This window comes from Streptomyces sp. NPDC031111, assembly GCF_055570675.1.
Window position 1 is genome coordinate 1 of sequence record NZ_JBVIGS010000033.1, and the last position, 52163, is coordinate 52163.

The 52163-nt window shown below is 72.5% G+C and carries 43 protein-coding genes; 18 read left to right on the top strand and 25 right to left on the bottom strand.

Annotated elements, in window-relative coordinates; genetic code table 11:
• Positions 1-104: 104 nt before the first annotated feature.
• The 5 genes from nudC to ACZ470_RS37935 form a co-directional block, all read right to left on the bottom strand.
• Positions 105-1061, bottom strand: coding sequence for an NAD(+) diphosphatase (nudC, locus tag ACZ470_RS37915; RefSeq protein ID WP_468434522.1), 957 nt, complete (start codon positions 1059-1061; stop codon positions 105-107).
• A 133-nt stretch (positions 1062-1194) separates the two neighbouring features.
• Positions 1195-2607 carry a dipeptidase gene (locus ACZ470_RS37920; protein ID WP_468434523.1) on the bottom strand — a complete coding sequence of 471 codons (1413 nt, stop codon included), beginning with the start codon at positions 2605-2607 and terminating at the stop codon, positions 1195-1197.
• A 10-nt stretch (positions 2608-2617) separates the two neighbouring features.
• Positions 2618-6106: an ATP-dependent DNA helicase gene (locus ACZ470_RS37925; protein ID WP_468434524.1), complete on the bottom strand. Its 3489-nt coding sequence runs from the start codon at positions 6104-6106 to the stop codon at positions 2618-2620.
• Positions 6107-6206: 100 nt separating this feature from the next.
• Positions 6207-9527, bottom strand: a complete 3321-nt coding sequence (locus tag ACZ470_RS37930; RefSeq protein ID WP_468434525.1) for an ATP-dependent helicase — start codon at positions 9525-9527, stop codon at positions 6207-6209.
• 257 nt (positions 9528-9784) lie between these two features.
• Positions 9785-10171, bottom strand: a complete 387-nt coding sequence (locus tag ACZ470_RS37935; RefSeq protein WP_468434526.1) for an MGMT family protein — start codon at positions 10169-10171, stop codon at positions 9785-9787.
• A gap of 186 nt (positions 10172-10357) precedes the next feature.
• On the opposite strand from ACZ470_RS37935, the gene ACZ470_RS37940 reads away from it, so the two are divergent.
• The 3 genes from ACZ470_RS37940 to ACZ470_RS37950 all read left to right on the top strand — a co-directional run bounded on the left by ACZ470_RS37940 (position 10358) and on the right by ACZ470_RS37950 (position 16330).
• A complete protein-coding gene (locus tag ACZ470_RS37940; RefSeq protein WP_468434527.1) occupies positions 10358-13036 on the top strand; it encodes a lysylphosphatidylglycerol synthase transmembrane domain-containing protein in 2679 nt (892 codons plus the stop codon).
• Between the two features lie 108 nt (positions 13037-13144).
• Positions 13145-14695, top strand: coding sequence for an alpha/beta hydrolase (locus ACZ470_RS37945; RefSeq protein WP_468434528.1), 1551 nt, complete (start codon positions 13145-13147; stop codon positions 14693-14695).
• A 138-nt stretch (positions 14696-14833) separates the two neighbouring features.
• A complete protein-coding gene (locus tag ACZ470_RS37950; RefSeq protein WP_468434529.1) occupies positions 14834-16330 on the top strand; it encodes an alpha/beta hydrolase in 1497 nt (498 codons plus the stop codon).
• A gap of 71 nt (positions 16331-16401) precedes the next feature.
• On the opposite strand, the gene moeZ is transcribed toward ACZ470_RS37950, so the two are convergent.
• The 7 genes from moeZ to ACZ470_RS37985 all read right to left on the bottom strand — a co-directional run bounded on the left by moeZ (position 16402) and on the right by ACZ470_RS37985 (position 25352).
• Complete coding sequence (moeZ, locus tag ACZ470_RS37955; RefSeq protein ID WP_468434530.1) at positions 16402-17580, bottom strand: adenylyltransferase/sulfurtransferase MoeZ; 1179 nt, start codon at positions 17578-17580, stop codon at positions 16402-16404.
• Between the two features lie 63 nt (positions 17581-17643).
• A complete protein-coding gene (locus ACZ470_RS37960; protein WP_468434531.1) occupies positions 17644-18423 on the bottom strand; it encodes a spherulation-specific family 4 protein in 780 nt (259 codons plus the stop codon).
• Positions 18411-19448 (bottom strand): NAD-dependent epimerase/dehydratase, encoded by a 1038-nt coding sequence (locus ACZ470_RS37965; RefSeq protein WP_468434532.1) that lies wholly within the window; start codon positions 19446-19448, stop codon positions 18411-18413. Before ACZ470_RS37965 ends, ACZ470_RS37960 begins: the two co-directional genes overlap by 13 nt.
• A 316-nt stretch (positions 19449-19764) precedes the next feature.
• On the bottom strand, positions 19765-20892 hold the full coding sequence (locus ACZ470_RS37970) for a hypothetical protein (RefSeq protein ID WP_468434533.1): 1128 nt from the start codon (positions 20890-20892) through the stop codon (positions 19765-19767).
• A complete protein-coding gene (locus ACZ470_RS37975; protein WP_468434534.1) occupies positions 20889-22565 on the bottom strand; it encodes a DUF3492 domain-containing protein in 1677 nt (558 codons plus the stop codon). The genes ACZ470_RS37970 and ACZ470_RS37975 overlap by 4 nt, the downstream gene beginning before the upstream one ends.
• 172 nt (positions 22566-22737) lie before the next feature.
• Positions 22738-24288: a DUF3152 domain-containing protein gene (locus ACZ470_RS37980; protein ID WP_468434535.1), complete on the bottom strand. Its 1551-nt coding sequence runs from the start codon at positions 24286-24288 to the stop codon at positions 22738-22740.
• Between the two features lie 8 nt (positions 24289-24296).
• Complete coding sequence (locus ACZ470_RS37985; protein ID WP_468434536.1) at positions 24297-25352, bottom strand: alpha/beta fold hydrolase; 1056 nt, start codon at positions 25350-25352, stop codon at positions 24297-24299.
• A gap of 241 nt (positions 25353-25593) precedes the next feature.
• Between ACZ470_RS37985 and ACZ470_RS37990 the strand changes: the two genes are divergently transcribed.
• From ACZ470_RS37990 to ACZ470_RS38005, 4 genes are all read left to right on the top strand, one after another.
• The gene (locus ACZ470_RS37990; RefSeq protein WP_468434537.1) at positions 25594-25818 is read left to right on the top strand and encodes a hypothetical protein; all 225 of its coding nucleotides are present in this window, start codon (positions 25594-25596) and stop codon (positions 25816-25818) included.
• Between the two features lie 199 nt (positions 25819-26017).
• On the top strand, positions 26018-26662 hold the full coding sequence (locus ACZ470_RS37995) for a TetR/AcrR family transcriptional regulator (protein ID WP_468434538.1): 645 nt from the start codon (positions 26018-26020) through the stop codon (positions 26660-26662).
• Positions 26663-26812: 150 nt separating this feature from the next.
• Positions 26813-27040, top strand: a complete 228-nt coding sequence (locus ACZ470_RS38000) for a DUF3107 domain-containing protein (protein ID WP_019522837.1) — start codon at positions 26813-26815, stop codon at positions 27038-27040.
• A 175-nt stretch (positions 27041-27215) separates the two neighbouring features.
• Positions 27216-27485, top strand: a complete 270-nt coding sequence (locus tag ACZ470_RS38005; protein WP_468434539.1) for a hypothetical protein — start codon at positions 27216-27218, stop codon at positions 27483-27485.
• 47 nt (positions 27486-27532) lie between these two features.
• Here the strand turns inward: ACZ470_RS38005 and ACZ470_RS38010 are convergent, their stop codons facing one another.
• Complete coding sequence (locus ACZ470_RS38010) at positions 27533-28288, bottom strand: ferritin-like domain-containing protein (protein ID WP_468434540.1); 756 nt, start codon at positions 28286-28288, stop codon at positions 27533-27535.
• 490 nt (positions 28289-28778) lie between these two features.
• On the opposite strand from ACZ470_RS38010, the gene ACZ470_RS38015 reads away from it, so the two are divergent.
• Together ACZ470_RS38015 and ACZ470_RS38020 are read left to right on the top strand one after the other, a co-directional pair.
• Positions 28779-31262 (top strand): DEAD/DEAH box helicase, encoded by a 2484-nt coding sequence (locus ACZ470_RS38015; RefSeq protein WP_468434560.1) that lies wholly within the window; start codon positions 28779-28781, stop codon positions 31260-31262.
• 77 nt (positions 31263-31339) lie between these two features.
• Positions 31340-32206 carry an alpha/beta fold hydrolase gene (locus tag ACZ470_RS38020; RefSeq protein ID WP_468434541.1) on the top strand — a complete coding sequence of 289 codons (867 nt, stop codon included), beginning with the start codon at positions 31340-31342 and terminating at the stop codon, positions 32204-32206.
• An 82-nt stretch (positions 32207-32288) separates the two neighbouring features.
• Here the strand turns inward: ACZ470_RS38020 and ACZ470_RS38025 are convergent, their stop codons facing one another.
• Positions 32289-33182, bottom strand: coding sequence for an NYN domain-containing protein (locus ACZ470_RS38025; RefSeq protein WP_468434542.1), 894 nt, complete (start codon positions 33180-33182; stop codon positions 32289-32291).
• 227 nt (positions 33183-33409) lie between these two features.
• Between ACZ470_RS38025 and ACZ470_RS38030 the strand changes: the two genes are divergently transcribed.
• Positions 33410-33562: a hypothetical protein gene (locus ACZ470_RS38030; protein ID WP_190161469.1), complete on the top strand. Its 153-nt coding sequence runs from the start codon at positions 33410-33412 to the stop codon at positions 33560-33562.
• A gap of 115 nt (positions 33563-33677) precedes the next feature.
• Here ACZ470_RS38030 and ACZ470_RS38035 read toward each other — a convergent pair whose 3' ends face one another.
• From ACZ470_RS38035 to ACZ470_RS38045, 3 genes are all read right to left on the bottom strand, one after another.
• Positions 33678-34283 (bottom strand): MarC family protein, encoded by a 606-nt coding sequence (locus ACZ470_RS38035; protein ID WP_468434543.1) that lies wholly within the window; start codon positions 34281-34283, stop codon positions 33678-33680.
• A gap of 51 nt (positions 34284-34334) precedes the next feature.
• Positions 34335-35192, bottom strand: coding sequence for a PHP domain-containing protein (locus ACZ470_RS38040; RefSeq protein ID WP_468434544.1), 858 nt, complete (start codon positions 35190-35192; stop codon positions 34335-34337).
• A 109-nt stretch (positions 35193-35301) separates the two neighbouring features.
• Positions 35302-35943: a DUF6758 family protein gene (locus tag ACZ470_RS38045; RefSeq protein ID WP_468434545.1), complete on the bottom strand. Its 642-nt coding sequence runs from the start codon at positions 35941-35943 to the stop codon at positions 35302-35304.
• Positions 35944-36111: 168 nt separating this feature from the next.
• Here ACZ470_RS38045 and ACZ470_RS38050 point away from each other — a divergent pair, with 168 nt between their 5' ends.
• Positions 36112-37347 (top strand): MFS transporter, encoded by a 1236-nt coding sequence (locus tag ACZ470_RS38050; protein ID WP_468434546.1) that lies wholly within the window; start codon positions 36112-36114, stop codon positions 37345-37347.
• Positions 37348-37377: 30 nt separating this feature from the next.
• Here the strand turns inward: ACZ470_RS38050 and ACZ470_RS38055 are convergent, their stop codons facing one another.
• Positions 37378-37962 (bottom strand): suppressor of fused domain protein, encoded by a 585-nt coding sequence (locus tag ACZ470_RS38055; RefSeq protein WP_468434547.1) that lies wholly within the window; start codon positions 37960-37962, stop codon positions 37378-37380.
• 496 nt (positions 37963-38458) lie between these two features.
• Here ACZ470_RS38055 and ACZ470_RS38060 point away from each other — a divergent pair, with 496 nt between their 5' ends.
• Positions 38459-39580 carry a magnesium and cobalt transport protein CorA gene (locus tag ACZ470_RS38060; RefSeq protein ID WP_468434548.1) on the top strand — a complete coding sequence of 374 codons (1122 nt, stop codon included), beginning with the start codon at positions 38459-38461 and terminating at the stop codon, positions 39578-39580.
• Between the two features lie 22 nt (positions 39581-39602).
• Positions 39603-40121 (top strand): hypothetical protein, encoded by a 519-nt coding sequence (locus tag ACZ470_RS38065; RefSeq protein WP_468434549.1) that lies wholly within the window; start codon positions 39603-39605, stop codon positions 40119-40121.
• Here ACZ470_RS38065 and ACZ470_RS38070 read toward each other — a convergent pair.
• Positions 40118-40870: a hypothetical protein gene (locus ACZ470_RS38070; RefSeq protein WP_468434550.1), complete on the bottom strand. Its 753-nt coding sequence runs from the start codon at positions 40868-40870 to the stop codon at positions 40118-40120. The genes ACZ470_RS38065 and ACZ470_RS38070 overlap by 4 nt on opposite strands.
• 214 nt (positions 40871-41084) lie before the next feature.
• Here ACZ470_RS38070 and ACZ470_RS38075 point away from each other — a divergent pair, with 214 nt between their 5' ends.
• From ACZ470_RS38075 to ACZ470_RS38085, 3 genes are read left to right on the top strand one after another with little or no spacing between them, the layout of a single operon-like run.
• On the top strand, positions 41085-42380 hold the full coding sequence (locus ACZ470_RS38075; RefSeq protein ID WP_468434551.1) for a magnesium transporter MgtE N-terminal domain-containing protein: 1296 nt from the start codon (positions 41085-41087) through the stop codon (positions 42378-42380).
• Entirely contained in the window at positions 42370-42978 is a 609-nt protein-coding gene (locus tag ACZ470_RS38080; RefSeq protein WP_468434552.1) for a DUF1003 domain-containing protein, read from the top strand. The genes ACZ470_RS38075 and ACZ470_RS38080 overlap by 11 nt, the downstream gene beginning before the upstream one ends.
• A 43-nt stretch (positions 42979-43021) precedes the next feature.
• Positions 43022-44155: an Mrp/NBP35 family ATP-binding protein gene (locus ACZ470_RS38085; protein ID WP_468434553.1), complete on the top strand. Its 1134-nt coding sequence runs from the start codon at positions 43022-43024 to the stop codon at positions 44153-44155.
• 90 nt (positions 44156-44245) lie between these two features.
• Here ACZ470_RS38085 and ACZ470_RS38090 read toward each other — a convergent pair whose 3' ends face one another.
• The 5 genes from ACZ470_RS38090 to sigE form a co-directional block, all read right to left on the bottom strand.
• On the bottom strand, positions 44246-44920 hold the full coding sequence (locus ACZ470_RS38090; protein WP_468434554.1) for a hypothetical protein: 675 nt from the start codon (positions 44918-44920) through the stop codon (positions 44246-44248).
• Between the two features lie 225 nt (positions 44921-45145).
• Positions 45146-45592: a sec-independent translocase gene (locus tag ACZ470_RS38095; RefSeq protein WP_468434555.1), complete on the bottom strand. Its 447-nt coding sequence runs from the start codon at positions 45590-45592 to the stop codon at positions 45146-45148.
• Between the two features lie 127 nt (positions 45593-45719).
• Complete coding sequence (locus tag ACZ470_RS38100) at positions 45720-47828, bottom strand: S1C family serine protease (RefSeq protein WP_468434556.1); 2109 nt, start codon at positions 47826-47828, stop codon at positions 45720-45722.
• A 141-nt stretch (positions 47829-47969) separates the two neighbouring features.
• Entirely contained in the window at positions 47970-48920 is a 951-nt protein-coding gene (locus ACZ470_RS38105; protein ID WP_468434557.1) for an anti-sigma factor family protein, read from the bottom strand.
• A complete protein-coding gene (gene sigE / locus ACZ470_RS38110) occupies positions 48917-49576 on the bottom strand; it encodes an RNA polymerase sigma factor SigE (protein ID WP_468434558.1) in 660 nt (219 codons plus the stop codon). Before sigE ends, ACZ470_RS38105 begins: the two co-directional genes overlap by 4 nt.
• 274 nt (positions 49577-49850) lie before the next feature.
• On the opposite strand from sigE, the gene ACZ470_RS38115 reads away from it, so the two are divergent.
• Entirely contained in the window at positions 49851-50549 is a 699-nt protein-coding gene (locus tag ACZ470_RS38115; protein ID WP_468434561.1) for an O-methyltransferase, read from the top strand.
• A gap of 124 nt (positions 50550-50673) precedes the next feature.
• Here the strand turns inward: ACZ470_RS38115 and ACZ470_RS38120 are convergent, their stop codons facing one another.
• Positions 50674-50841 carry a DUF3117 domain-containing protein gene (locus ACZ470_RS38120; protein ID WP_003966491.1) on the bottom strand — a complete coding sequence of 56 codons (168 nt, stop codon included), beginning with the start codon at positions 50839-50841 and terminating at the stop codon, positions 50674-50676.
• Between the two features lie 379 nt (positions 50842-51220).
• Here ACZ470_RS38120 and chcB point away from each other — a divergent pair, with 379 nt between their 5' ends.
• Positions 51221-52024, top strand: a complete 804-nt coding sequence (gene chcB, locus ACZ470_RS38125; protein WP_468434559.1) for a 2-cyclohexenylcarbonyl CoA isomerase — start codon at positions 51221-51223, stop codon at positions 52022-52024.
• Positions 52025-52163: the final 139 nt, after the last annotated feature.

The window sequence follows — 52163 nt, forward strand, 5'->3', positions numbered from 1 at the left end:
GGGGGGGGGGGAAAAGGGGTGTTTTTTTCTTTTTCGTTTCCCCGGTGTGCTTCCCCCCCCCCCCCCCCCCCCCCCCCCCCCCCCGCTCCTATGTGTCCGTGTGGTCAGAAGGCGCTGCGCGTCGGGAGCTCCTTGCCGTACCAGCGCTCGATCAGGCGGGCCGCGATCGAGATCCCGTACGGCGGGAGCACCTCCCCGGACTCGAAGGCGGCGCCGAGCTCGTCGCGGGAGAACCAGCGCGCCTCGTGGATCTCGTCGCCGTCGACCTCGATCTCGGTCGAGGTGGCGCGGGCGAAGAAGCCCAGCATGAGGCTGGAGGGGAAGGGCCAGGGCTGGCTGGCGACGTACTCGACGTCGCCGACGCTGATGCCGGCCTCCTCGCGGACCTCCCGGCGCACCGACTGCTCGATGGACTCGCCGGGTTCGACGAATCCGGCGAGCGTGGAGAAGCGGCCCGCGGGCCAGTGGACCTGGCGGCCGAGCAGGATGCGGTCGTCCTCGTCGACCACGGCCATGATCACCGCGGGGTCGGTGCGCGGGTAGTGCTCGGCACCGCAGGCGGGGCAGCGGCGGATGTGTCCGGCGGCGGCGATGACGGTGCGCTCGCCGCAGCGGGAGCAGAAGCGGTGCAGCCGCTGCCAGTTCTCCAGGGCGACCGCGTGCACCATCAGCCCCGCCTCGCGCGGTGACAGCAGCAGTCCCGCCTCGCGCAGGCCGGCCGGGCGGGCGGAGTCGTCCATGCGGCCGGGCAGGGAGTCCTTCTGGAGGGCGAAGTAACTGACGCCGTCCTCGTCGTTGCCCAGGAAGTAGCGGTGTGCCTCGGTGAGCGGGGCCTCGAAGGACGGCGTCATGACGAGTTCGGTACGGCCGTCGGCCGCCTCGTCGATGAGGACCTGGCCGCCGGACACCACGAAGCAGCGGGTCGAGGGGTGGCTCCACGCCGCCGCGAGCCATGCCTCGTCGAGCCGGTGGTGAGCGGCCCGGTCGATGCCGCTCGGGGCGGTGAGCGAGATGGGGCGGTCGGCGGTGTGGTCGGTCCAGGTGGTCACGGGTGCTTCCAACTCCCCCGGTGGAACGGATTGGGTCGGCGGGCGGTTCGGCGGGACGTGCGGCGGGAGGGACCGGTCCCGCGGGGCGCGGCGGGTCCCTTCCAGTGTGCCCCGCGCGGGGTTCCGGTTCGGACGGCGTGGGAGGTCAGGGCGCGTGCCGCCAGTGCTCGGCGAGGTCGCCCCACAGGTAGGCGGTGGTCTCGACGCCCTTGAGGAGCAGGTCGAGCTCGACCTTCTCGTTGGGGGCGTGCCAGCCGTCGGAGGGGACGGAGATGCCGAGGAACAGCACCGGTGCGCCGAGGACGTCCTGGAGGTCGGCGGCCGGTCCGGAGCCTCCCTCGCGGGTGAACAGGACGGGTTTCTCGAAGGCGCGGCCCATCGCGCGGACCAGGGACCGCAGGGTCGGATGGTCCAGCGGGGTCAGGCACGGGCGCGTGGCGGGGCTGAAGGAGATCTCGCAGCGGATGCCGTCCGGCAGTTGTCCGGGCACCCAGGCGCTGACGGCCTCCCGCACACGCTCCGGGTCCTGGCCTGCGACGAGCCGGAAGGACAGCTTCACCATGGCGGAGGACGGGATGATCGTCTTGCTGCCGGGGCCCTGGTAGCCGCCGCCGATGCCGTTGACCTCGGCGGTGGGGCGGGCCCAGACGCGCTCCAGGGTGCTGTATCCCGCCTCGCCCCGGGTGCCGTGGGACTTGGCGGTGCGCAGCCACTGCCCCTCGTCGAAGGGCAGCTCGGCGAGGAGTTCGCGTTCGCGGTCGGTGAGCTCGACGACGCCGTCGTAGAAGCCGGGGATCGCCACGCGCGCGTGGTCGTCGTGCAGGGCGGCCACCAGGCGGGCGGCGGCGGTGGCCGGATTGGGCACCGCCCCTCCGAACGAACCGGAGTGGATGTCCTGGTCGGGGCCGTACAGCCGGATCTCGCACTCGGCGAGGCCGCGCATACCCGTGCACACGGTCGGGGTGTCCTCGGACCACATGCCGGTGTCGGAGACGATCACGGCGTCGGCGCGGAGCCGGTCCGTGTGCTGTTCGACGAGCGCCCGGAAGTGCGGGGAGCCCGATTCCTCCTCGCCCTCGATCAGCAGTTTCAGGTGCACGGCCGGGCTGGTGCGGCCGGTGGTGGCGAGGTGGGCCCGGACTCCGAGTGTGTGGAAGAACACCTGCCCCTTGTCGTCGGCCGCACCGCGCGCGTAGAGGCGGTTGTCCCGGACGACGGGTTCGAAGGGTTCGCTGTCCCAGCCGTCCTCGCGGGCCGCGGGCTGCACGTCGTGGTGGCCGTAGACCAGCACGGTGGGTGCCCCGGGGTCGTCGGAGGGCCACTCGGCGTAGACGGCCGGGGCGCCGGGGGTGTGCCAGACCTCGGCGGTCGGGAAGCCGGTCTCCTTGAGTTTGGCGGCGAGCCAGTCGGCGCTGTCGCGCACGTCGGGCGCGTGGTCGGGCTGGGCCGAGACGGACGGGATGCGCAGCCACTCGGTGAGGTCGTCGAGGAAGGCGACGCGGTGCTGCTCGATGTACGTACGGACGGCGCTGACGGCACTGTCAACGGGCTGGCTCATGTCCTCGAGCCTATCGGCCCGCGCCGGTGTCCTCGGAGTGCGGTATCTCACCGGACGGCTCTTCGAGCAGCAGCCGTTCCAGCTCCGCGCGGCCGGGCAGGGCCTCGGGTCGGACGATCTCGCCGGTGCGTACGTAGAGGAACGCGGCCGTGACGGTCTCCGGGGGGACGCCCTGCTGTTCGGCCCAGGCGAGGCGGTAGACGGCGAGCTGGAGCGGGTCGGCGGTGCGGTCGCGGCTGGTCTTCCAGTCGACGATCTCGTACGTCGTCCCGTCCCCGTCGTCCTCCCGGTAGACGGCGTCGATGCGGCCGCGGACGACGCGGCCGGCGATCGACAGCTGGAACGGGGCCTCCACGCGGTGGGGGGTGCGGTGGGCGTACTCGGTGCGTTCGAAGGCTTCCTTGAGTGCCTCCAGGTCGCGTTCGTCGGCGATCTCGGCGTCGCCGCCGGGCAGCTCCTCCGGGTCGAGCATGGGCAGGGTCAGGGCCTCGAAGCGTGCCTCGACCCAGGCGTGGAAGCGGGTGCCCCGGCGCGCGGCGGGCTGCGGTGGGCGGGGCATGGGGCGGGCCAGCTCCTGGGCGAAGCCGTCCGGGTCGGCGGCCAGGCGCAGCAGCTGGGAGGCGGTCAGCGAGGCGGGCAGCCGGACCTCGGTGACGCTCTCGCGGGCGCGCAGCAGCTCTCCGGTGAGGGCGTCGAGGTCGCGGTCCCAGGACGCGACGGTACGGGCCTCCTCGGGGGTGAGCCGTGCTCCGGGCTCCCGCGACGGGCGGGCCGGCTGCGCCGCGCGGGGGTGCGCGGTGGGTTCCGGGGCCGTCGCCTGGTGCGGGACGGTGGGGCGGTCGGTGCTCCAGGAGTCCCAGTCGTCCGGGTCGGCGTCCGCGAACGGGTCGCCGTCCTCGTCCGGGAGGGGGTCCTCGTCGTCGGGCGGTGGCGGCCAGTCCGGATCGTCGTGGGAGTCCGGGTCGTGTACGGCCGTGGCGGGGGTGTCCGCGCGGGCGGCTAGGCGGTCGAGGTGGGCGAGGACCGTCTCGGCCGCCGCGCGGCGGCGGGTGAGGGCCGCGTCGTCCAGGGGCAGGGGCCACACCTGGTCGTCGGTGGCCCGCTGCAGGGCGGGGTTCTCCTCGTCCTCGGCGGGCTCGTCCGCCCAGACCTCGATCTCGCCGTACCCGGCGGCGCAGTGCTCGTACAGGGCGTGGAGGAACTCCGAGGGGCCGCGCGGCCTCTTCTGGCTGGGTCCCCACCAGTGTCCGGAGCCGAGCAGCAGGGAGCGGGGGCGGGTGAAGGTGACGTAGCCGAGGCGCAGTTCCTCGGTGTGCTGGTGTTCCTTCATGGCCTCGTGGAAGGCCTTCAGCCCCCGGGAGTCCCAGGACATGACGTCCGGCAGGGTGTCGGCGTCGCCGCGCAGTCCGTGCGGCAGCACCTTGCCCTGGGCGGTCCACTTCTCGCGGCCCTGGCCGCTGGGGAAGGTGCCGGTGACCAGTCCGGGGACGGCGACGACGTCCCATTCGAGACCCTTGGACTTGTGGGCGGTGAGCACCTTGACGGTGTTCTCGCCACCGGGCAGGGCGTTGTCGAGGCCCTTCTCGTACTGGGCGGCGGTGCGCAGGAAGCCGAGGAAGGCGAGCAGGGTGGCCTCGCCGTCGCCGGCGGCGAAGGACGCGGCGATGTCGAGGAAGTTGGAGAGGGTTTCGCGTCGGCGGGCGGCCAGGGCGTGCGGGGACGCGGACAGTTCGACCTCCAGGCCGGTGACGGCGAGGACCCGGTGCAGGACGTCCATGAGGGGGTCGGCGAGGGAGCGGCGCAGGTCGCGCAGTTCGGTGGCCAGGCGGGCGAACCGCACGCGCGCGTCGGGCGAGAAGGGCAGTCCGTCGTCGTCCCCGCGGCCGTCGAGCGGTGTCTCGAGGAACGTGTCGAGGGCGTCGGCGAGCGAGATCACCTCGGCCGGGTCGACGCCCTCGACGGCTTCGGCGAGCCGCCGGTCGGGATCGTCGTCGCCGTCCACGCGCGCGTGGGACACGAGCAGGCGTGCGCGCCGCCCGAGCAGCGCCAGGTCGCGGGGGCCGATGCGCCAGCGCGGGCCGGTCAGCAGCCGTACGAGGGAGGCGTTGGCGCCGGGGTCCTGGAGGACCTCGCAGACGGCGACGAGGTCGGCGATCTCGGGCAGGTGCAGCAGCCCGGACAGGCCGACCACCTCGACGGGGACGTCCCGGGCGACCAGGGCGCCCTGGATCTCGGCGAAGTCGCCGGCCGTACGGCACAGGACGGCGATCTCGCCGGGCGCCTTGCCGGTGCGGACCAGGTGGGCGACGGAGTCGGCGATCCAGTCGATCTCCTCCGCATGGGTGGGCAGCAGGGCGCAGCGGACGGTGCCGTCGCGCTCGGCTCCGGGTGCCGGCCGGAGGGCTTCCACGCCCGCGTGCATGGCGCGCAGTGGCTCGGCGAGTCCGTTGGCGAGGTCCAGCAGGCGGCCGCCGCTGCGCCGGTTCTCGCTGAGCGACTGACGGGTGGCGGGGCGGCCGTCGGCCCGGGCGAAGTGCTCGGGGAAGTCGTCGAGGTTGGCGACGGAGGCGCCGCGCCAGCCGTAGATCGCCTGGCAGGGGTCGCCGACGGCGGTCACCGGGTGGCCGGTGCCGCCGCCGAACAGGCCGGCCAGCAGCACGCGCTGGGCGACGGAGGTGTCCTGGTACTCGTCGAGGAGGACCACGCGAAACTCGTCGCGCAGGACGCGGCCCACCTCGGGGAGAGCGGAGAGCCGGGCGGACAGGGCGATCTGGTCGCCGAAGTCGAGCAGGTCGCGTTCGCGTTTGGCGGCCCGGTAGCGCTCCACGAGGTCGGCGAGTTCGCGCCGCGCGGCGGCCGCCTCGGGGACCTTGCGCAGGTCGGCGTTGGTGAGCCTGGTGTTCTCCAGGGTGCTCAGCAGCTCGGCGTCGTGGGCGCGCAGGTCCTCGGGCCGTACGAGGTGCTCGGCGAGCTCGGCGTCGAGGGCGAGGAGGTCGCCGACCAGGTCGGGGAAGGACCGGGTGAGGGCCGGGTAGGGGCCGGGGGCCTCGCGCAGGACGCGCGCGGCGAGCTGGTAGCGGGTGGCGTCGGCGAGCAGCCGGGAGGTCGGTTCGAGGCCGATGCGCAGTCCGTGGTCGGTCAGGAGGCGGCCCGCGAAGGCGTGGTACGTGGAGATCACCGGCTCGCCCGGGGGGTTGTCCGGGTCGATGGCCTCCGGGTCGGTGACGCCCGCCTTGATCAGGGCCTTGCGGACGCGCTCGGCGAGTTCACCGGCGGCCTTGTTGGTGAAGGTGAGACCGAGCACCTGTTCGGGGGCGACCTGGCCGGTGCCGACCAGCCACACCACGCGCGCCGCCATCACCGTCGTCTTGCCCGAGCCGGCTCCGGCCACGATCACCTGCGGGGCGGGCGGCGCGACGATGCAGGCCGTCTGCTCCGGGGTGAAGGGGATGCCGAGGAGCTCCTTGAGCTGTTCGGGATCGGTGATGCGAGCGGGCACAGGCAGAATCTAGCGGCGGACACTGACAGCGGAGGCCGGCGGAGCGCTGCGGGAGCGCATCGTCGCAGGTCGGCGTGGGTGGTGCGATGCGTCACGCCCGTCACTCGACGACGTGCCGGCCCTCCGGCCGGGCGCTGCACGAGGCCCGGAAGGCGCAGTGGGCGCAGTGCTGGCCCGTGGTCGGGGTGAACCGTTCGTCGAGGACCTTGCCGGCGGCGGTGGCCAGCAGGTCGCCGACCCACTCCCCCTCCAGCGGCTCCTGGGCCTGCACCTTGGGCAGGGTCTCGCCACCGTCCCGCTTGGCGGCCCCCTGACGCAGCTGGACCAGCTCGGCGCCGCCCGGTTCGGGGCGCGCCCCGTCGAAGGCCTCGTCGACGGCGCCCTCGCGGACGGCGAGCTGGTAGACGGCGAGCTGGGGGTGCCGGGCGACCTCGGCGGAGCTGGGTGCCTGCTTGCCGGTCTTGAAGTCGACGACATAGGCGCGGCCGTCGGCGTCGGCTTCGACGCGGTCCATCTGGCCGCGGATGCGGACCTCGTAGTCGCCCGCCTCGAGGGTGACGTCGAAGTCGTGCTCGCTGGCCACCGGTGTGCGTCCGGTGCGGTCCATGACGTGCCACCGCAGGAAGCGTTCGAGCGCCACGCGCGCGTTCTCCTTCTCCTGCGCCGACTTCCACGGCGCGTCGAAGGCGATCGCGTTCCACACGGAGTCGAGGCGCTCCATGAGGACCGCCAGATCGGCCGGCGTCTGGCCGGAGGCCACCTCGTCGGCGAGGACGTGCACCACGTTGCCGAAGCCCTGGGCGGCGGTCGCCGGCGTGTCGGCCTTCACCTCCCGGCCCAGGAACCACTGGAGGGCGCAGGTGTTGGCGAGCTGGTCGAGGGCGCTGCCGGAGAGCACGACGGGCCGGTCGCGGTGACGCAGCGGAACCTTGCTCTCCGTCGGTGCGAACATGCCCCACCAGCGGTACGGGTGCGCGGACGGCACCAGCGGGCGGCCGTCCTCGTCGGCGAGGGCGGCGAGCCGGGCCAGCCGGAGCGCGGCTTCCTCCCTGAGGGTGTCGGAGACCCGTGGGTCGACCGTGGTGGCGCGCAGTTCGGCGACGAGCGCGGCGACGGACAGGGGTCGGCGCGGACGTCCGGTGACGTCGTGGGGCTCGACGCCGAGTTCGGTGAGGAAGCGGGAGGGCTGGTCGCCGTCGTCGGCGGGCGCCTTCACGGCCGTCACGACCAGGCGTTCACGCGCGCGCGTGGCGGCCACGTAGAACAGTCGGCGTTCCTCGGCGAGCAGTGCGCCGGGGGTGAGGGGTTCGGCGAGTCCGTCACGGCCGATGCGGTCGGCCTCCAGCAGTGAGCCGCGGCGGCGCAGGTCCGGCCAGAGTCCCTCCTGGACCCCGGCCACGACGACCAGGCGCCACTCCAGGCCCTTGGAGCGGTGCGCGGTCATCAGGCGCACCGCGTCCGGGCGGGCGGCGCGGCGCGTGAGGGTGTCGGCGGCGATGTCCTCGGCCTCGATCTGCTCCAGGAAGTTCAGGGCGCCGCGGCCGCCGGTGCGTTCCTCCGCGCGGGCGGCGGTGGCGAACAGGGCGCACACGGCGTCGAGGTCCCGGTCGGCGTTGCGGCCGGCCGCGCCGCCGCGCCGCGCGGAGCGCTCCAGCCGCTGGGGCCACGGCGTGCCGTCCCAGAGGTCCCACAGGGCCTCTTCCGCCGTACCGCCGCCCGCCAGGCGTTCACGGGCCCGGCGCAGCAGGGCGCCGAGACGCTGGGCGCCCCGCGCGTAGGCGGGGTCGTGCACGGCGAGCCGCTCCGGCTCGGCCAGCGCACGCGCGAGCAGCTCGTCCGAGGGCGGGGGCAGCGGGTTGCCCGCCGCCCGCTCCTCCTCGCGCAGGGCCCGTCCGAGGCGGCGCAGGTCGGCGGCGTCCATGCCGGCGAGGGGGGAGGCGAGCAGTGTGAGCGCGGTCTCGGTGTCGAGCCAGCAGGGTTCCGCCTCGGCGTCCGCCCCGGACGCGTCCGCGGTGTCGTCGCGGTCGCCCGCCTCCGCGGTCGCCACCGCGCGCAGGGCCGTCAGCAGCGGGGCCACCGCCGGTTCGTGGCGCAGGGGCAGGTCGTCGCCGTCGACGTCCACGGGGACACCGGCCGAGGTGAGCGCGCGGCGGACCGCGGGGAGGGTGCGGGCGCCGGCGCGCACCAGCACGGCCATCTCGTTCCAGGGGACGCCGTCCTCCAGGCGCGCGCGGCGCAGGATGTCGGCGATGTTGTCCAGCTCCGTACCGGACGTCGGGTAGGTGTACACCTCCACCCGGCCGCCGTCCCGTACCGGACCGAGTTCCCGGTGGGCGCGGGCCTTGTCGGCGGGCAGGCGGGGCAGCGGCATGCGCCGGGTCACCCGCCGGGTGGCCTCCAGCAGGGCGGCGCCCGAGCGCCGGGAGGTGCGCAGCACCTCGACCGGGGCGGGGCGGCCGTCCGCGCGGGGGAACGCGTGCGGGAACTCCAGGATGCCGTTGACGTCCGCGCCCCGGAACGCGTAGATCGACTGGTCGGGGTCCCCGAAGGCGACGAGGGTGCGCCCGCCGGCCAGGGCGTGCAGCAGCCGCACCTGGGCGGGGTCGGTGTCCTGGTACTCGTCGACGTAGACGGCGTCGTACCGCGCGGCGAGCTGCCCGGCGGTCTCGGGGCGGCGGGCGAGGAGCACCGCGCGGTGGACCAGTTCGGCGTAGTCGAGGACGCCCTGCAGATCGAGGACGTCGAGGTACTCGGCGAGGAAGGCGGAGGCGGCGCGCCAGTCGGGGCGTCCGATGCGGCGGGCGAAGGCGTCCAGGGCGTCGGGGCCGAGGCCGAGTTCGCGGCTGCGGGCGAGCACCGCGCGGACCTCGTCGGCGAAGCCGCGGGTGGTGAGGCAGGCGCGCAGCTCGTCCGGCCAGCGCACATGGGCGAGGCCGAGCCGCTCCAGGTCCACCTGGCCGGCGAGCAGCTCGCGCACGGTGACGTCCTGCTCGGGTCCGGACAGCAGCCGCAGCGGCTCCACGAAGAGGTCGCTGTCCTGGTGGGCGCGGACCAGGGCGTAGCAGAACGAGTGGAAGGTCGTCGCCTGCGGGGCGTGCGCGGCCCCGATGCGCAGGGCCATGCGGTCGCGCAGCTCGACGGCCGCCTTGCGGCTGAACGTCAGCACCAGGATGCGTTCGGGGTCCCCGCCACGGGCGATCCGCGCGGCCACGGACTCGACCAGTGTGGTGGTCTTTCCGGTGCCCGGACCTGCGAGAACGAGCAGCGGGCCGGTCTCGTGCTCAACCACGGAGCGCTGTGCGGCGTCCAGCCGAGGGGGATTCCCGCGAGCCGGCGGGGTACGGACCAGTCGGTAAGCGCCACGATTCCCCCGCCGCACCTGGGGGTGCGACAGGCCGCTGCTGGAGGAAGAGGAGCTCACGTGGTTCGCCGGTCCTGGTGGGTGTGCTGTGGGGCCGTTCGCCGCGCGTGCGGGGCGGTGGGTGCGGGGTGAGGGGGTCACGCGCAGCCGACGCTACGCCGGTGAAAAGTGCGGAAGCAGGACTTCCGCTTCTTCCCTCCGGGCACTCTTGCCACGCATGTCCCTCGCCTCACGAACGTACGTCATGCCACGCATGTGTCCCATTTCCCCCTGAGGGATCACAGGTCACACGGCGGCGTGCGCTATGGCGGAAGCTGTCAGGTGTGACCCACGGTGTGCCCACCGCCGTCCCACCGCGCCCGCCTCATGTCGAGGCGCGGCACATGCCCCTCCGCGGACCGGCCGGCCTCCTTCAGGGGCGTGCCCTCCGCGCGGTAGTGGCCGAGGGCTCTCAGCTCGTGGCCCGGCAGCAGCACGCCGTCCGCGCGGACGACACGCCACCACGGGACGGCGCCCCCGTACAGGGCCATCACGCGCCCCACCTGCCGAGGACCTCCCTCGTCCAGCCACTCGGCCACGTCCCCGTATGTCATGACACGTCCCGGCGGAATCAGCTCGGCCACCTCGAGGACCCGCTCGGCGTACTCGGGCAGCGCCTCCGGGTGCTCCGGGCCGCCGTCCGGCGGAAGGCTCTCCTGGCTCATCCGGCCCATCCTGCCCCACCCCACCGACAACGCGACGCGCTCACGCGCGTGCGCACGGCTCGCCCCGGGACGGCGCTTCGGGCAGACTGTGCCGCCCCGCATGAGGACCCTGATGCCCCCTTGTGCCGGTACGGCATGCCACCATCGTGCGGGCGGTGACAGGTGATACAAGATCGAGAAGAGACGATGAAGCAGCAGGGTGCGCACCCCCAGGAGGACCCGGAGGGCACCCCTGACGCCTCCTCGCGCCCGCACACCGCCGAGCCCGAGACGGCGCACATCGACGAGGTGGAGGGCGACGAACCGCTGCTCCCCGCGCGCGTGCACCGCCCCTCCGACCTCATGCGACTCCTGGCGGGCGTACTCGCCGTGGTGGTGCTGCTGGCGATCGCCGCGTTCGCCCACGGCACCACGTCGGGCCTGGAACAGGACATCAACAAGGGCACCGGGCAGGCTCCCGACCTGCTCATCAAGATCGCGGGGCTGGCCTCCAGCATCGCGATCCTCCTGGTCCCGGTGGCCTTCGCCATCGAGCGGCTGATCAAGCGGGACGGACTGCGGATCGCCGACGGCGTACTCGCCGCCGTGCTCGCGCACGGTGTGACACTCGCCACCGACCTGTGGGTCGCGCGTGCCGCCCCGGACTCGATCCAGGAGGCGCTCACCCAGCCCTCCCCCGGCGACATCCACGCCCTCACCGACCCGGTACACGGCTATCTGGCCCCGGTGATCGCGTACATGACGGCCGTCGGCATGTCCCGCCGGCCCCGGTGGCGCGCGGTGCTGTGGGTGGTGCTGCTCCTCGACGCCTTCTCGATGCTCGTCACCGGGTACACGACACCGTTCTCGATCATCCTGACGGTCCTGATCGGCTGGACCGTCGCCTACGGCACCCTCTACGCCGTCGGTTCACCCAATGTGCGCCCCACCGGCCGCACCCTGATGGCGGGCCTCCGGACCGTCGGCTTCCGCCCCGTGACCGCGTCCCGGGTGGAGTCCGGCGACGCCTCCGAGACCGGGGACCGGGGACGCCGGTACTTCGTCACCCTGGAGGACGGTCCGCCGCTCGACGTCACGGTCGTCGACCGTGAGCAGCAGGCGCAGGGCTTCTTCTACCGCGCGTGGCGCAACCTGACCCTGCGCGGCTTCGCCACCCGCAGCAGCCTGCAGTCGCTGCGCCAGGCACTCGAGCAGGAGGCGTTGCTGGCCTACGCGGCCATCGCCGCCGGCGCCAACGCCCCCAAGCTGATCGCGACCTCCGAACTCGGCCCCGACGCGGTGATGCTCGTCTACGAGCACAGCGGCGGGCGCACCCTCGACTCACTGCCGGACGAGGAGATCACCGACGACCTGCTGCGCGACACCTGGGACCAGGTACGGGCCCTGCAGTCCCGCCGTATCGCGCACCGCAGGCTGGTGGGCGACGCCATCCTGGTGGATCGTTCCGGCACGGTGATCCTCACCGATCTGCGGGTCGGCGAGATCGCGGCCGGCGATCTGCTGCTGCGCATGGACACCTCCCAGCTGCTGGTGACGCTGGGCCTCAGGGTGGGCGCCGAACGCGCGGTGGCCTCAGCGCTGAGCGTCCTCGGCCCCGACACCGTGGCGGACTGTCTGCCGATGCTCCAGCCCATCGCGCTGAGCCGCTCCACGCGCGGCACGCTGCGGAAGCTGGCCCGGGAGCGGGCGGAGCGCGAACGTGAGGCCGTCCTGGAGGCCTCCCGGCAGTCCAGGCCGGCCCGCGTGGAGCAGGAAGCCCACCCGGTCGTACTCGACAAGCCCGACAAGAAGGCCGTACGCGCGGAGCAGCGGGCCGAGAAGCGGGCCATCGACGAGGCCCTGGAGGAGGCGCGCGAGGAGGACCTGCTCACCCAGATCCGGCACGAGGTGCTGCGGATCAGGCCGCAGGCCCCGGTGGAACCGGCCCGCCTGGAGCGGGTCCGGCCGCGGACCCTGATCAGCGTCATCGCCGGCGCCATCGGCGCGTACTTCCTGCTGACGCAGCTCACCCACATCGAGTTCGGCCCGCTGATCGCCAACGCCGAGTGGGGCTGGGTGGCCGCGGCGGTGCTGTTCGCGGCCGCCAGTTACGTCGCCGCGGCCATGGCCCTGCTCGGGTTCGTTCCCGAGCGGGTGCCGTTCCCGCGGACCGTGGCGGCGCAGGTCGCCGGGTCGTTCGTGAAGATCGTCGCCCCGGCGGCGGTGGGCGGTGTCGCCCTGAACACACGGTTCCTCCAGCGCGCGGGGGTGCGGCCGGGGCTCGCGGTGGCGAGCGTCGGCGCGTCGCAGCTCTTCGGGCTCGGCTGCCACATCGTGATGCTGCTGTCCTTCGGCTATCTCACCGGTACCGAGAAGACGCCCTCCCTCACCCCGTCCCGCACGGTGATCGGGGGCCTGTTGACGGTGGCGGTGCTGGTGCTCGTGGTGACCTCGGTGCCGTTCCTGCGGAAATTCGTCGTCACGCGCGTGCGGTCGCTCTTCGCGGGTGTCGTGCCGCGCATGCTCGACGTGCTGCAACGGCCGCAGAAGCTGATCACCGGCATCGGCGGCATGCTGCTGCTGACGGCCTGCTTCGTGATGTGCCTGGACGCCTCGATCCGGGCCTTCGGCGACGAGACGACGTCCGTCAGCATCGCCAGCGTCGCCGTCGTGTTCCTCGCGGGCAACGCGCTGGGGTCGGCGGCCCCCACGCCGGGCGGTGTGGGCGCGGTCGAGGCGACCCTGACGGTCGGTCTGATCGCGGTCGGGCTCCCCAAGGAGGTCGCCGCGCCGGCGGTGCTGCTCTTCCGGCTGCTGACGCTGTGGCTGCCGGTCCTGCCGGGCTGGCTGGCCTTCAACCACCTCACGCGCAAGGCGGCCTTGTAGGCGGGGGCTGTGCGCGGGGACGGCCCGGTGGACGGATCGGGTGGGGCGTCCTCCCTCGTACGGCCCCTGTCCCGCGCGTCCCGACCCGGGCGACGCCAGGATGGGAACATGCCCCACCCCTTCCTCCTGCGCGCCGCCGCCCTGACCGTCTCCGCCGTCCTGCTGCCCGCGCTGCTGGCGGGCTGCGGTGAGGGCGACGATAAGGACGAGGACCTGGCGGAGCAGCGGCTCAGCTGGACGGACTGCCCGGCACCGTCCGAGGCGCAGGGCGGGGGGCGCGCCCCGTCCCCCCTGCCCGGCCCCCGGGGAACCTGGAGCTGCGCCACCATGAAGGCACCCCTGGACTGGCGCGACCCCGACGGCGACACCATCGACCTCGCCCTGATCCGGGCCAGGTCGAGCGGCGCGGCGAACGAGCGCATCGGCTCCCTGATCTTCAACTTCGGCGGCCCGGGCGGCTCCGGCGTCACCGCGCTGCCCGCGTTCGGCGAGGACTACGCGGCCCTGCGCACCCGCTACGACCTGGTGAGCTTCGACCCCCGCGGGGTCGGCCGCAGCGCACCGGTGATCTGTGAGAGCGACGAGCGACTCGACGCCTACTTCCAGCAGGACGCCACCCCCGACGACAACGCCGAGCGCACGGAACTCATGGACAGCACCAAGGAGTTCAACGCGGCCTGCGAGGACAACTCCGAGCGGGTCCTGCCGCATGTACGCACCACGGACGCGGCCCGTGACCTGGACCTGATGCGCCAGGTCCTCGGCGACGACGAACTCCACTACTTCGGCGTCTCCTACGGCACCGAACTCGGCGGGGTCTACGCCCACCTGTTCCCGAAGAAGGTGGGCCGCGCCGTCTTCGACGCGGTCGTCGACCCCACGCAGACAGCGGAACAGGGCTCGCTCGGACAGGCGCGGGGGTTCCAGCTCGCGCTCGACAACTACGCCGAGGACTGCGTCTCGGGGACCGAGGAGTGCCCTGTCGGCGACAGCGCGCAGGACGTGAAGGACCGCATCGCCCAGCTGCTGGAGGACCTCGACAGCAGGCCGATCCCCGGTATCTTCCCGCGCGAGCTGACCCAGACCGCGGCGACCAACGGGATCGCCCAGGCGTTGTACTCGAGGGACTTCTGGGAGTTCCTCACCGACGGTCTCGAGCAGGCGTACGACGGTGACGGCACGATTCTGATGGTGCTGTCCGACTCGATGAACGGGCGCAGCGAGAACGGCGAGTACAGCAACCTCGTACCGGCCAACGTGGCCATCAACTGCGCCGACGACAAACCGCGCTACACCGCCGAGGACGTGGAGCGCGCGCTTCCGGAGTTCCGGGCCGCGTCCGAGCTGTTCGGGGAGTACCTGGCGTGGGGGATGGTCGGCTGCACCGACTGGGCGGTGCCCGGGGCCGCCGACCATCCGGATGTCCGTGCCCCCGGCGCGGCCCCGATCCTGGTGATCGGCAACACCGGAGACCCGGCCACCCCGTACGAGGGGGCGCGCAGGATGGCGCAGTCCCTCGGTGAGGGCGTCGGTGTGGAGCTGACGTACCGGGGGCAGGGGCACGGTGCCTACGACAGCAAGAACAAGTGCGTGCGGGACGCGGTGCACGGCTACCTCCTGGACGGAAAGGTGCCGGCGGCCGGGACCGTCTGCTCGTGACCGAGCCTCGCGTTCACCGCATAGTCGCAGGTCAGAGCGTTATCCACAGGCTTCCGCAGTGAGCGGTGGATCTGCATACCATGGCCTGACCGCCATCCGCGGCACGGTGCGGACGGCCAGCGAGGGGGGAATTCGGCAATGACCCGTTTCACACGGTGGACGGCTGTGGCAGTCGCCGCCGCACTGCTCACCGCCGGCTGCAGCGGCGGGGGCTCGTCGGACGACGACTCCGGGAACGACGGCAAGAGCGGCGACACGGCGCTCGACTGGGGACGCTGCAAGCCCTCCGGCGACGCCCCCGCACCGGGTGACGACTGGCAGTGCGCCACCCTCCAGGTGCCGCTGGACTGGTCCGAGCCGGACGGCTCCACGATCGGGCTGGCCCTGATTCGCGCCAGGGCCACGGGAGACGACCGCCTCGGCTCGCTGCTGTTCAACTTCGGCGGGCCCGGCGGCTCGGGCGTGTCCATGATGCCGTCCTACGCCGCCACGGCCGCCGAACTGCGCGAGCGGTACGACCTGGTGAGCTGGGATCCGCGCGGGGTCGCCGCCAGCGAGGGCGTGCGCTGCCGCGACGACAAGAGCATCGAGGCCGCCGAGTCGTCGGTGGACGGCACCCCGGACACACCGGCCGAGGAGCGGACGTTCCTGGAGGACGCGGCCGACTTCGGCGAGGGCTGCCAGAAGGCCGCCGGGGAGCTGATGGCGCACGTCTCGACCACCGACACCGCTCGCGACATGGACCGCATCCGCCAGGTCCTCGGCGACGACCGGCTGAACTACTTCGGCATCTCCTACGGCACCGAGCTCGGCGGGGTCTACGCCCATCTGTTCCCGAAGAAGGTGGGGCGGATGACGCTGGACGCGGTCGTCGACCCGAGCGCCGACACGGTGGGCCACGCCAAGAACCAGACCCGCGGCTTCCAGACGGCGCTCGACAACTACCTGAAGTCCACCGGGCGGGACCCCGAGCAGGGATCGCGGGAGATCGCGGAGCTGCTGGAGCGGATCGACTCCGAACCGCTGCCGACGTCCTCCGGACGCGAGCTGACGCAGACCCTGGCACTGACCGGCATCGTCCTGCCGCTGTACAGCAAGACCAGCTGGCCGGTGCTGACCAGCGCGCTGGAGGCCGCGGAGGAGGGGGACGGCTCGGAACTGCTGGCACTGGCCGACGGATACAACGAGCGCGACGACTCGGGACGCTACGGCACGACGACCCACTCCCAACGGGTCATATCGTGCCTGGACGCCAAGCAGCGGCCGACGATCGAGGAGACGAAGCGGTTGCTGCCCGAGTTCGAGGAGATCTCGCCGGTGTTCGGGTCCTTCCTCGGCTGGGACACGGCCGGCTGGTGCCACGACTGGCCGGTCCCCGGTCAGTCCGACACGCCGGAGGTGAGCGCGCCGGGCGCGGAGCCGGTCCTGGTCGTGGGCAACACCGGCGACCCGGCCACGCCGTACGAGGGCGCCCGGAAGATGGCGGACGAGCTGGGCGAGGGCGTCGGTGTGGTGCTCACCTGGAAGGGCGAGGGCCATGGCGCGTACGGCAGCGGGAGCGACTGCGTCGACTCCACGGTGAACGCGTATCTGCTGGACGGCACGGTGCCCGAGGACGGCAAGGTCTGCTCATGACGAAGGCGGGGGCCCCGCGCACCCGTGGTGCCCGGAGCCCCCGCCTCGGCCTGGATACCGGCCGGCGCGGCTCAGTAGACCGGCTTCTCCGGCTCGATCTGGTTGACCCAGCCGATCACTCCGCCGCCCACGTGGACGGCGTCGGCGAAGCCCGCGGACTTCAGAACGGCGAGGACTTCCGCACTGCGGACACCCGTCTTGCAGTTCAAGACGATCTTCTTGTCCTGCGGCAGGCCCTCCAGGGCGTTGCCCATGAGGAACTCGTTCTTGGGGATCAGGCGGGCGCCCGGGATGGACACGATCTCGAACTCGTTCGGCTCGCGGACGTCGATGAGCTCGATGCTCTCGCCGTCGTCGATCCACTCCTTGAGCTGCTTGGGAGTGATCGTGGAGTCGGCGGCCGCCGCCTGGGCCTCCTCGGACACGACGCCGCAGAAGGCCTCGTAGTCGATGAGCTCGGTGACGGTCGGGTTCTCGCCGCAGATCGCGCAGTCGGGGTCCTTGCGGACCTTGACCTGGCGGTACTGCATCTCCAGGGCGTCGTAGATCATCAGGCGGCCGACGAGGGGCTCACCGATGCCGGCGAGCAGCTTGATGGCCTCGTTGACCTGGATGGAGCCGATGGACGCGCACAGGACGCCCAGGACGCCGCCCTCGGCGCAGGAGGGGACCATGCCGGGCGGCGGGGGCTCCGGGTACAGGCAGCGGTAGCAGGGGCCGTGCTCGGACCAGAAGACCGAGGCCTGGCCGTCGAACCGGTAGATCGAACCCCACACGTACGGCTTGTTCAGCAGCACGCAGGCGTCGTTGACCAGGTAGCGGGTCGCGAAGTTGTCCGTGCCGTCGACGATCAGGTCGTACTGGCTGAAGATGTCCATCACGTTGTCGGCCTCGAGCCGCTCCTCGTGAAGGATCACGTTCACGTACGGGTTGATGCCCTTGACGGTGTCACGGGCGGACTCGGCCTTGGGGCGGCCGATGTCGGACTGGCTGTGGATGACCTGTCGCTGCAGGTTCGACTCGTCGACCTCGTCGAACTCCACGATGCCGAGCGTGCCCACGCCCGCGGCGGCCATGTACATCAGCCCCGGCGAACCCAGGCCACCGGCGCCCACAAAGAGCACCTTGGCGTTCTTCAGCCGCTTCTGCCCGTCCATGCCCACGTCGGGAATGATCAGGTGGCGGGAGTACCTGCGGACCTCGTCTACGGTGAGCTCGGGGGCCGGCTCGACCAGGGGTGGCAACGACACGGGGACTCCGTCTGTCGGTCGATCACTACGGTTGTTCTTCGGTTAACACTGCCATGGGCTTTTTCATTCCGAGACACCCGTCCCGATGCGCGAGACAATGTCGTCCCAGTAGCCGGGCAGGGGTTCCCAGGGGGCTGTACGGGCTCTGTGGTCCGTGTCGTGGGTGTGGTCGGTGAAGTAGATCGTCGCGGCGCCCTGCCAGCGGGCGATGCGCAGGGCCTCCTCCAGGTGCGGGGCGGGCACTCCGTGGACGAAGTGGCAGAAGCGTTCGGGCGGGTGGTCGGCGGTCCACTCCGCCACCTGCGACCAGCGGTAGTCGCTCCACGGACCGGAGAAGGTGACCAGCTGATCACCGTGCTCGGCATATCCGGCGTACGGGTGGGTGCCGTGGCCGAGGACGATGTGGGCGTCGTGGGGACCGACGCGGGGACCGTCGTGGAGGGCTCGGAGCGTGGTGACCGTGCGCTGGACCTCGGGGAGGGCGGCCCGGTCCGCGGGACAGCGGTCCAGGAGGAAACCGTCCACCTGGTACCAGTCGGTGAAGCGGTGGGCGTCCGAGATCAGCTCGCCGAACGTGCGCAGGCCGTACGCCATGTCCAGGTGGCCGAGGACGCGGACGCCGGCGTTGCGGAGGCGGCCGGCCGCTTCCAGGCAGTGGGGGTCCGGGCGGGCGCCGGGGCCGTCGGCCACGTTGAGGACGACCCAGTGCAGGGGGGTGCCCGGGCGGGTGAGTTCGCCCCACTCGGTCGGGGCGACGAGGGGGTGTGCGAGGCCGGGGACACCGAAGCCGGTGCGGACGTCGGTACTCGCGGTGCCGGGTTTGACGCTGGTCAGATACGGCATGCCGCCTCCATCCAGATGTCGGCGAGGGACTCCTCGAGGTTGATCCGGGGGCGCCAGCCGAGGCGGTCGCGTGCGGTGCGGACGTCGGCCTGCTGCCAGCTGCCGCAGCCGTCGGGGTACGGGAAGGCGACGGGGGTGGCGGTGGGGTGGTGGTCGCGGTCGGGTTCGGGGCGGGGGTGGCCGATGTGGGTGCGCAGAGGAGAGGTGGCGTGGGCGGGGGCGTGGGTGGCGTGCTGCGGGGGGTGGGGGGTGTGGGGTGGGTACGGTGCGTGGGCGTCGAGTTCGTTGAGGGCGCCGCCGTAGCCGGCCACCCGGGCCAGGATTCCGGCGGCGTCGCGCAGGCGGACGGCGCGGCCCGAGCCGATGTTGATGACGCCCTGTGCGGCGGAGAGGGAGGCGGCGTGGACCGCGCGCGCCACGTCGCGGACGTCGATGAAGTCCCGCTGGGCGCCGAGGCCGCCGAGCTTCAGCTCGCCGTCGCCGGACTGCATGGCACGGCGCATCGCCTCCGCCAGGCGGCCGAGAGGGGAGCCGGCGGGGGTGCCGGGGCCGACCGGTGAGAAGACCCGGAGGACCACCGCGTCCAGGCCGGAGCCCAGGACCAGCTCGGTGGCGGCGAGCTTACTGACGCCGTAGGGGCCACCGGGGCGGGGGACGGCGTCCTCCGCGGTGGACGAGCCGGGCTGGCTGGGGCCGTACTCCGAGCCGCAGCCGATCTGCACGAGCCGGGCGCCGCAGCCGCTGCGGCGGAGGGCCTCGCACACCGTGGCGACGGCGACGGTGTTGTGCCGGGTGAGGTCGCGGGCGCCGCCCCTTGTGGCGCCGGCGCAGTTGACGACCACGCCGGGGTGGACGGCGTCGAGGAAGCGGGTGAGGGCGCCGGGGCTGCCGCTGGCGAGGTCGAAGCGGACGTCGGCGTCGTCGCCGCGGCCGAGGGCGGTGAGCTGGACTGCGGGGTCCGCGAGGAGGCGGTCGGCCACGAAGCGGCCGATGTAGCCGTTGGCTCCGATCAGCAGGACTCTCATCGGGCGACTCCTTTGGCGTCCGGGGTGGTCATGTGGGGTTCTCCTTCAGGTGCGGTGCGTTGTGGTTCGGGTGGGGGCGCCCACGGGTGGTGGGTGGGTCGGTGCCGTCGGCGGCAATCCCTCTCCGTCGGCCTCGGGCAGCCGCCTGCCGCCCTCCGCGGGCAGTCGTGCCGCTGGGGCGATGGGGGAGGGTGGGTGCGACGGCACCCCGTAAGCGCCGGGCCGCGCAAACGTCCCCCGGCCCACACCAACGCGGGGCACCCATACGGCGCCGGGCCACGCGAACTCGGCCCGGTACACATTCGCGTGCGCAACCTCACTGTCGTGGCTCCGGACGGATGTGCGCCGAGGCTCGGGTGAGCGTGCGGGAGGCGTGGACCAGGAGGATCAGTGCCGCCGCCCCACAGGTGAGGGTGGGCAGCGCGGCAGGGCCCCAGGCACCCATCAGCGTCTGGACCGGCGTCGCCAGCACGTCGCAGCCGGGAAGCCGCGCGGCGAAGAGCGTGGCCAGGGCTGCCGCCTGGGCAACCGTCGTCGCCGTGAGGATCACCCTCGGCGCGTGGGTGAAGCCGTGGATGGAGAGGAGCCGGGCCAGGAACAGGAGACCGCCCAGGGCGATCGTCGCGGGGAGGGCGAAGGGCTCGTCGAGGAGTGCGGACGTCGCGGTGAGCAGAATCGTCACCGCTGCCAGGAACAGGACGAACGTGCCGAAGAGAACCGGACGGACGGCTGCCGAGAAGTCCTCCAGCCCTCGACTCGACGCCAGCCTGCGTCGGACGCGGGCCGCGAAGAGGTGGGCCGTCCACGCGGCGGGGGCGCACGCCAGGGTGAGCGCCAGTACGGGGGCGATGGCCAGCGGCCAGTCCCCCGTCGCCGTGCCGTCGGGCAGGCCGTCGGGGCCGCCGGTGACCGCGGCGCCGAGAAGGCCGTCGCCCAGGACGGCGTAGCCGATGAGCCAGCAGGTCCGGGACGCCGTGGCGGAGCGGGTCGGGATGTCCGCCCGGGCGCTCAGCGGGCCCCGGCGCAGTGCCGCGCGCAGGGCGAGGGTGACCGCGAGGAGGCCGGCGGCGGCCGCGTAGAGGCGGGTCTGGCCGTGGGTGAGGCGCAGGGCGATCACCGAGGCCACGCACAGGGCGCCTGGAAGCAGGGTGAGGACGGTCCAGCCGGTGTGTGCCCGGGGGGCCTTCGGGGCGGGGGCGGGCTGGACGGGGGGCACGTCGTCGCGGGGGACCCGGGCGTAGAGCTCCTCCGCCAGGGAGAACACGTCTCGGTGGCGGAAGCGGGCGGCGGTCCGGTCGGTGATGCCGTGGGCCTCCAGGCCCGCCGCGATCTCCAGCGGGTCCACCGCCTGTTCGCACAGGTCGCGGTGGCGGTGCAGCAGCGCCTTGACCGGGTCGGCCGCTCCGGGCGGGGCGCTGGGGTTCAGTTCGCCGAGGTCGGTCATCGGGCTGTCTCCGTCGCGGGTACCGGTGTGTCCATGGCCCACCTGGGGACGGCACGGGCGGCGGGGTCGGTCCAGTGGCCGGGGACGTGGGCCTCGGCCGGGGTGGCGAAGGGCAGGGGGTCGCCGGTGTCGTCGAGGACGAGGCGGCGGACCGGTGTGCGGGCGACGATCTCCAGGTAGAGGCCGTGGAACGCCTCGATGTTCCGGTCGACGGTGAACAGCTCGAGCGCGCGGGCGCGTGCGGCGGCGCCGAGGCGTGCACGGCGCTCGGGGTCGCGCAGCAGGGAGACGCACGCCTCGGCGAGCGCCCGAGGGTTGCGCGGCGGTACGACGAGACCGGTGCCGCCGATGGCCTCCACGACCGCGCCGACGTCCGTGGAGACCGTCGCGCGCCCGCAGAGCATGGCCTCGACCAGGCCGGCCGGGAACCCCTCGACGACGCTGGAGAGTACGGTCACGGCGGCCGAGGCGTACGCGTCGGCGCGGGTGGCCAGGCCCGGGCCGCCGATCTCCTCGAAGGACACCGGGTTGGCGCCCACGGAGTGCGGGCCCTCCGCCTCGTCCGGGAAGAGCTGCGCGGCCAGTGCCCGGCAGTGGCCGAGGTAGGCGGCGCCCTCCGGGTCCGACGGACCGCCGATGATCCGCAGGCGCGTCCTCGGCTCCTCCTTGCGGATCTCCGCGAAGGCGTGCAGCAGCGAGACCAGGTCCTTGGCGGGCTCCACACGGCCGACCCAGAGGACGGTGTGCGGGTCCGCGCTCTCCGGGGACTCGCCCACCTCCGCGAACGGCGCGGCATCCATGCCCGGGTACACGGTGCGGAGTTTCGACCGGTCGGCGCCGCAGCGCTCCTGCCAGCGGCGGGCGTGCGTGTTGCCCGGCGTGACGAACACGGCGCGGCGGTAGATCTCGACGGCGAGCCTGCCGTGGAAGGCGGCGAGCAGGGAGCGGACCGCGGGTGAGGCGTCCGGGCGGGTGAGGTAGTGCGTCCGCAGGCGTACGCCGTACTCGGTGACCAGGAGGGGGACGTCGAAGAAGTGGTGGGCGAGCAGCGCCGGAAGCGCCGTCACTCCCCCGGCCGCGGCGTGGCACAGGTCGACCGCGCCGAGTCCGTCCTCCTCGTACCAGTCGAGCGAGAGGGGGCGCAGGGCGCGCTCCAGGTCCGCCGCTACGGTCAGCAGGTCCGGTACGCGGGCCTCCCGCGCGGTACGTCGGGCGCCGGGCGCACGGCAGGCGCGTTCCAGGGCGCGTACGGCCGTCTCGGAGCGGAGTGCGGCCACCAGGCCGCCTTCCTCGCGGGCGAGTTCGGCGAGGCCCCGGAGAGCGGTGGCGAAACGGTCCGCCTCAAAGGTGGTGGGGTCCGTGTCGGCGGTGGTGGGGTCCGTCGCGGCGCACAGGACGGCGGCCAGCTCGCCGTAGTGCTCCGCGAAGCGCCGGCGTGCGCGGCGGCCGTACACCACCCCGTCGTCCTCCGCAGTCCACAGCGGTGCGGTGCGGACCCTGCCGACCTGGGGCGGCAGCGGGACCCAGCCCGCGTTCTCCTGTGCTTCGTCGCTGCTGAACGCGTAGACGTCGAACTCGTGTTGGCCGAGTCCGCGGACCAGGCGGTCGCACCAGAGCCCGCCCTCACCGCCCACGTACGGATAGCCACCCTCCGTAAGCAGTCCGATGCGCACGTGTGCACCCCCGATCTCCCGTATGGGGAGCCGCCGTTGGTCCGGCGACTCGCAGCGGGACGAACGTATGCGGACAGCGAGGTGGCGTGATGGACGGTTGTCCATCACGCCATCAAAAGGGGTGAACGGGCGTAACTTTCCCGCGCGGGACGCGTTTCGCCGCGCTACGCGATCAGCTCTTCGGGTACGCCCACGGGTTCGGGCGGCAGCTGATTCCGGCGTGGTCGAGGAACTTGGTCTGCTGCTGCATGACCGGGGCCAGATCGCCGTCCTTGTCGCAGGTGACATGGTTGAAGCCCAGACGGTGGCCGATCTCGTGGTTGATCAGCATCTGGCGGTAGGCGTGGATCTCGTCGCCGTAGGTGACCGCTCCCCGCGCCCACCGGTCCGCGTTGATCATCACGCGTTCGGTGGCCGCCGAGTCGCAGGAGACGTTGTCCTGGGTGGTGTCGAGGCCGGACTTGGCGCACCAGGTGGCCGTGGTCTCGGGACTGGCGAGGGTGATCACGAAATCGACCTGGCCGGAGTGGATGCGCTCGAAGGTGCGCGCGCCGTTGTGCGCCCAGCTGCGGTTGTCGTTGAGCGTCTTCTGCACGGCCTCGGCGAAGAGCTTGCCGTCGAGGTCGAGTCCCTGCTCCACGTCCACGCGGTAGGTGAACTTCTCCCCCTTGCCCGGCGCCTTGTCGATGCCGGGGATCGCCTCGAACTTCCCCGTGCCTCCGCGCGCGGCGCTGACCGGGTACTTCTTGCCCATCTTCTGTTCGTACGTCAGCGGCTGGGCGCTGGGTGCGGCGGAGGGCGTCTCCCGGTCGTCCCCGCGCGAGGCGGAGTCCCTGACGTCGCGCTCCTGCTCGCCGACGGACCGCGCCTGTGTGTCGGTGCCGCCGCGTTCCTCGGCGACCTGGCCGGCCACGACGACGGCCAGCACCGTGGTGACGGCGGCGGCCGCGATCCCGGTGAACGCCCGCCCCTTGCCGCCCTTGGCCGGCGCGGGTTCTCCGGTCGCGGGCGCGTCGTCGTCATCGAGGTCGGAGGGGATGCCGGTGACCGGAGCGGCGTCCCAGTCGGTGACGGCCGTGTAGGGGTCGGCGGGGTGCGCGGGGGCGGGCGTACGCGGGGTGAAGAGGTCGGTGTCCTCGTCGAAGGCGTCGACGTAGTCCTGGCGCGGCCCTCCGGGGGGCGCCTGCCGCTGCCGCGGGAGGGGCACACCCGGTCCGGCCGGCATGCCGTACCCGGATCCGGCCGCCGTCCGACCGTTCAACGTCCCCCAGCCGCCCCCGGGTTCCCGCTGCTCGGGATGCCCACCCCGGACCCGAGGAACGCCGTGGGCCGGGGTCCCGTCGGGGAACCGGGGAAAACCGTGCGCCGGGGTGCCGTCCGGCAGACGCGGGACGCCGTGCGCGGGGGTGCCGTCCGGCAGTCGAGGCATGCCGTGCGCGGGAGTGCCGTCCGGGAGCCATCCGTCCGGCAGTCGCGGCACACCGTGTGCGGGCGTCCCGTCCGGGAAGCGCGGTACTCCGCCGGCCGGTGCCCCGCGGCCCGTCGCCCCGTACGCCGGCGTTCCGTGCGCAGGCGTCCCGTACCCCTGGCCCTGGCCCGGCACCTGCTGCGGGCGGACGGACGGCGCGGGCGCTCCGCCCGGCGCCGGACGGCCGTCCCGTACTGCGGTGGTCTCCGCGGTGTCGCCCTTCCGGGCGGGCCCACGGCGGCTGTGGCGTCCCACGTCGCGCCTCAGCCCCTCGAGTTCTCGTCGGCGGTCCCGCCACCGGTGTCGGTGGCCGGGCCCGGGGCGCCCTGCGCGCCCGGCCCACCAGTATCCCCCTCGCCGGCGGAATCCGTTGTATCCGCGAGCAGTTCACGGAACGCGAGGGCCACCGTCTCGGGGTACTCCATCATCGCCACGTGCCCCGCGTCGGGGAGTGTCACGAGCCGGGAGTGCCGGAACGCGCGCGCCGAGCGCTGGGCCATGCGGAAGCCGACGAGCTGGTCCCGGCCGCCGTAGACGAGCAGGGTCGGCGCCAGCACCCGCTCGGCCTGGCGCCACAGTCCGTGCTGGCCACCCAGCGTGTACGCGTTGACGAGGCCCCGCGCGGAGCGCGCCATCGCGTCCCAGAAGTACGGCAGCCGCAGCCGCCGCTCCATCTCCTGTACGGCGTGGCGGAACCCCTCCGGCGACACCCGCGCGGGATCCCCGTAGCAGAGCTGCATCACGCCCCGGACCCGCTGTTCCGCGGTCCACTCCCGGGTGATCCGGGTGAACAGCGGTGCGACACCGGGCACCGCGAGCAGTCCGGTGGGGACGGCGGTGCGCTGCACGCGCAGTTCCGGCAGGGCCGGTGACACGAGCGTGAGGGTGCGCACGAGGTCGGGGCGGACGGCGGCGACGCGGGTGGTGACCGCGCCGCCGAGCGAGTTGCCGAAGAGGTGCACGGGGCCGCGGCCGGACGCGTCGAGACAGCGGATCACCGCGCGTGCGTGCGCGGTGATGGAGTAGTCGCCGTCGTCCGGGGGCGGGGAGTCGCCGAAGCCCGGCAGGTCGACGGCCTCGCTGTCGACGGCGTCGTCCAGCTGCTCCATGAGCGCCGACCAGTTCAGGGAGGAGCCGCCGAGTCCGTGGACGTAGAAGGCGGGGGGCAGGCCCTTCCGCGCGGGTGGCCGCGATCGCACGGACAGCGTGACGCCGGGCAGCCGCACCGATCTGAGCCGTTCGCCCTCGGCCACCCTGACCGCCGCGACCTTGGGAAGCACGTTTGCGGGCGGCACGGACGGCAGCTCGGTCGAAGACATGCGGCAATGTTACGAGACGATCACGTAGTGGTTCATGTGTTCGCCGTCACAAGGGACCCGGAAGGGCTCTTCAGCACCTCCGGCGCGGGCACCCGGGGCGCACCCCTCGGCATGCGCGCCCTGTCACACCCCGGTCGCGGATCGCATAGCGTCCGGACCGGGTGTCTCCTAGGCTCGTAGAGAGGGCACCCGCATGTGGCCCCTGCATGCTTCAGGGACGTTCGTAGGAAGGGAGCCCAGCATGGCCGTAGATCCGTCCGACCCCGAGACGTTCGAGGACGACGACGTACGTGAGGGCGAGGAGTACGACGTCGAGGCACCCGTGGTCGACGCGGCCGAGCAGCACGCGGACGTGAAGCCGGACCGCGACGATCCGATGACCGACGTCGATCCCGATCGCGCCAATGAGGCGGACCTCGCGGAACAGGCCCGGATCGTCTCCCTCGACGAGGACGACTACCGGTGACGAGTGCGCCGACAAGGACCGTCGTCGAGCAGTGAGGAGCACACTTCTTGCCCGCTCTGACATCTTTTGAAACCGTCCGTATGGCTTTCCCCGCCGTCCGGTCCGTGAAATTCTGCGCTCTCACCGCGCACAGCACGGTTACCGAAAAGTACGATGGCGGCGCGGCTCACACCGCATGTGGACGACAATGGGAGGCGGCGTGACAGCCATCGAGCAGACAGACGCGGTACGCCCGAGGGGTACACGCCTGCCGCGCCGTGCCCGACGGAACCAGCTGCTGGGCGCCGCCCAGGAGGTCTTCGTCGCGCAGGGCTACCACTCGGCCGCGATGGACGACATCGCCGAGCGCGCGGGCGTCAGCAAGCCGGTGCTCTACCAGCACTTCCCGGGCAAGCTCGATCTCTATCTCGCCCTGCTGGACCAGCACTGCGAGGCCCTGATCCAGTCGGTGCGCCACGCGCTGGCGTCGACGACGGACAACAAGCAGCGCGTCCGGGCGACCATGGACGCCTACTTCGCGTACGTCGAGGACGACGGCGGCGCGTTCCGCCTGGTCTTCGAGTCGGACCTGACGAACGAGCCCGCCGTGCGCGAGCGCGTCGACAAGGTCACCAACGAGTGCGCGGAGGCGATCTGCGACGTGATCGCCGAGGACACGGGGCTGTCGCGGGCGGAGTCGATGCTGCTCGCCTCGGGTCTCGGCGGTCTCGCCCAGGTGGTGGCGCGGTCCTGGCTGCACAGCGACCGCAGCGTGCCGCGCGACCAGGCGGTGCAGCTGCTGGCCTCGCTGGCCTGGCGTGGCATCGCCGGATTCCCGCTGCACGGAAACGAACAGCACCACTGAGCCGCGGGGGACGACGGCGGCCGTTTGTTCCCGTCCGCTGTTCGCTCCTGGCGTTGCCGGGCGCAGCGTGTACGTCCCCTCACCGGGCTAATGTGTGCTGGTACGGCGCGGAAGGTCGCGCACTTCACTGACCGTCGGAGGGACAAAGCCGTGGAGGTCAAGATCGGCGTGCAGCACGCGCCCCGCGAGATCGTTCTGGAGAGCGGTCAGAGCGCCGAGGAGGTCGAGCGCGTGGTGGCCGAGGCGCTGGCCGGGAAGTCGCAGCTGCTGAGCCTCGTGGACGAGCACGGCCGCAAGATCCTGGTCCCGGCCGACCGTCTCGCCTACGTCGAGATCGGCGAGCCGGCCCCGCGCAAGGTGGGCTTCGGCGCGCTGTAGGCGCGAGCGACAGTCGCACAGTCGCACGAGGGCCCGGCGGTTCACCCCGCCGGGCCCTTCCGTGTTCACGGATGGCTCACGGGTTCCCCACAGGGGAGGATTGGATTCCGCAGGTCAGGGGTAAGACGGGCTACGACCGTTGTGAGCAGGCCGGCCATGTGGGAGGGACCCCGACATGCTCTTGGAAGCGCTCAGCTCCGCGATCCTCGGCCTGGCTCTGGCGTGGGGGGCCCACCGCCGCCTGTCGCAGCGTCTTCCCGCGCCCGCCCTGGTTCTGCCGACCGGTGTGGCCGGAGCGCTCTTCGGCGCCTTCCTCATGAACACGGCACTCGACGCCGGCAACCTACTGACGGTCCTGCTCGGCGCGGTGATCGTGTCCGTGGCGTCCCTGTCGCTGCTGCTGCGCCCGGCGGGAAGACTGCGCCGCCGGTCGGCGACCGCGTGAGCGGCCGCCGATGGTGGCGCCGGGGCTGACGGGGCCCCGGGCGTCCGTCAGGCCGCCAGCCCCAGTGCCGCCATGCGCTTGGTGTGCGCCTCGGTGATCCGGGAGAACATCCGGCCGACCTCGGCGAGGTCGAACCCGTCCGCGACGCCTCCCACCAGCATGGTCGACAGCGCGTCCCGGTCGGCGACCACCCGCTGGGACTGCGACAGCGCCTCACCCATCAGCCGCCGCGCCCACAGCGCGAGCCGTCCGCCCACGCGCGGGTCGGCGTCGATCGCGGCGCGCACCTTCTCGACGGCGAAGCCGCCGTGTCCGGTGTCGTCGAGCACGGCCAGCACCAGGGCCCGGGTGTCGGAGTCCAGGCGGGCCGCGACCTCACGGTAGAAGTCGCTCGCGATGGAGTCACCGACATACGCCTTGACCAGACCCTCCAGCCAGTCGGAGGGCGCTGTCTGCTTGTGGAATCCGTCGTACGCCGCGACGAACGGCTCCATCGCGTGCGTCGGCTCCTCGCCGATGTCGGCGAGCCGGTCGCGCAGCCGCTCGAAGTGGTGGAACTCGGCCGACGCCATCTTCGCCAGCTCCGCCTTGTCCGCCAGCGTGGGCGCCAGCTTGGCGTCCTCCGCGAGCCGCTCGAACGCCGCCAGCTCCCCGTACGCGAGCGCACCGAGCAGGTCCACGACAGCGGCACGGTACTGCGGGTCGGCGGAGGCGGCCGCCCAGTCCATGGCGGCGACGCCGGTGTGCCCGGTGGAGGTGTCGGGGGTGTCCGCGGCGTTGTCAGGCTTGTCAGAGCTCGTCATGGAGCGCACAATAGCCCGCTTGTCGCGCCCCGGAAGGTCCTGGTCAATCAGTGTGACGACGACTACGTGACCAAATCGGCCATGGCGTGTGCGCCAATCCGGGGTATGGTGGTAATGCGCCTGCCGAGTACTCAGTGGCAATCCGAGGCATCTCGACGGGGCGCACGCATGAGGATGCCCGGTCGGTGGCCCGATCGGCTCCGACCCGACAGCCTTCCGTGGCCGTACGCCTCAGTGCGTACCTCGACCGGAGGGACACCCTCAGCGGTACGAGCGCTAGAGCGTCAGCAGTGGTCCCGTGTCCTACGGCCCGACCGTACGGCGGCCGACGTCCCCTGGCACGGTCAACACGACCCCCGCGCTCGCCTCGCACCGCGCACACAGAAGAGGCAGCACCCTGACTACGACGTTCCGAGAGCTCGGGATCCTCCCCGAGACCGCCGAGGCCCTGGAGGCCGTCGGCATCATCACCCCCTTCCCCATCCAGGAGATGACGCTCCCCGTGGCCCTGTCGGGCACGGACGTCATCGGCCAGGCCAAGACCGGCACCGGAAAGACGCTCGGCTTCGGCCTTCCGCTCCTCGAGCGCGTCACCGTCCCCGCGGACGTCGAGGCCGGCCGCGCCAGGCCCGAGGACCTGACCGACACGCCGCAGGCGCTGGTCGTCGTCCCCACGCGCGAGCTGTGCACGCAGGTCACCAACGACCTGCTGACCGCCGGCAAGGTGCGCAATGTGCGCGTCACCGCCATCTACGGCGGCCGGGCCTACGAGCCGCAGGTCGAGGCGCTGAAGAAGGGCGTCGACGTGGTCGTCGGCACCCCGGGCCGACTGCTCGACCTGGCCGGCCAGAAGAAGCTGAACCTGAAGCATGTGAAGGCCCTCGTCCTCGACGAGGCCGACGAGATGCTCGACCTGGGCTTCCTGCCCGACGTCGAGAAGATCATCAACTTTCTTCCGGTCAAGCGCCAGACCATGCTGTTCTCGGCCACCATGCCGGGCGCCGTGATCGGTCTCGCCCGGCGCTACATGTCGCAGCCCACGCACATCCGCGCCACGGCTCCGGACGACGAGGGCGCGACGGTCGCCAACACCACGCAGTTCGTCTACCGCGCGCACAACATGGACAAGCCCGAGATGGTCGCGCGGATGCTCCAGGCCGACGGCCGGGGGCTGGTCATGGTCTTCTGCCGCACCAAGCGGACGGCCGCCGACCTCGCCGACCAGCTCAAGCAGCGCGGCTTCGCCTCCGGCGCGGTCCACGGCGACCTCGGCCAGGGCGCCCGCGAGCAGGCGCTGCGCGCGTTCCGCAACGGCAAGGTGGACGTGCTCGTCTGCACCGACGTCGCCGCCCGCGGCATCGACGTCGAGGGCGTGACGCACGTCATCAACTACCAGTCCCCCGAGGACGAGAAGACGTATCTGCACCGCATCGGCCGCACGGGCCGCGCGGGTGCGAAGGGTACGGCGATCACGCTGGTGGACTGGGACGACATCCCGCGCTGGCAGCTGATCAACAAGGCGCTGGACCTGGGCCTCGGCGATCCGGCGGAGACGTACTCCACCTCCCCGCACCTGTTCACGGACCTCGGCATCCCCGAGGGCACCAAGGGCGTCCTGCCGCGCTCGGAGCGCACGCGCGCCGGGCTGGACGCGGAGGAGCTCGAGGACCTGGGCGAGCCCGGCGGGCGTGGACCGCGCGGGCGCGGTGGCCGGGGCGGGCGCGACGGCTCCCGTTCCGCCGAGCCCGAGACCACGACGCGTACGCCGCGACGCCGCCGCCGCACGCGTGGCGGTACGCCGCTGGACGAGACGGCGCAGCAGCCCGCGGCCCCGGCCGCCGAAGGCACCGACGAGGCGGAGGCCGGCACGGTCGCCCGCACCCCGCGTCGCCGTCGCCGTACGCGCGGCGGAGTCGTGGCCGGGGCGGAGCCGGTCGCGGTGGAGACGGCGGAGGCTGTCGAGGCTCCGGCCGAGGACCTCGACGCCGCCGCGAAGCCGCGCCGCCGCCGGACCCGCAGGGGCGCGGCGGACACGACGACGGCCGTCGTCGCCCCGCCCGCCGAGGAGACCCCGGTGACCGTGGAGGCGCCGGTGGCGACGGAGACCGTGGTCGTCACGGAGCCCGAGGCCCCGGCCGCCGAGCCGCGTCGCCGCCGCACCCGCAAGTCCGCGGAGACGGCAGCGGTGGACACGGCCGAGGGCACGACCGAGCCGGCGGCCGAGGCCGTCGAGACCAAGCCGCGCCGCACCCGCAAGACCGCGGCCACCGCCACCGAGGCCGTCGACACGGCCGAGGCGACGGAGACCAAGCCGCGCCGCCGGACCCGTAAGGCCGCGGCCGAGGCGGCGGTGGACACGGCCGAGGGAACCGCCGAGTCGGCGGCCGAGGCCGTCGAGACCAAGCCGCGCCGCACGCGCAAGACCGCGGCGAAGGCCGAGGCAGCGGTCGACACCGCCGAGGCCACCGAGGCCAAGCCCCGACGGACCCGCAAGACGGCGGCCACCGCCACCGACGCCGCCGACACGGCCGAGGCGACGGAGACCAAGCCCCGCCGCCGGACCCGTAAGACCGCCGAGTCGGAGCCGGCCGAGGTCGTCGGGATTCCGGCGCAGGCGGTCCCGGAGCCCGAGGCCGCGGAGACCAAGCCCCGGCGGACGCGGAAGGCCCCGGCCAAGAAGGCCGAGGCAGCCGTAGACACCGCCGAGGCCACCGAGGCCAAGCCCCGACGGACCCGCAAGACGGCGGCCACCGTCACCGACGCCGCCGACACGGCCGAGGCGACGGAGGCAAAGCCGCGCCGCCGGACCCGTAAGACCGCCGAGATCCCGGCGCAGGCCGCGCAGGAGTCGGAGGGCGCGGAGCCCAAGCCGCGCCGTACGCGCAAGGCGGCGGCCACCGCCGAGCCGGAGCCGGAGGCGAAGCCCCGACGGACCCGGAAGGCGGCAGCCGCCGCGCAGCCGGCGGAAGGCTGACGATTCGAACCGGCGGCCCGGTCCCACACCTCGTGGGGCCGGGCCGCCGTCGTCTCCGCACCCGCTACCCTCAGCCCGTGACCAGCCACTCCCCCTCCCCCGCCGCCACCCGCCGACTCCGTACCTCGCGCGGTGAGTTCGCCGTCGTGGACGTGCCACCGGCCGCCGGAGTCACGGCGAAGGGGACCGTGTTGCTACTGCCCGGGTACACCGGCAGCAAGGAGGACTTCGCGCTGGTGCATGAGCCGCTCGCCGCGCGCGGCTACCGCACCGTCGCCGTGGACGGGCGGGGGCAGCACGAGTCGGACGGGCCGGACCACGACGAATCCGCTTACGCACAGGACGAGTTGGCGCGAGATGTGCTCGCGCAGGCGGAAGCGCTCGGTGCGCCCGTGCACCTCGTGGGACACTCGTTCGGCGGCCAGATCGCACGTGCCGCCGTCCTCCTCGACCACTCCCCCTTCCGTTCCCTCACGCTCGTCTCGTCCGGCCCCGCACGGATCTCCGTCTCCCAGGAACAGCGGGTGAAGCTGCTCAGGGACGCGCTCGCGGTGATGTCGATGGCGGAGTGCTGGGAGGCGATCCTGGCCATGGGCCCGCCCGAGGAGGTGGGCGGCCCGGCGCGCGGTCTCGGCGGTCAGGAGCATCTGCGGCGCCGCTGGTTGGGCACCGCGCCCGCACAACTGCTGGCGGCTGGACGCCAGTTGTGCACCGAACCGGACCGGGTCGCCGAACTGGCCGCCGTGCCGCTGCCGTTCCACGTCCTGTCGGGCGAGCGCGACGACACCTGGCCGGTGCCGGACCTCGATGAGATGGCCCGGCGGCTGAAGGCACGCCGCACCGTCGTCGACGGGGCCGAGCACTCACCCGCCGTCGACCGTCCCGCACCCACCGCCCGCGCCCTCGCCGACTTCTGGGACGACCATCCCGGCGACGACGGCTAAGGGGTGTCGTTTGGATCTTGCCGGAGTCGCGTCCGCTGCAAGGCGCCGTCACCGGGAGCCGGCCTGATCCAAACGACACCCCCTAGTACTGCGCCTGCAAGTGGTCCCAGAACCCGTCGCGCAGGGCGCGCCGCAGATCCGCCTGGCCGCGCAGGGAGTACTGCAACAGGCCCTCGGCCTCCACCAGCAGGTCCTGGTCGACGGAGCCGGGCAGGTAGGGATGGCCGGGGAGCAGTTCCACCAGGGTGTCCCGGCCTCGGGCGACCAGCCACTTCGCGGCGATCTGCGCACCGACGAACCGGACGTCCTCGCGGGTGGGCCGGCCGGCCGTGGGCTCGTACGCCGGTGTCGCGCGCCGGGAGACGTACGGCTTGAAGAAGTCCAGATCGAGGGTGCGCTGGCTGTCGACCTCCCAGAGCAGCGGCTCGGCCTGGTTGCGGCCCTCGGGGGCCTCGATGCCCCAGAGGTGGACCCGGGCGCCGTACCCCTGGGCCGCCTCGACCGCCGAGACCAGGTCCTCGTCGCCGCCGAGCAGGGCCGCGTCGCTGATGGCGCGGTGCCGGGCCAGTGACTCCAGGTCGGTGCGGATCAGGGAGTCGACGCCCTTCTGCTGGTTGTTGGCGTTGAGGTTGCCGAGGCGGACCTTGACGTCCGGGAGTTCGGCGATGGTCTGCTGCTCGGCGGTGTGGATGCGGCGCCTCGCCCCGTCGTACCAGTAGACCCGCAGCAGCCGGCTGTCCGCGAAGACGGTGCGGGCGCGGTCGATGAGCGCGTCGATGAGTCCCTCGGCGTCGAGGTCGAAGGCCCGGCGGTCCTCCGTGCCGGCCACGAGGCGCCCCGCGGCGGCGTAGAGGTATCCCGCGTCGACGAAGATGGCGTGCGTCGAGGGCGTCTTCGCCACCTCGGCGAGCATGCGCTGAAGCAGCTCGTTCGTGCGGTCGATACGGGCGTGCAGGGCCGCGAGGTCTTCGTTCATCACCTCCATTGTCCCGGTGGTCACGCTACGAACACAACCGGTCCCGGTCGGTCTCCTTCGAAACCCTTACCCGTCAGTATTTAGACGATCGAAAAATTTCTTTAGCGTAGGGAATGTTTGTATCGCGCAGGGCGTTGAACCCGTCACGGACCTGGGCCCGAGTGCCCCGTGGACCGCCCACCAAGTAGTTCTCCTTCAGGAGGATGACCAGACGAAGGGAGAAGCCCTTGCGCTTCGAAATCATGCGACTCGACGACGTCGACGGCACACCCGTGGACACCACCGTCGTGGACGCCGCCTCCGTCAACCGCATCGTTCAGCAGGCCGCCGCCATCGGGCAGCGCCTGTGGATCCGCCCGGCCGACTCCCCGGCCTCATAACGCGCGGCACACCGGACGCCGGCCACCCGGGCCGGGTCCGGAGCACGTACGCCTCGGAGCCCCCGTACCGCCATCGGTACGGGGGCTCCGCGCGTTTCCGGGACCGGTGACGGGATCAGCCGCCCCGGATCACCTGGGTCACCCCGTTGATGATCTGCTGCACGGCGATCGCGGAGAGCATCATGCCGGCCAGGCGCGTCACCAGGACGACTCCGCCGTCCTTGATGACCCGGATGATCAGCAGCGAGTACCGCATCACCAGCCACAGCACGACATGAATGGCGAGGATCGCCGACCAGACCGAGACCTGCCCGGTGACGCCGTCGGCCTTCTGCACGGCGAGGATGACCGACACGATCGCGCCCGGCCCGGCCAGCAGCGGCATGCCCAGCGGGACCAGCGCCACGTTGACGTCCTTGGTCTGCTTGGGCTCGTCGGTCTTGCCGGTGAGCAGGTCGAGCGCGATCAGCAGGAGCAGCAGTCCGCCCGCGATCATCAGCGCGGGCACCGACACATGCAGATAGTCGAGGATCTGATGCCCGAGCAACCCGAACACGGTGATCACACCACCGGCCACACAGACGGCCTGGAAGGCCATCCGCTTCTGCGCCTTGGCGGGCCGGCCGGCGGTCAGGCCGAGGAAGATCGGGGTGATCCCGGGGGGATCCATGATGACAAAAAGGGTCAGGAAGAGAGAGCCGAAGACGGCGACGTCGAGCATGACAGCCTTGCTGGAGGTACGAGAGGAAAAGGGCGGCGCGGAGGTCGGTCCTCAGGCTCCGCCGGTCCCGGGCACCGGGAACGCCCCGGTCGCGCGCCGCGTGATCTCGCCGTACACGTCGGGGTCCGTCATGAACTCGCCGAGCACACAGGTCTTCCGGCTGCCGTGGTAGTCGCTCGACCCGGTCACCAGGAGCCCCAGTTCCTTGGCGAGGCCGCGCAGCCGGGCCCGCGTCTCGGGCTCGTGGTCCATGTGGTCGACCTCGATGCCGTCGAGGCCGGCCTCGGCCAGCTCGGCGATCGCCGACTCCGGCACGGTCCTGCCCCGCTTGCTCGCGGCGGGGTGCGCGAAGACGGCGACACCGCCCGCGTTCTTCACCAGCCGCAGGGCCTCGAAGGGGTCGGTCTCGTGCTTCTCCATGTACGCCCGGCCGCCGTCGGCGAGCCAGTCCTGGGTGAACGCGTCGTTCACCGTCGGCACGACGCCCAGCTCGACGAGCGCGGTGGCCACGTGCGGGCGCCCCACGGAGCCGTCGCCGGCGATCCGCGCGACCTGCTCCCAGGTGACCGGCACGCCCAGCGCGTTCAGCTTGGCGATCATGCCCTGCGCCCGCGGCACCCGGTCGTCCCGGACGAGCTCGCGCTCGGCGAGCAGCTCGGGCTCCTCGGGGTCGAAGAGGTAGGCCAGCATGTGCATGCTGATGCCGTCGAGCCGGCAGGAGAGCTCGGCGCCGGGGACCAGCGTGAGCCCCGCCGGAAGCACGGAGAGGGCGTCGGCGTGCCCGCGCGTGGTGTCGTGGTCGGTCAGCGCGATGACGTCGAGACCGGCCGCGGCGGCCTTGCGGACCAGTTCGGCCGGCGTGTCCGTACCGTCGGACGCGGTGGAGTGGGTGTGCAGATCGATACGCACGACGCATTACTCCAAGCGGTGACGGACGGACAGGGACGCTCCAGGATAACCGGATTTTCGTACGTCCCCTGTCACACCCGAATCGGCCGTGCGCCCCCTACCGACCCGCTCATGCCTCCAACAGGCGAGGTGACAGCGCGCCACACGGCACGAGCTCCACCTCGGCACCCGCGTCCCGCAGGTCGGTGAGCACCAGCTCGTCGTACATCAGCAGCCCGGACTGCTCGGGCCACACCACCGCCCACAGCCACATCCCGAGCGCCTCGCCCGCGAAGACAGCGCGGTCGTCCGGCGTCTTGGAGACGTGCCAGAGCGGGGTCGGACGGCCTGCGGCGAGCACCTTGGCCTGGGGCGGCTTCTCGACGTTCATGTACGGCCCCGGGTCCGGTCCGTCGGTGCCCGCGTACCGCGCGCCGAGGCCCACTCCGAGTTCCTCGGCGACGAGGATGAGCTCGCCCATGCCGCCCAACGGTCCGGGGCCGGTGCACGCGACGGCGGTCGCGCGGCCCCCGCTGCGGTCGTCACCCGCGCAGGCCACTCCCGTGAACAGCCAGCCCACGGGGAGCGGCCACGGCATCCACACCGGCACCTTCGTGCGGTGCACGACGACTTCGAGGGCCTCGACGCTCGGCGGTATCACGGGCTGCAACGGGTGGACGGTGCCGTGCACAGCGCACTGCCAGGCATCCGAGAAGAGGCCGGGAGCCCTGACCCGGCCACCACACTTCGGGCAACTGGGTTCGCCCCTCATAGGGCCCCACGGTCCTACCCCTGCCGCGTCACGTCAAGGACGATCACCCGTCCGGGCGGAACCGGCCGCGGGAAAACTGCGTGTAGATTACATTAATTAGCTTGGCTAATCTATTGTGTGTATAAGCCAACCATCCATGCGCAGTCATGTCCCGGGATTGGAGCACCCATGGACGACCCCAAGGACCCCTTCGACACGGGAACGGGCGGCCTTCTCCGGCAGCCGAAGTCCGTGTGGGCGACGGCCGGAGCGTCGGTCGTCGCCTTCATGGGAATCGGGCTCGTCGACCCGATCCTGCCCTCCATCGCCGAGGGCCTCGACGCCACCGCCGGGCAGGTCTCCCTGCTCTTCACCTCGTACTTCCTCATCACCGCGCTCGCGATGCTGATGACCGGCTTCGTCTCCAGCCGCATCGGCGGGCGGAAGACCCTGCTGCTCGGACTCGCGCTCGTCGTGGTCTTCGCCGGACTCTCCGGCACCTCGGGCTCGGTCGGCGAGCTGGTCGGCTTCCGGGCGGGCTGGGGACTCGGCAACGCGCTGTTCGTCTCGACCGCCCTCGCGGTCATCGTCGGCGCGGCGGCCGGGGGCAGCGCGGCGGCGATCCTGCTCTACGAGTCCGCCCTGGGGCTCGGCATGGCCTGCGGACCCCTGCTGGGCGCGCTGCTCGGCGACGCGAGCTGGCGCTACCCGTTCTTCGGCACGGCCTTCCTGATGGCCGTCGGCTTCCTGTGCATCGCGGTGTTCCTCAGGGAGCAGCCCCGGCCGGCCCGCAGGACCTCGCTGCTCGACCCGCTCAAGGCGCTCGGGCACGGCGGACTGGCGTCCGCGGCGGTCTCGGCGTTCTTCTACAACTACACGTTCTTCACCGTGCTGGCCTTCACGCCGTTCGTCCTGGACATGTCCCCGTACCGGTCGGGCGCGGTGTTCTTCGCCTGGGGCGTGCTGCTAGCCGTCTTCTCGGTGATCGTGGCACCCCGGCTCCAGAAGCGGTTCGGCTCGCTCACGGTGCTGGGCGGTTCGCTGGTGCTGCTCGCGGTGGACGTGCTGGTGCTCGGCTACGGCGGCCACACCGCGGCCGTCGTCTGCACCGTCCTGTCCGGCGCCCTCATCGGCGTCAACAACACCGTGTACACGGAGCTGGCCCTCGGGGTGTCGGACGCGCCCCGGCCGGTGGCGAGCGCCGGGTACAACTTCGTGCGCTGGTTCGCGGCGGCCGCCGCGCCGTACTTCGCGCCCAGGATCGAGGAGTGGACCGATGTCCACGTCCCGTTCGTGGTGGCGGCGGTCACAGCGGTGGCCGGCGCCCTGGTGGTCGTCGTCCGGCGCGAGGCCCTCACCAACGAGGCCGAGGAACTCCGGCCGCGGCACGCCACCGAGGACGGTGTCACCGTCTTCGCCAACTGACCGCCCGTCGTCGGGCGTTGGTGACCTTCCTCACTCCAGCGGCACGGACCTCCGGGACGGATCCCGGAGGTCCGTGCCCTGGTTCAGCCAGCGCTCCTGGAGGGCCTGGGCGCCGTGCACCCGCTTCCAGGCGGCCTCGTTCGGGGTCATCGGCAGCAGCGGCAGGAACCGTACGGGGTCCAGGGGCTCGTCGAGCTCCAGGTCCTCCACCAGGCCACCCGGCTCGGCGACCAGCACGGAGGTGAACGCGGCGCCGGGCCACAGCGGTTCGCCCACGTCGAGCGAGGCGCCGGGGGCCACGACCACGCCCTCCACCTGTGGGGACGCGGCCAGGACGGCGAGCGGTCGGAGCACCTTGTCGGTGTCGGCGACGCCGCCCCGGACGGACAGCACCAGCTCGACCCGCGGGCCCTTCACCGGGTCCGCGATCACCGCCGTGGGGTCGGTCATGGGCTGCGCGGACATGCCGAGGGTGGCGTAGCGCACGATGTCGCCCTCGTGGAAGCGCAGCACCTCGATACGGTCCGTGCCCAGGAAGGTGACCGCGGCGCGGGCGTCCGGTTCGCCCAGCGCCGTACGCAGCCGGGCCTCGACCAGAGGAAGAACATCAGCCATGCGGCGAGCATAGAACTCGTCAGTACCGGGCAAAGCAGAGCCTTGACATGGCAGTCGGCTGATACGCTTGGCCGGTGGTTCGGGCAGCACGCAGAAGCGTCCGATCGTCCCGAACGCTGTACGACACCCCCCGCTCACGGGGGAATCCCCCCAGGGGATCGTGGATCGTCCCTCACGAGGGACCGGCCGGAGGAGGTGGGGCTGGCATGGACCGAAGTCGACCGTGCAGTAGCACCCGCTCTTCCGCGCTCTGATGTAGCTGCTCCTGTCTGGCTCCCGCCTTTCGCCCGCGCGTCTTCATCGGAAGAGCACTTCGTTTCGTTCTGCCTGATCTGCCCCAGTAGCTGAATCAGCGACGAAGCCCGCCACCGCGACGGTGCGGTGCTCCCCGCTTTGTGGACGTGCCAAACATCCGCAGTCCAGGACGTCCTCATTCCGGGTTGTTCCACCCGTCGTGCCCGGCGCCTTTCGTTGCCCGTATGCGAAGGAGCCCGCCATGTCGATGATCCGCGACCTGCGCGCCGTGGTCCGTCCCTCCTCCCGTGTCTCGCTGCGCAAGGAGAGCGGCCCGTACGACACCACCCGTGACCCCGCGACGACCACCGCCGTCGTCGACTGCGCCGTCTACCGCGACGGCCGCCGCCTGGTGACCGAGGGCGGCCCGCTCACCCCTCACGAGGCGATGCGTCTGGTGCGCCGCGACGGAGGCTTCGTCTGGATCGGTCTGCACGAGCCGACCGAGGCCGAATTCGCCGGTATCGCCCGCGAGTTCGGACTGCACCCACTGGCCGTGGAGGACGCCGTCCAGGCCCATCAGCGGCCCAAGCTGGAGCGCTACGACGACTCGCTGTTCACGGTCTTCAAGACCGTCCACTACGTCGACCACGACCGGCTGAGCTCCAGCAGCGAGGTCGTCGAGACCGGTGAGGTGATGTGCTTCACCGGCCGGGACTTCTTCATCACCGTCCGGCACGGCGGGCAGGGCTCCCTGCGGGCCCTCAGGCACCGCCTCCAGGACGACCCCGAGCTGCTGGCCAAGGGCCCCTCGGCCGTGCTGCACGCCATCGCCGACCATGTGGTGGACGGCTACATCGCGGTGGCCGACGCCGTGCAGGACGACATCGACGAGGTCGAGACGGAGGTGTTCTCGCCGGGCCGCAAGGGCACCCCGCGCGGCACCGACGCCGGACGGATCTACCAACTCAAGCGCGAGGTCCTCGAGTTCAAGCGGGCCGTGTCGCCGCTGCTGCGGCCGATGCAGCTGCTGAGCGAGCGGCCGATGCGGCTGATCGACCCCGACATCCAGAAGTACTTCCGGGACGTGGCCGACCATCTGGCCCGGGTGCAGGAGCAGGTCATCGGCTTCGACGAACTGCTGAACTCCATCCTTCAGGCCAATCTCGCGCAGGCGTCCGTGGCGCAGAACGAGGACATGCGGAAGATCACCTCGTGGGCCGCGATCATCGCCGTACCGACGATGGTGTGCGGGGTGTACGGGATGAACTTCGACTACATGCCGGAGACCCACTGGAAGTACGGCTATCCGGTGATCCTCAGCGTCACGGTGGCCATCTGCCTGGGCATCCACCGGACGCTGAAGCGCAACGGCTGGCTGTGAGAGCCCTGGATAGGCTGGGCCCATGACAAGCGAGCTGCTCGACCGGGCCCTCATCGAGGAGGCCACCAAGAAGTCCGGCCTCGTCTGGGTGAAGGGGCCGGGCGTTCCGGCCCGCGCGCTGTGGCACGTGTGGCACGAGGGTGCCGCGTGCGTGGTCGGCGACGGGCCCGGGGAGCAGCCGCTGCCGGGGCTGGCCGACGGCGGGCCGGCCGAGGTGACGGTCCGCAGCAAGGACAAGGGCGGCCGGCTGGTCTCCTGGACGGCGACGATCGTCGAACTGCCGTCCGGCTCCGAGGAGTGGACGGCGGCGGTCGCCGAGCTCAAGGGCAAGCGGCTGAACGCGCCGGACGCCGAGGCCATGACGGACCGCTGGGCCCGCGAGTGCCGGGTGCTGCGGCTGGAGCCGACCGGGGCGACGGCCCCGCTCCCCGACGGCTCCCTGGCCGAGGCCCCGCTGCCCACACCGGCGACGACCCGGCGCGCCGCCCCGGCGGGACTGCCCCGCCTGCTGCTCAAGAAGAAGCGGAAGCGGCACACCTAGGACGTCGGGAGTTGGCCGCCGTAGTCGAGGGTCTCGTCCTTGGCCGGTTCCTTCAGCTCGAAGTCGGTGCCCCAGGACGAGAACGTGAGCGTGCCCGCCTTCCCGGCCCGCACCAGACGCACCGGGTACGGCGTGCCCTCGAGGGAGACGTCCAGGGTGCCGCCGGAGCCCTCGTCGCCGGTGACGCGAATGGTGCGCACGCCCGACTGCTCGTGGTGGCCGTCCGTGGCCAGCTTGCCGTGCAGGGTCAGCAGACCACCGAGGAGGACATTCTTGTCCGTGAAGCCGATGAACTTCTTGTACGACGGGTCGCCCTGCGGCACCTTCACATACTTCTCGGCGAGCTTGCCGGCCGCCGCCGCGTCCGCCTTGCCGTCGTCCTCGCCGTCCTCGTGACCCCAGAACTCGGCCCCGGCGTTCAGATACAGCTCGTCGTCGATCCGCAGCAGGCGGAACGTCTCCCCCTTGGTGGTGACCGAACCGATGCCGCCGTCCTCCTTCAGCCGCATGTCCAGCGTGTACGCGCGTCCGCTGGTGACCACGGTGCCGTGCAGCCGTACGGCACCGGCCGAGGTGGCGGCCTTCTGGGCCCTGCTCTGGATCTGGTCGGCGGGCAGTCTGCCGACACCGTTGGTGCCCTCGTTCGGATCCTCGGAGCATCCCGTGAGCGCCGTCCCCGTCACGAGCAGCGCGCACACGGCGCCGGCCAGCGTGGCCCTGCGGGAACGGCCCCGGTAGATCGGAATCACAGGTGGGCTGCCTCTCTGACGGGGGACCTGAACGGCGTACCGCAGGGTACCGGGGTCGGGGAGACCGGGCGGAGCCAGTCCGTCCGGACCGGCCACAAGCGCACGGCCGATCGGTACGGGCTAGCCTGAAGCCCATCCGAGCGGGCAATTCGGAAAACAAACGCAGCAGGCAGTACCCACGACGCACCACCCCGCACGGAAAGGAGTGGCGGACATGGCAGGGGGCGCCCCCCGGTTCTTCGTCTCGCACGTCTCCGGTGTCGCCGTCTTCGATCCGGCCGGCGACCAGGTGGGGCGCGTGCGCGATCTGGTCGTCATCCTGCGGCCCGGCCGGCGTCCGCCGCGACTGCTCGGACTGGTGGTGGAACTCTCCACCCGCCGCCGCATCTTCCTGCCCATGAACCGGGTCACCGCCGTGCAGTCCGGCCAGGTCATCACCACCGGGGTGCTCAATGTGCGGCGCTTCGAGCAGCGGCCCACCGAGCGGCTCGTCTTCGGTGAGCTGCTCGACCGGCGGGTGACGCTCGTGGAGAGCGGCGAGGAGGTCACCGTCCTCGACCTGTCGGTGCATCAGCTGGCGGCCCGCCGCGAGTGGGAGATCGACCGCGTGTTCGTGCGCAAGGGGAAGAAGGGCGGCGCCTTCCGGCGCGGCAAGGGCGAGGCGCTGACCGTCGAGTGGTCCGCGGTCACCGGGTTCTCCCTGGAGGAGCAGGGACAGGGCGCCGAGAACCTGCTCGCCACCTTCGAGCAGCTGCGCCCCGCCGACCTCGCCAACGTCCTGCACCACCTCTCCCCCAAACGGCGCGCGGAGGTGGCGGCCGCCCTCGACGACGACCGGCTCGCGGACGTCCTGGAGGAGCTGCCCGAGGACGACCAGATCGAGATCCTCGGCAAGCTGAAGGAGGAGCGCGCCGCCGACGTCCTGGAGGCCATGGACCCCGACGACGCGGCCGACCTGCTCGGCGAGCTGCCCGAGGAGGACAAGGAGCGGCTGCTGAGCCTGATGCAGCCCTCCGACGCCGCCGACATGCGGCGCCTGATGTCGTACGAGGAGCACACGGCGGGCGGTCTGATGACGACCGAGCCGATCGTGCTGCGGCCCGACGCCACCGTCGCGGACGCCCTTGCCCGGATCCGCGCGCCCGACCTCTCCCCCGCCCACGCCGCACAGGTGTACGTCTGCCGTCCGCCCGAGGAGACGCCCACCGGCAAGTACCTGGGCACGGTCCACTTCCAGCGCCTGCTGCGCGATCCCCCGTACACGCTGGTCGGCTCGATCCTGGACGACGATCTCCAGCCCCTGGACCCGGACGCGGCCCTGCCCGTGGTCGCCGGTTTCTTCGCCACGTACGACATGGTGGCGGCGCCCGTGGTCGACGAGGCCGGCTCGCTGCTGGGCGCGGTGACGGTGGACGACGTGCTTGACCACATGCTGCCCGAGGACTGGCGGGAGACCGAGTTCACCCTGGACGAGGGCCTGGACGAGGGGGTGGTGACCGATGGCGGCTGAGCGCGAGGGCGGACGCGAGCGCGTGCCGGTGGGCGCCACGGCCGCCGGACGGCCGCGCACGCCCCGTCTGGACCAGCCGCGCCCTCCCCGGCGCCGCGTCCTGCCCGAGTGGGACCCGGAGGCCTTCGGGCGGCTGTCCGAGCGCATCGCGCGCTTCATCGGCACCGGGCGGTTCCTCGTCTGGATGACGGTCGTCATCATCCTGTGGGTGCTGTGGAACGTCTCCGCGCCGCCCGCTCTCCGCTTCGACGAGTACCCGTTCATCTTCCTGACCCTGATGCTGTCCCTCCAGGCCTCCTACGCGGCCCCGCTGATCCTGCTGGCGCAGAACCGGCAGGACGACCGCGCCAGGGTCGAGCTCGAACAGGACCGCAAGCAGAACGAGCGGTCGATCGCGGACACCGAGTATCTGACCCGGGAGATCGCGGCCCTGCGGATCGGGCTCGGCGAGGTGGCCACCCGGGACTGGATCCGCTCGGAGCTCCAGGACGTGGTCAAGGAGCTGGAGGAACGACAGAACGGTCACAAGGACCATCACGGCTCCTTCCCGGCGATGCGGGCGGAACGGCCGCCGGGACGTGACGCAGACGACCGGTGACGTACTTACCGGCGGGTGTACCCGGCGCCGTACCATCGTCCTTATGGCTACGGAAGACGCGGTGCGCGAGGCACTGGCGACGGTGAACGACCCCGAGATCAACCGGCCCATCACCGAACTCGGCATGGTCAAATCGGTGGAGATCGGGGCGGACGGGGCGGTCGCGGTCACCGTGTACCTGACGGTCTCCGGCTGCCCCATGCGGGACACCATCACGCAGCGCGTGACGGACGCGGTCTCCCGGGTCGAGGGCGTCACCCGGGTCGATGTGACGCTGGACGTCATGAGCGACGAGCAGCGCAAGGAGCTGGCGAGCGCCCTGCGCGGCGGCCAGACCGAGCGCGAGGTGCCCTTCGCCAAGCCGGGCAGCCTGACCCGGGTGTACGCGGTCGCGTCCGGCAAGGGCGGCGTCGGCAAGTCGTCGGTGACGGTGAACCTGGCGGCGGCGATGGCGGCCGACGGACTGAAGGTCGGTGTCGTGGACGCCGACATCTACGGCCACTCGGTGCCGCGCATGCTGGGCGCCGACGGGCGTCCCACCCAGGTCGAGAACATGATCATGCCGCCGTCGGCGAACGGCGTGAAGGTCATCTCCATCGGCATGTTCACCCCGGGCAACGCCCCGGTGGTGTGGCGCGGCCCGATGCTGCACCGCGCGCTCCAGCAGTTCCTCGCGGACGTGTACTGGGGCGACCTGGACGTGCTGCTGCTCGACCTGCCGCCCGGCACCGGCGACATCGCGATCTCCGTGGCCCAGCTGGTGCCGAACGCCGAGATCCTCGTCGTCACCACGCCCCAGCAGGCGGCGGCCGAGGTGGCCGAGCGGGCGGGCTCCATCGCCGTGCAGACGCACCAGAAGATCGTCGGCGTGGTCGAGAACATGTCCGGGCTGCCCTGCCCGCACTGCGGCGAGATGGTCGACGTCTTCGGCACGGGCGGCGGTCAGACCGTCGCCGACGGCCTGACCCGCACCACCGGCGCCAACGTCCCGGTGCTCGGCGCCATCCCCATCGACGTCCGGCTGCGCGAGGGCGGCGACGAGGGCAAGCCCGTGGTGCTGTCCGACCCGGACTCCCCGGCCGGCGCGGCGCTCCGCTCCATCGCCGGCAAGCTCGGCGGCCGGCAGCGGGGCCTGTCGGGCATGTCCCTGGGGATCACCCCGCGCAACAAGTTCTGAGGGCTCTCACACGGAAGGGCGCCGTCCGGGGAGGACGGCGCCCTTCCGCGTATCCGCTCAGGCCTCGTATCCGCTCAGGCCCGTGGGCGCTCAGGCCTCGTAGGCGGCGATGTCCTTGACGACGGAGAAGCCGAGGCCGTACGCGCTCATGCCCCTGCCGTACGCACCCACGTGCACGCCCGCCTGCGTGGAACCGGCGAGCACCCAGCCGAACTCGGACTCCCGGTAGTGGAACGGCGTCGGCACCCCGTCCACGGGCAGGGACAGCGTCGACCAGTCCGGGCCGTCCAGGTCGTCCGCGAGGACCCAGGCCGTCTCCGTCTGCTGGTCCAGCCAGTCGTCGCGCAGGGAGTGGTCCATCTGGCCGGGCCAGGTGAAGGACAGCAGCCCCACACCGGCGAGCCAGGCGGCGGAGGAGACCGAGGTGGCCTCCAGCAGACCGGTGCCGTCGGCGCTGCGCCGCACCGGGTTGGCGGCGACGGTCACCACGACCGCGAACCTCTCCTTGGCCTCCGGGTCGGCCCCGGCCGTGAACTCACTGCGCACCGACGGCTCGTCGCCGTGCCCGACCGATCCGTGCTCGACGGCTCCGTCGGCCGCCAGTCCGACCTGCATCAGCCAGCGCCGTCCCGTGAAGGCCTCGTCGAGGCCGTACCAGGGGAAGGGCGCACGCAGGTAGCCGTCGACCGTACGCCGGGCGGAGGGAACGGGTTGTCCGTCCTCCGCGGCCGGCGCCTGCGCGACTGCCGAACTCGTCGTCTCCATGTGCCCGGACGCCTCCTCGCTCTCGTCGGACCGGGCGGCCCGCCCCCCTTCGGGCGTACTCGTCCGTTCCGCACAACAACTCGGCAGCATAGCCACCTTGACGCCACACGCAGGGAAACCGCCCGGCGCGTGGGGCGCTCGGACGCCCTGATCAGGCCGTGCGCAGCTCAGGTGGAGTATGAAACGCGTCACGTACGCGGGGGCGTGCGCTCCCGCGCGTCCGGCTCAGGTGGCGTCCGCGTCGAAGGGCGGGCGGTTGTCGGCCGCGGGGGGCTCGGGCTTCTTGGTCATGTCCACCCGGCCGCCGGAGGTGGCGGAGGTGCCGGAGGAGGACGGGGAGGAGTCGGTTTCGCGGCCGTGGACGGCGTCCGCGACCTCGGCCATCTCCTTCTTCAGGTCGAAGCCGTTGCGGATCTCCTTGAGCCCCAGGTCGTCGTTGTCCAGCTGCTTGCGGATGAACGTCTTGGGGTTCAGGTCCTCGAACTCGAAGTCCTTGAACTCCGGGCCGAGCTCCTGCCGGATGTCCTGTTTGGCGCTCTCCGAGAAGTCCCGGATCTTCCGGATCGTGCGTGTCACGTCCTGGATGACCTTCGGGAGCTTGTCCGGACCGAAGACGAGCACGGCGAGGACGATGAGCGTCACCAGCTCGAGCGGTCCTATGTCATTGAACACCTGAAGCTCCTCGCGATGCCTTCGGTCCTCGGCCCTCGGTGCGGCCTGCGGTCTTCCGTGGTCCGGGCCGGGTCCACGGTACCCGGCCACCCCGTACGACCGGTACTGTCCCGGGGGTCCGTATGCCTCAGTCGCCCCCGGAGGAACCGAGCGTCAGGGTGACCGTACGCTCCTGGCCGTCCCGTTCCAGGGTGAGTTCCAGCCGGTCGCCGGGGCGGTGGGCGCGGGTCCTGACGATGAGCTCCTCGCCGGAGTGGACGCGCCGGCCGTCGACCTCCGTGATGACGTCGCCGGCCTTGATCCCGGCCCGGGCACCGGGGCCGCCGGTGCTGACCGGGGGTCCGCCGTCGCTCCCCTTCGCCGCGACGCGGGCGCCGTCGCCGCTGTAGTCCATGTCGAGGGTGATGCCGATCACCGGGTGGGCGGCCTTCCCGGTGTTGATCAGTTCCTCGGCGACGCGCTTGCCCTGGTTGATGGGGATGGCGAAACCGAGCCCTATCGAGCCGGCCCGGGCACCGTCCGGGGCGACCCCGCCGTCGGCGGAGCGGATGGCCGAGTTGATGCCGATGACGCGGGCCTTGGCGTCCAGCAGGGGGCCACCGGAGTTGCCGGGGTTGATCGGCGCGTCGGTCTGGAGGGCGTCGACGTACGACACGTCGCTGCCGTCGCCCTTCTCGCCGCCGGCGGTGATCGGCCGCTCCCGGGCGCTGATGATGCCGGAGGTGACGGTGCCGGCCAGGTCGAAGGGGGCGCCGATGGCGACGACGGGGTCGCCGACCCGCACGTTGTCGGAGTTGCCGAGCGGGAGGGGGGTGAGCCCGCTGACGCCCTTCACCTTCACCACGGCGAGGTCGTAGCCGCTGTCCCGGCCGACGACGGTGGCTTCGGCGGTGTCGCCGCTGTGGAAGGTGACGGTGATCTCGCCGTCGTCTCCGGCGGGTTCGACGACGTGGTTGTTGGTGAGGATGTGGCCGCTCCCGTCGAGCACGAAGCCGGTGCCCGTGCCGGCCTCGCCCGCGCCGCTGACGTGCAGGGTGACGACGCTGGGCAGCGCCTGCGCGGCGATTCCGGCGACGCTGCCGGGGTCCCGCCCGGGCGCCTCCCGGGCGGCCTGCGGCAGCTCGACGGTGCCCACACCGCCGTTGCGCTCCAGGTACACGCCGACCGCTCCGCCGATGCCGCCGGAGACGAGCGCGAGCACCAGCGCGGCCCCGATGAGCACCCGCCGGGTCCGCCGGCGCCGCTGCTTCTCACTGACCACGGTGGGTTCGGCCCGCTGCAACGGCGCGGCGGCAGCGGCGGCCGCCCAAGGGTCGTAGCGCCCCCAGGGGTCGGCGGCGGGGGCGGTGGCGTCCCGGGGCGGGGCAACCCGGTCGCCCGGGTGCGCCTGCGCGGGGACGACGGGCGCGGCGGGAGCGCCGTGCGGCACCCCGTCCGGCACGGCGGGGGCGCCGTGGGGCGCGGGTGCGCTGTGCGGCGCGGGTGCGCCGTGCGAGGACCCGTCCGGCACAGAGGGTGCGCCGTGCGGCGCCGTGCCCGCGGGAGGGGCCACGACCGCCATCCCGTGGGCTGGAGTCGTCGCGGGGTGCTGGACGGGCGGCGCGGGTGCCCAGGGGCCCGGTTCACCGTACGGCGGGGTGCTGTAGGGATCGGGGTCGTGCAGGGGCTGTGGCCGCTCCGGGGCGGGGGGCGCGAACGCCACGGGCGGGGTGTCGGAGACCTCCGGTGCGGGGAGAGCCGGGGACGGCGACCCGACGGACGCGTCGGTCTCCACGACGGATGCACCGGCACCGGGCGCCGGAACGACCGGAGACGCGGACCCCACAGACGCATCGGCCTCCACGACGGCGGTGCCTGCACCGGACGCCGGAACGGCCGGGGAGGCGGAACCGGCAGGCTCGTTGGTCTCCACGACGGGGGCGTCGGCACCGGGCGCCGGAGCGGCCGAGGACGCCGGTCCAGCGGGCTCGTCGGAGTCCTCGGTCCCGGCGGCCACGGGGCCCGGAGCTCCGGGACCGGGAGCCCCGGAGTCGAGGGCTCCGGAGTTGGGGGCAGCGGGGCTGCCGCCCTCCGGGCCCTCGGGCCGCAGGGGGCTGTCCAGCTCGTAGTCGCCCTCGTGGTCGGCGCCGACGGCGGTCCGCCCGCGGTCCGGGCGGGCCAGTTCGAAGTCGCCGTCGGGCCCCTCGGGACGCGTGGTCGGCTCCTCCCCCGGTGGGCCCGGCTTCCCGTCGTTCATGCTCTCCCCACAGCTGGATGCGGCACCACGCGTCGGCGGTGGCCGCGAAACTACTGGCTCCGTGGCTCGGCACCCGGCTGTGCGGCCTGGGCGCGCCCCCTGGATTCAATCAGGTTCGCGCGCCCCCGCGCACTGAACGGCTCAGCGGGACGTGGACGTGGGGGCCGGCGTCGGACCGGCACTGACGAGGCCGGGGTCCCTGAGCCCGGCCGACGTGGCCCAGGTGGTCAGGGTGAGCGGCGGGGTCGAGGTGAGCGGCCGTATCAGCGGGGACACGGCCGTCGCACCGCCCGTCATGGGCGTGCCCAGGGTGGGGTGGCGCTCCGTCGGGGGCGGGACGCCGGGCAGCAGCGGCGCGGAGACCGCGGTCGGGGCCGCGGGGGCCGCGGCCGGGGAGCTCCCGCCCACCATCTGGCCCAGCAGCGGTCCCGCGCCGCGGCGGCGCTGGGACTCGGGCATCGCCGCGCCGCTGCCCTGCGTCCGCAGCGGCGTCACATTGCTGCCCTTGCCCGAGCCACGCGCCTCCGTGTCGGTGGGCGTGCTCGTGGTGACCCCGCCGAGCGCGATCGCGGCCAGCGACACCGCCCCGGCGGCCACGAACGCGAACCGCAGCCCGCGCGAGGACGGCCGGTCCTGCTCATGGCGGCTGACGTCGTGGATGGCGAAGCCCCGGCCGCCCGCCGGAAGCACGGGCTCGTGCCCGCGGACGGGCGTGTACGCGAACTCGAAGCGCTCACTCCGCCGGGTCCCGAAGACCCCGGAGCCACCGCCGAACCGTCCCGACGTGCCGCCCGGGAGCCCTCCACCGCCGAGCGGCGAGCCGCCGTCGCCCAGGTCGCCCCCGGCCGGCAACCCTTGCAGGCGGGCCAGGAAGCTCTCGGAGGGCGGCGGGGGCGCGGCCTCCGCGAAGACGTTCTTCAGACGGCGCTGGGCGTCCACCTCCGCCTTGCACTTGGCGCAGGTGGCGACGTGCGCCAGTACGCGCTCACGCGCGTCATGACCGAGCTCTCCGTCCACCAGGGCGGAGAGTCGGTCTCCCAGATGCTGCTCTGCGAGGAGTCCCTCGGACGACTTCGGCTGTGAACCGCTCACGCGCTCGCGCCCCCTCCTCCCAGTGCGGGAACACGCGGCACGAAGGAGCGGCGCTCCGCCCGCGCCTGGGGCGAGCGGTGCGCGAGGGCCTTGCGCAGCTGGGAACGGCCGCGGTGGATCCGGGACCGCACGGTGCCGAGCTTGACGCCCAGGGTGGCCGCGATCTCCTCGTACGACAGTCCTTCGATGTCGCACAGGACGACGGCGGCTCGGAACTCGGGGGCGAGGGTGTCGAGGGCCTGCTGGACGTCCGCGTCGAAGTGGGCGTCGTTGAAGACCTGCTGGGGCGTGGGCTCCTTGCTGGCCAGCCGCTCGGCCGCGTCCTCGCCGAGCGCGTCGAAGCGGATCCGCTGCTTGCGGCGGACCATGTCCAGGAAGAGGTTGGTGGTGATCCGGTGCAGCCAGCCCTCGAAGGTGCCCGGCGTGTACGTCGACAGCGAGCGGAAGACGCGGACGAAGACCTCCTGGGTGAGGTCCTCGGCGTCGTGTTGGTTGCCGGTGAGGCGGTAGGCGAGCCGGTAGACCCGGCCGCTGTGCATGCTGACGATCTCCTCCCAGGTGGGCGGAGTCCACGCCTGCCCGTCCGCGTCGGTGGAGAAAGTCGCGGTCTGGGCCGGGTCGCCGGCGCGGTCCTGGTCAGCAGCGGTGTTGTTCACGGATTTCGGCCTGCCCGCCGATCCGAGGAAGCGCCGCAGCACTCCTCCGCGATCCACAGGCGCAGCCGCACCTCCCCTATCGGCTCTGGTGGTGTCCAGTGGAGCCCCTACCATAGCCACCTCGCCCGTTAGCTCCGGATAAGCGGTTTTACGAGAATTTGATCTGGGCTGCCATGGCTCGTACGACTGCGTCGGCACTTGCTCGGCGTCCTCGTCCACTCCTGCCCCCCGTCACGGCCCGCACCACTTGCTCATCCTTTAAACGACCGGTCCCATCTGCGGGTTCCCGACGCCAACGGATACAGTCACGCCCAGGCACCCACGGGGACGGGAGAGGGTCATTACCGCCAACCGGCAGACGAGCTGGGCGTTCGCCGACGCCTATGTCGCCGAGGACGAAGCGCTGCACTGGGCCCGTGACCGGGCCCGCGACGCAGGGCTGCGCTCGGTGTCGCCCGGCACGGGCGCGGCACTGCGGTTGCTCGCCGCCAGCGTGGACGCCAAGGCGGTCGCGGAGATCGGCACGGGCTGCGGAGTCTCCGGGATCCATCTGCTGCACGGGATGCGTACGGACGGGGTGCTGACCACGGTCGACCAGGAGCCGGAGCACCAGCAGTCGGCCCGCCAGGCCTTCCGCGACGCCGGCTTCGCCGGCAACCGGGCCCGCTTCATCCCCGGCCGCGCGCTGGACGTCCTGCCCCGTCTCGCGGACTCCGGCTACGACCTGGTCTTCTGCGACGGCGACCGGCAGGAGTACCAGGACTATCTCGCCGAATCGTTGCGCCTGCTGCGCCCGGGAGGCATGGTCGCCTTCGAAGGGGTCTTCGCGAACGGACGCACGGTGGACTCCGGACCGCAGCCCACGGAGGTGCTGCGGCTGCGGGAGCTGGTGCGGACCGTACGCGAGAGCACGGAACTGGTGTCGTCGCTGCTGCCGGTGGGGGACGGACTCCTCTGCGCCGTGAAGCGGTGAGGCACCGGCGGGCGGGGGCGGACCCTCCGGCCGGTACGGGCGGCAGCCCTCCACCCACGCGAAACAGCCGCCCCGGCACCGCGTGCGGTGCCGGGGCGGCTGAAAGGGTATGGTCGCTTGCGCGTCAGCCGACGACCTTCTTGAGGGCGTCGCCGAGCGCGTCGGCCTCGTCCGGGGTCAGCTCGACGACGAGCCGACCGCCGCCTTCGAGCGGAACGCGCATGACGATGCCCCGCCCCTCCTTGGTCACCTCGAGCGGGCCATCACCCGTCCGCGGCTTCATGGCCGCCATGCTCGTTCCCCTTCCTGAAACCCAGCTCAACCGTCTAGCCGACGGCCCACTGAAGGGCACCTGCGGTCCTCGAAGCAGGACACACGCCACCGGCATCGAACACATTGCTTCCAGGCCATTATCCCGCATCGCGGGACCCGATGACCAACATCAGTCGGCATCGCTTGGGCAACGCGCGCGAGCAAAACCACTCAATTCGGCGATGTGACTGCGATACTGCGCCGCCGCACACAGTTCCCCCGATCGGAAACGGACAGGAATTGTTTGACGCAGGTCACACGTCGGCCGCCCGCCGCGGCCGGTGATCTCCGTCATGCTGTCCTGCAGACGAGGACGTACTCGCCGGTACGTCCCGAGCCGCCACACGGAGGGATACGCCATGGCCGACACCGTGCTCTACGAGGTGGGCGACGGGCTCGCGACGATCACGCTGAACCGCCCGGAGGCGATGAACGCGCTGAACGTCGCGACGAAGGTCGCCCTCCGGGACGCGGTCCGGTCCGCCGCGGACGACGACGCCGTACGGGCCGTGCTGCTGACGGCCGCGGGTGACAGGGCGTTCTGCGTCGGGCAGGACCTCAAGGAGCACATCGGGCTGCTGGCCGCCGACCGGGAGAGCGGTTCCGGACAGACCATGAGCACGGTGCGCGAGCACTACAACCCGATCGTGAAGGCGATCGCCGGGGCCGCGAAGCCGGTGGTCGCGGCGGTGAACGGGGTCGCGGCGGGCGCCGGCTTCGGTTTCGCGCTGGCCGCGGACTACCGGATCGTCGCGGACACGGCGGCCTTCAACACCTCGTTCGCCGGGGTCGCGCTGACCGCGGACTCCGGGATCTCGTGGACGCTGCCGCGCGTGATCGGCCCCGGACGCGCCACCGACCTGCTGCTCTTCCCGCGCAGCATCTCCGCCCAGGAGGCGTACGAGCTGGGCATCGCGAACCGGCTGGTCCCGGCGGCGGATCTCCGGGCGGAGGCGGAGAAGGTGGCGCGGGCGCTGGCCGAGGGTCCGACGGTGGCGTACGCGGCGCTGAAGGAGTCGGTGGCGTACGGGCTGAGCCACTCGCTGGAGGAGTCCCTGGAGAAGGAGGACGAGCTCCAGACCCGGGCGGGCTCCTCGGAGGACCACGCCATCGCGGTGCGGGCGTTCGTGAACAAGGAGCAGCCGAAGTACCTGGGCCGGTGAGCCCGGGCCGGGGGGGGGGGGGGGGGGGGGGGGAACCCCCCCCCCCCCCCCCCCACCCCCCCCCCCCCCCCACCCCCCCCACCCCCCACCCCCTCCTCCCCCTCCCTCCGCCCCACCACCCCCCCCACCCCCCCCCCCC

Coding starts and splice junctions, on each gene's coding strand:
- ACZ470_RS37920 (WP_468434523.1), bottom strand. CDS start 2,607: ATGAGCCAGCCCGTTGACAGTGCCGTCAGCGCCGTCCGTACGTACATC.
- ACZ470_RS37935 (WP_468434526.1), bottom strand. CDS start 10,171: ATGAGCCAGGAGAGCCTTCCGCCGGACGGCGGCCCGGAGCACCCGGAG.
- ACZ470_RS37940 (WP_468434527.1), top strand. CDS start 10,358: ATGAAGCAGCAGGGTGCGCACCCCCAGGAGGACCCGGAGGGCACCCCT.
- ACZ470_RS37945 (WP_468434528.1), top strand. CDS start 13,145: ATGCCCCACCCCTTCCTCCTGCGCGCCGCCGCCCTGACCGTCTCCGCC.
- ACZ470_RS37950 (WP_468434529.1), top strand. CDS start 14,834: ATGACCCGTTTCACACGGTGGACGGCTGTGGCAGTCGCCGCCGCACTG.
- ACZ470_RS37960 (WP_468434531.1), bottom strand. CDS start 18,423: ATGCCGTATCTGACCAGCGTCAAACCCGGCACCGCGAGTACCGACGTC.
- ACZ470_RS37965 (WP_468434532.1), bottom strand. CDS start 19,448: ATGAGAGTCCTGCTGATCGGAGCCAACGGCTACATCGGCCGCTTCGTG.
- ACZ470_RS37970 (WP_468434533.1), bottom strand. CDS start 20,892: ATGACCGACCTCGGCGAACTGAACCCCAGCGCCCCGCCCGGAGCGGCC.
- ACZ470_RS37985 (WP_468434536.1), bottom strand. CDS start 25,352: ATGTCTTCGACCGAGCTGCCGTCCGTGCCGCCCGCAAACGTGCTTCCC.
- ACZ470_RS37990 (WP_468434537.1), top strand. CDS start 25,594: ATGGCCGTAGATCCGTCCGACCCCGAGACGTTCGAGGACGACGACGTA.
- ACZ470_RS38005 (WP_468434539.1), top strand. CDS start 27,216: ATGCTCTTGGAAGCGCTCAGCTCCGCGATCCTCGGCCTGGCTCTGGCG.
- ACZ470_RS38010 (WP_468434540.1), bottom strand. CDS start 28,288: ATGACGAGCTCTGACAAGCCTGACAACGCCGCGGACACCCCCGACACC.
- ACZ470_RS38015 (WP_468434560.1), top strand. CDS start 28,779: ATGACGCTCCCCGTGGCCCTGTCGGGCACGGACGTCATCGGCCAGGCC.
- ACZ470_RS38025 (WP_468434542.1), bottom strand. CDS start 33,182: ATGAACGAAGACCTCGCGGCCCTGCACGCCCGTATCGACCGCACGAAC.
- ACZ470_RS38035 (WP_468434543.1), bottom strand. CDS start 34,283: ATGCTCGACGTCGCCGTCTTCGGCTCTCTCTTCCTGACCCTTTTTGTC.
- ACZ470_RS38045 (WP_468434545.1), bottom strand. CDS start 35,943: ATGAGGGGCGAACCCAGTTGCCCGAAGTGTGGTGGCCGGGTCAGGGCT.
- ACZ470_RS38050 (WP_468434546.1), top strand. CDS start 36,112: ATGGACGACCCCAAGGACCCCTTCGACACGGGAACGGGCGGCCTTCTC.
- ACZ470_RS38055 (WP_468434547.1), bottom strand. CDS start 37,962: ATGGCTGATGTTCTTCCTCTGGTCGAGGCCCGGCTGCGTACGGCGCTG.
- ACZ470_RS38060 (WP_468434548.1), top strand. CDS start 38,459: ATGTCGATGATCCGCGACCTGCGCGCCGTGGTCCGTCCCTCCTCCCGT.
- ACZ470_RS38065 (WP_468434549.1), top strand. CDS start 39,603: ATGACAAGCGAGCTGCTCGACCGGGCCCTCATCGAGGAGGCCACCAAG.
- ACZ470_RS38075 (WP_468434551.1), top strand. CDS start 41,085: ATGGCAGGGGGCGCCCCCCGGTTCTTCGTCTCGCACGTCTCCGGTGTC.
- ACZ470_RS38080 (WP_468434552.1), top strand. CDS start 42,370: ATGGCGGCTGAGCGCGAGGGCGGACGCGAGCGCGTGCCGGTGGGCGCC.
- ACZ470_RS38085 (WP_468434553.1), top strand. CDS start 43,022: ATGGCTACGGAAGACGCGGTGCGCGAGGCACTGGCGACGGTGAACGAC.
- ACZ470_RS38090 (WP_468434554.1), bottom strand. CDS start 44,920: ATGGAGACGACGAGTTCGGCAGTCGCGCAGGCGCCGGCCGCGGAGGAC.
- ACZ470_RS38100 (WP_468434556.1), bottom strand. CDS start 47,828: ATGAACGACGGGAAGCCGGGCCCACCGGGGGAGGAGCCGACCACGCGT.
- ACZ470_RS38120 (WP_003966491.1), bottom strand. CDS start 50,841: ATGGCGGCCATGAAGCCGCGGACGGGTGATGGCCCGCTCGAGGTGACC.
- chcB (WP_468434559.1), top strand. CDS start 51,221: ATGGCCGACACCGTGCTCTACGAGGTGGGCGACGGGCTCGCGACGATC.